The sequence below is a fragment of the Ensifer sp. Root954 genome, assembly GCF_001429005.1.
In the GTDB taxonomy this organism is placed as follows: Bacteria; Pseudomonadota; Alphaproteobacteria; order Rhizobiales; family Rhizobiaceae; genus Ensifer; species Ensifer adhaerens.
Genome location: NZ_LMJM01000044.1, coordinates 1 through 57,671, shown reverse-complemented (window position 1 = coordinate 57,671; position 57,671 = coordinate 1). Strand labels below are relative to the sequence as shown.

At 58.1% G+C, this 57,671-nt stretch carries 52 protein-coding genes and 1 pseudogene; 19 read left to right on the top strand and 34 right to left on the bottom strand.

Features of this window, described 5'->3' with window-relative positions; genetic code table 11:
• Positions 1-92: 92 nt before the first annotated feature.
• From ASE71_RS25200 to ASE71_RS25180, 5 genes are all read right to left on the bottom strand, one after another.
• The gene (locus ASE71_RS25200; RefSeq protein ID WP_060520459.1) at positions 93-1,133 is read right to left on the bottom strand and encodes an aldo/keto reductase; all 1,041 of its coding nucleotides are present in this window, start codon (positions 1,131-1,133) and stop codon (positions 93-95) included.
• Between the two features lie 30 nt (positions 1,134-1,163).
• Entirely contained in the window at positions 1,164-2,213 is a 1,050-nt protein-coding gene (locus ASE71_RS25195; RefSeq protein ID WP_060520458.1) for an aldo/keto reductase, read from the bottom strand.
• Positions 2,214-2,268: 55 nt separating this feature from the next.
• Positions 2,269-3,249 (bottom strand): substrate-binding domain-containing protein, encoded by a 981-nt coding sequence (locus tag ASE71_RS25190; RefSeq protein ID WP_060520457.1) that lies wholly within the window; start codon positions 3,247-3,249, stop codon positions 2,269-2,271.
• A 38-nt stretch (positions 3,250-3,287) separates the two neighbouring features.
• Positions 3,288-4,274 (bottom strand): ABC transporter permease, encoded by a 987-nt coding sequence (locus ASE71_RS25185; RefSeq protein WP_060520456.1) that lies wholly within the window; start codon positions 4,272-4,274, stop codon positions 3,288-3,290.
• A gap of 82 nt (positions 4,275-4,356) precedes the next feature.
• Positions 4,357-5,871, bottom strand: a complete 1,515-nt coding sequence (locus ASE71_RS25180; protein WP_164475058.1) for a sugar ABC transporter ATP-binding protein — start codon at positions 5,869-5,871, stop codon at positions 4,357-4,359.
• Positions 5,872-5,989: 118 nt separating this feature from the next.
• Here ASE71_RS25180 and ASE71_RS25175 point away from each other — a divergent pair, with 118 nt between their 5' ends.
• Positions 5,990-6,997 (top strand): L-threonylcarbamoyladenylate synthase, encoded by a 1,008-nt coding sequence (locus ASE71_RS25175; protein ID WP_060520454.1) that lies wholly within the window; start codon positions 5,990-5,992, stop codon positions 6,995-6,997.
• Positions 6,998-7,073: 76 nt separating this feature from the next.
• Here ASE71_RS25175 and ASE71_RS37125 read toward each other — a convergent pair.
• The 3 genes and pseudogenes from ASE71_RS37125 to ASE71_RS25160 form a co-directional block, all read right to left on the bottom strand.
• Positions 7,074-7,573, bottom strand: a pseudogene (locus tag ASE71_RS37125) (thermonuclease family protein).
• Between the two features lie 44 nt (positions 7,574-7,617).
• Positions 7,618-7,845: a hypothetical protein gene (locus ASE71_RS25165; protein ID WP_060520453.1), complete on the bottom strand. Its 228-nt coding sequence runs from the start codon at positions 7,843-7,845 to the stop codon at positions 7,618-7,620.
• 435 nt (positions 7,846-8,280) lie between these two features.
• A complete protein-coding gene (locus ASE71_RS25160; protein WP_060520452.1) occupies positions 8,281-9,261 on the bottom strand; it encodes an aldo/keto reductase in 981 nt (326 codons plus the stop codon).
• A 184-nt stretch (positions 9,262-9,445) separates the two neighbouring features.
• On the opposite strand from ASE71_RS25160, the gene tkt reads away from it, so the two are divergent.
• Genes tkt through ASE71_RS25140 form a run of 4 tightly spaced genes read left to right on the top strand, consistent with a single transcriptional unit; the run spans position 9,446 to position 14,321 of the window.
• The gene (tkt, locus tag ASE71_RS25155; RefSeq protein ID WP_060520451.1) at positions 9,446-11,437 is read left to right on the top strand and encodes a transketolase; all 1,992 of its coding nucleotides are present in this window, start codon (positions 9,446-9,448) and stop codon (positions 11,435-11,437) included.
• Positions 11,434-12,453, top strand: a complete 1,020-nt coding sequence (locus ASE71_RS25150; protein ID WP_060520450.1) for a class 1 fructose-bisphosphatase — start codon at positions 11,434-11,436, stop codon at positions 12,451-12,453. Before tkt ends, ASE71_RS25150 begins: the two co-directional genes overlap by 4 nt.
• A 10-nt stretch (positions 12,454-12,463) precedes the next feature.
• Entirely contained in the window at positions 12,464-13,513 is a 1,050-nt protein-coding gene (gene fba / locus ASE71_RS25145) for a class II fructose-bisphosphate aldolase (RefSeq protein ID WP_060520449.1), read from the top strand.
• 31 nt (positions 13,514-13,544) lie between these two features.
• On the top strand, positions 13,545-14,321 hold the full coding sequence (locus tag ASE71_RS25140) for a DeoR/GlpR family DNA-binding transcription regulator (RefSeq protein WP_060520448.1): 777 nt from the start codon (positions 13,545-13,547) through the stop codon (positions 14,319-14,321).
• A gap of 31 nt (positions 14,322-14,352) precedes the next feature.
• Here the strand turns inward: ASE71_RS25140 and ASE71_RS25135 are convergent, their stop codons facing one another.
• The 17 genes from ASE71_RS25135 to ASE71_RS25055 form a co-directional block, all read right to left on the bottom strand.
• Positions 14,353-15,090, bottom strand: coding sequence for a transcriptional regulator NanR (locus ASE71_RS25135; protein WP_060520447.1), 738 nt, complete (start codon positions 15,088-15,090; stop codon positions 14,353-14,355).
• Positions 15,091-15,186: 96 nt separating this feature from the next.
• Entirely contained in the window at positions 15,187-16,464 is a 1,278-nt protein-coding gene (locus ASE71_RS25130) for a TRAP transporter large permease (RefSeq protein WP_060520446.1), read from the bottom strand.
• Positions 16,465-16,469: 5 nt separating this feature from the next.
• On the bottom strand, positions 16,470-16,979 hold the full coding sequence (locus ASE71_RS25125) for a TRAP transporter small permease (protein WP_063891221.1): 510 nt from the start codon (positions 16,977-16,979) through the stop codon (positions 16,470-16,472).
• A 58-nt stretch (positions 16,980-17,037) separates the two neighbouring features.
• The gene (locus ASE71_RS25120) at positions 17,038-18,057 is read right to left on the bottom strand and encodes a DctP family TRAP transporter solute-binding subunit (protein WP_063891218.1); all 1,020 of its coding nucleotides are present in this window, start codon (positions 18,055-18,057) and stop codon (positions 17,038-17,040) included.
• A gap of 36 nt (positions 18,058-18,093) precedes the next feature.
• Entirely contained in the window at positions 18,094-18,963 is an 870-nt protein-coding gene (locus ASE71_RS25115) for a 3-keto-5-aminohexanoate cleavage protein (protein ID WP_060520443.1), read from the bottom strand.
• 29 nt (positions 18,964-18,992) lie between these two features.
• Complete coding sequence (locus ASE71_RS25110; protein WP_060520442.1) at positions 18,993-19,820, bottom strand: phosphogluconate dehydrogenase C-terminal domain-containing protein; 828 nt, start codon at positions 19,818-19,820, stop codon at positions 18,993-18,995.
• Positions 19,821-20,260: 440 nt separating this feature from the next.
• On the bottom strand, positions 20,261-20,908 hold the full coding sequence (gene otnC, locus ASE71_RS25105) for a 3-oxo-tetronate 4-phosphate decarboxylase (RefSeq protein ID WP_060520441.1): 648 nt from the start codon (positions 20,906-20,908) through the stop codon (positions 20,261-20,263).
• A complete protein-coding gene (gene otnK, locus ASE71_RS25100; RefSeq protein WP_060520440.1) occupies positions 20,905-22,179 on the bottom strand; it encodes a 3-oxo-tetronate kinase in 1,275 nt (424 codons plus the stop codon). Before otnK ends, otnC begins: the two co-directional genes overlap by 4 nt.
• A gap of 4 nt (positions 22,180-22,183) precedes the next feature.
• The gene (locus ASE71_RS25095) at positions 22,184-23,662 is read right to left on the bottom strand and encodes an aldehyde dehydrogenase (RefSeq protein ID WP_060520439.1); all 1,479 of its coding nucleotides are present in this window, start codon (positions 23,660-23,662) and stop codon (positions 22,184-22,186) included.
• Between the two features lie 12 nt (positions 23,663-23,674).
• Entirely contained in the window at positions 23,675-24,385 is a 711-nt protein-coding gene (locus ASE71_RS25090) for a haloacid dehalogenase type II (protein ID WP_060520438.1), read from the bottom strand.
• A complete protein-coding gene (locus ASE71_RS25085) occupies positions 24,385-24,699 on the bottom strand; it encodes a putative quinol monooxygenase (RefSeq protein WP_060520437.1) in 315 nt (104 codons plus the stop codon). Before ASE71_RS25085 ends, ASE71_RS25090 begins: the two co-directional genes overlap by 1 nt.
• Positions 24,696-25,811 (bottom strand): isocitrate/isopropylmalate dehydrogenase family protein, encoded by a 1,116-nt coding sequence (locus tag ASE71_RS25080; RefSeq protein WP_060520436.1) that lies wholly within the window; start codon positions 25,809-25,811, stop codon positions 24,696-24,698. The genes ASE71_RS25085 and ASE71_RS25080 overlap by 4 nt, the downstream gene beginning before the upstream one ends.
• Positions 25,812-25,824: 13 nt before the next feature.
• Positions 25,825-26,499 carry a GntR family transcriptional regulator gene (locus ASE71_RS25075; protein ID WP_244497386.1) on the bottom strand — a complete coding sequence of 225 codons (675 nt, stop codon included), beginning with the start codon at positions 26,497-26,499 and terminating at the stop codon, positions 25,825-25,827.
• Positions 26,500-26,562: 63 nt separating this feature from the next.
• Entirely contained in the window at positions 26,563-27,423 is an 861-nt protein-coding gene (locus tag ASE71_RS25070) for an NAD-dependent epimerase/dehydratase family protein (protein ID WP_060520434.1), read from the bottom strand.
• A 29-nt stretch (positions 27,424-27,452) separates the two neighbouring features.
• Positions 27,453-28,430, bottom strand: a complete 978-nt coding sequence (locus ASE71_RS25065) for an ABC transporter permease (RefSeq protein WP_060520433.1) — start codon at positions 28,428-28,430, stop codon at positions 27,453-27,455.
• On the bottom strand, positions 28,420-30,003 hold the full coding sequence (locus ASE71_RS25060) for a sugar ABC transporter ATP-binding protein (protein WP_060520432.1): 1,584 nt from the start codon (positions 30,001-30,003) through the stop codon (positions 28,420-28,422). Before ASE71_RS25060 ends, ASE71_RS25065 begins: the two co-directional genes overlap by 11 nt.
• 58 nt (positions 30,004-30,061) lie before the next feature.
• Positions 30,062-31,192, bottom strand: a complete 1,131-nt coding sequence (locus ASE71_RS25055) for a substrate-binding domain-containing protein (protein WP_060520431.1) — start codon at positions 31,190-31,192, stop codon at positions 30,062-30,064.
• 477 nt (positions 31,193-31,669) lie between these two features.
• Between ASE71_RS25055 and ASE71_RS25050 the strand changes: the two genes are divergently transcribed.
• The 10 genes from ASE71_RS25050 (at position 31,670) to ASE71_RS25010 (ending at position 41,050) form a co-directional block, all read left to right on the top strand.
• Positions 31,670-33,172, top strand: a complete 1,503-nt coding sequence (locus tag ASE71_RS25050) for an aminoacyl-histidine dipeptidase (RefSeq protein WP_060520430.1) — start codon at positions 31,670-31,672, stop codon at positions 33,170-33,172.
• 10 nt (positions 33,173-33,182) lie between these two features.
• A complete protein-coding gene (locus ASE71_RS25045; protein ID WP_060520429.1) occupies positions 33,183-33,653 on the top strand; it encodes a cupin domain-containing protein in 471 nt (156 codons plus the stop codon).
• Positions 33,650-34,054, top strand: a complete 405-nt coding sequence (locus ASE71_RS25040; protein ID WP_060520428.1) for a cupin domain-containing protein — start codon at positions 33,650-33,652, stop codon at positions 34,052-34,054. Before ASE71_RS25045 ends, ASE71_RS25040 begins: the two co-directional genes overlap by 4 nt.
• An 89-nt stretch (positions 34,055-34,143) precedes the next feature.
• Positions 34,144-34,995 carry a sugar ABC transporter substrate-binding protein gene (locus ASE71_RS25035; protein ID WP_244496917.1) on the top strand — a complete coding sequence of 284 codons (852 nt, stop codon included), beginning with the start codon at positions 34,144-34,146 and terminating at the stop codon, positions 34,993-34,995.
• Entirely contained in the window at positions 34,992-35,216 is a 225-nt protein-coding gene (locus ASE71_RS37120; protein WP_244496916.1) for a hypothetical protein, read from the top strand. The genes ASE71_RS25035 and ASE71_RS37120 overlap by 4 nt, the downstream gene beginning before the upstream one ends.
• Before the next feature lie 51 nt (positions 35,217-35,267).
• Entirely contained in the window at positions 35,268-36,803 is a 1,536-nt protein-coding gene (locus ASE71_RS25030) for a sugar ABC transporter ATP-binding protein (RefSeq protein WP_060520427.1), read from the top strand.
• The gene (locus ASE71_RS25025; protein ID WP_082566450.1) at positions 36,796-37,752 is read left to right on the top strand and encodes an ABC transporter permease; all 957 of its coding nucleotides are present in this window, start codon (positions 36,796-36,798) and stop codon (positions 37,750-37,752) included. Before ASE71_RS25030 ends, ASE71_RS25025 begins: the two co-directional genes overlap by 8 nt.
• Positions 37,753-37,762: 10 nt before the next feature.
• Positions 37,763-38,467, top strand: a complete 705-nt coding sequence (araD, locus tag ASE71_RS25020; RefSeq protein ID WP_060520426.1) for an L-ribulose-5-phosphate 4-epimerase AraD — start codon at positions 37,763-37,765, stop codon at positions 38,465-38,467.
• A gap of 8 nt (positions 38,468-38,475) precedes the next feature.
• Entirely contained in the window at positions 38,476-40,092 is a 1,617-nt protein-coding gene (locus tag ASE71_RS25015; RefSeq protein WP_060520425.1) for a ribulokinase, read from the top strand.
• A gap of 46 nt (positions 40,093-40,138) precedes the next feature.
• Entirely contained in the window at positions 40,139-41,050 is a 912-nt protein-coding gene (locus ASE71_RS25010) for a LysR substrate-binding domain-containing protein (protein ID WP_060520424.1), read from the top strand.
• Between the two features lie 315 nt (positions 41,051-41,365).
• Here the strand turns inward: ASE71_RS25010 and dhaL are convergent, their stop codons facing one another.
• From dhaL to ASE71_RS24995, 3 genes are read right to left on the bottom strand one after another with little or no spacing between them, the layout of a single operon-like run.
• Positions 41,366-42,007, bottom strand: a complete 642-nt coding sequence (gene dhaL, locus ASE71_RS25005) for a dihydroxyacetone kinase subunit DhaL (protein WP_060520423.1) — start codon at positions 42,005-42,007, stop codon at positions 41,366-41,368.
• A gap of 10 nt (positions 42,008-42,017) precedes the next feature.
• Positions 42,018-43,010, bottom strand: coding sequence for a dihydroxyacetone kinase subunit DhaK (locus ASE71_RS25000; protein WP_060520422.1), 993 nt, complete (start codon positions 43,008-43,010; stop codon positions 42,018-42,020).
• Positions 43,011-43,032: 22 nt separating this feature from the next.
• Positions 43,033-43,884, bottom strand: coding sequence for a sugar phosphate isomerase/epimerase family protein (locus ASE71_RS24995; RefSeq protein ID WP_060520421.1), 852 nt, complete (start codon positions 43,882-43,884; stop codon positions 43,033-43,035).
• 230 nt (positions 43,885-44,114) lie between these two features.
• Here ASE71_RS24995 and ASE71_RS24990 point away from each other — a divergent pair, with 230 nt between their 5' ends.
• Entirely contained in the window at positions 44,115-45,035 is a 921-nt protein-coding gene (locus ASE71_RS24990; protein ID WP_082566449.1) for a LysR substrate-binding domain-containing protein, read from the top strand.
• Positions 45,036-45,120: 85 nt separating this feature from the next.
• Here ASE71_RS24990 and ASE71_RS24985 read toward each other — a convergent pair whose 3' ends face one another.
• On the bottom strand, positions 45,121-45,969 hold the full coding sequence (locus ASE71_RS24985; protein WP_060520420.1) for an alpha/beta fold hydrolase: 849 nt from the start codon (positions 45,967-45,969) through the stop codon (positions 45,121-45,123).
• Positions 45,966-46,814 (bottom strand): NAD(P)-dependent oxidoreductase, encoded by an 849-nt coding sequence (locus ASE71_RS24980; protein ID WP_244496915.1) that lies wholly within the window; start codon positions 46,812-46,814, stop codon positions 45,966-45,968. Before ASE71_RS24980 ends, ASE71_RS24985 begins: the two co-directional genes overlap by 4 nt.
• Positions 46,815-47,327: 513 nt before the next feature.
• Between ASE71_RS24980 and ASE71_RS24975 the strand changes: the two genes are divergently transcribed.
• Positions 47,328-48,344, top strand: a complete 1,017-nt coding sequence (locus ASE71_RS24975) for a TRAP transporter substrate-binding protein (protein WP_082566448.1) — start codon at positions 47,328-47,330, stop codon at positions 48,342-48,344.
• A 9-nt stretch (positions 48,345-48,353) separates the two neighbouring features.
• Positions 48,354-50,219, top strand: a complete 1,866-nt coding sequence (locus ASE71_RS24970) for a TRAP transporter large permease subunit (protein ID WP_060520418.1) — start codon at positions 48,354-48,356, stop codon at positions 50,217-50,219.
• 182 nt (positions 50,220-50,401) lie between these two features.
• On the opposite strand, the gene ASE71_RS24965 is transcribed toward ASE71_RS24970, so the two are convergent.
• From ASE71_RS24965 to ASE71_RS24950, 4 genes are all read right to left on the bottom strand, one after another.
• Positions 50,402-51,427, bottom strand: a complete 1,026-nt coding sequence (locus tag ASE71_RS24965) for a hypothetical protein (RefSeq protein ID WP_060520417.1) — start codon at positions 51,425-51,427, stop codon at positions 50,402-50,404.
• Positions 51,428-51,609: 182 nt separating this feature from the next.
• Positions 51,610-53,775 carry a M4 family metallopeptidase gene (locus ASE71_RS24960; protein ID WP_162251874.1) on the bottom strand — a complete coding sequence of 722 codons (2,166 nt, stop codon included), beginning with the start codon at positions 53,773-53,775 and terminating at the stop codon, positions 51,610-51,612.
• 10 nt (positions 53,776-53,785) lie between these two features.
• A complete protein-coding gene (locus tag ASE71_RS24955) occupies positions 53,786-55,099 on the bottom strand; it encodes a hypothetical protein (RefSeq protein ID WP_060520415.1) in 1,314 nt (437 codons plus the stop codon).
• A gap of 50 nt (positions 55,100-55,149) precedes the next feature.
• Complete coding sequence (locus ASE71_RS24950; RefSeq protein WP_060539309.1) at positions 55,150-56,571, bottom strand: tyrosinase family protein; 1,422 nt, start codon at positions 56,569-56,571, stop codon at positions 55,150-55,152.
• Between the two features lie 314 nt (positions 56,572-56,885).
• Between ASE71_RS24950 and ASE71_RS24945 the strand changes: the two genes are divergently transcribed.
• Positions 56,886-57,632 (top strand): hypothetical protein, encoded by a 747-nt coding sequence (locus ASE71_RS24945; protein WP_060520413.1) that lies wholly within the window; start codon positions 56,886-56,888, stop codon positions 57,630-57,632.
• The last annotated feature ends 39 nt before the right edge of the window (positions 57,633-57,671 follow it).

The following is a 57,671-nucleotide window of genomic DNA, read 5'->3' as shown; positions in this document are numbered from 1 at the left end:
CGAAAGGTCGTCCCGCTGCTCCTGACGCTCGATCGCACTCGGTTCCTCGCGGCAAGCGAATGGCAATAGATTTTGGACCGCTCCGCCGTGCATCAGGCGGCTGCCGGAAGCGGTGCGGTGGCAGGCAGGAGACCGGCAGACGTCAGTGCACTCCAGAATGCGGCCGGGATCGCTTCGTTCATCGACGCAACATTCTGCATGACTTCCTTGTTGCCCTTCGCCCCCATGACAAGTGTGGCCACTGCCGGGTGAGCGTAAACGAACTGCATCGCTGCGGCAGGAAGACTGACTTTGAATTCTCTGCAAACGCCCTCGATTTCCCTGACGCGATCGAGGACGGCGCTTGGGACCTTGCCGTAGTCGTAGGTCGCGGTGGAACCGCCAGTTCCAGCAGCCAGGATTCCCGAGTTGAAAATCCCGCCGGCGACAATCGATACATTGCGCGCCAGCAGTTCGTCGAAGGCTGAGTTCAGGGGCTCGTGATTGAGTAGCGTGTAACGTCCTGCAACTAATGCGCAGTCAATTGAAAACTCTCTCGAGACGCCGATCACCGACTCTGTCTCGTTGACCCCGAGACCGATAGCCGAAACACACTTGTTTGCACGCAATTCGTCGAGCGCCCTATATCCAGAGGCTCGCAGCTGGTTCCAATAGAATTCGCTTTGATCGCCGTGCCACGCCCGACCTACGTCGTGAACAAGCAGGACGTCTATATAGTCGAGACCGAGACGATGCTGACTATCCTCAAAGGATCTCATGATCCCGTCGTAGGTGTAGTCGTAGGTGTCCAGGAAGGGTAGGGGATCTATCCATTCGATCCCGTAGACGGTCTCAAGCTTTGCAGTGCGGCTTGCGGGCTTCAGGACGCGGCCGACTTTCGTGCTGACGACGACGTCTTTTCGCAGGTCATTCACTCGGAGTGCGTGCCCGAGAAAGTGCTCGGACTTCCCAAAGCCATACATTGGGGCGCAATCAAAATAACGTATCCCGGACTCGTACCCCGCCAGGATCGTAGCCTCGAATTCGGCGTACGAGACGGCGGCGTTGAAACCGGACAGCGGTACCGTTCCTAGTCCCAGCGACGTCACCTGCACGTTGGACCTGCCAAGCGGACGAATTTCAAGCTCCGGCATTTCTTACTCCCCTAACAATTGGCGTTACAATCAAGCGGCTAGATCGATGATCGGCGCAGCGTCCGGTATGAGGCCTCTCGCCTTTAGTTCGGACCAGAATTCAGGGGGAACCTTCGCAGAGATTGCGGCGACGTTTGCCTCCACATGGCGAGTGCTGAGCGCACCCTGAACAACAGCCGTTACAGCCGGATGCGAGTACACAAATTGCGTAGCGGCGGTGGCGAGCGAAATGTTGAACTCGGCGCAGACGGCCTCAAGCGCCTCTACTCGCCTCAAGATTTCGGGGCTCGCCGATTGATAGTCATAGGTTCTCACCGCCGCTGCCCCTTTGCTCCCCTCCGCAAGGACGCCTGAGTTGTAGACGCCGCCTGCAATGATCGCGATCCCGCGACGCTGGGCTTCGGGGAAGAAGTCCTCAAGCGGCTGATGGTTGAGCAGCGTATAGCGGCCAGCTACCAGAGAGCAGTCCAGGTTGAATTCCGCCGCGACCTGAAGGACGGACGCAGTTTCGTTGACTCCGAGACCGATCGCCTTGACTGCGCCACTGCTTCGCAGTTCGTCGCACGCACGATAACCGCTGTCGCGAAGTTGCGAGAGGTAGAGATCATAGCTGTCGCGGTGCCAGACGCCGCTGACATCATGAAGGTAGAGGATATCAAGGCCGTCTACGCCCATGCGCTGCTGGCTATCCTCGAAGGACCGCATAATGCCATCGTATGAGTAGTCGTATTCGTCGACATACGGCAGTGGATCGATCCAGTCGATGCCATAAAGGCTTTCTGCCCGCTTGGAGCGGCTTGCGGGCTTGAGGATGCGGCCAGCTTTGCTGCTGATCACAACGTCTTTGAGAAGCCCGTTTACGCGAAGGACGTGGCCAAGGCTGTGCTCCGACTTTCCCAGCCCATAGAGCGGCGCAGTGTCGAAGTACCGAACGCCAAGATCATAGGCTTTGAGGATTACAGCTTCGAAATCGGCAAACGGGACGCTCACCCCGCACCCACCCAATGGTGACGTCCCGAGGCCCAGTGAAGTCAGCTCGACACCGGTATTTCCGATTTTTCTCTTCTCTAGCACAGTCATTTGTCACCTTGATCCAATAGTGGCGAGCCCGGAAATTCGGGCTCGCCGATAATAATCACTTGTATGTTTTCACGTTGTCCTTATCCAAGACGAGCCACGGAACCGTGTAGTCTTTTTGAGTGCCGTCCTTCCACTCCATGAGTTCCATCCAGACGTCCGACTGTGGCTTGTATTCTGGTCCGATTACTTGGCGTAACGCCAAATCTACTGCGCCTTGGCCTTCCGCCCGTGCATATTTGTAAAGCGTGACTGCCATCTCGCCGCTCTCCACGGCGCGCATCGCGTCCGGGATACCGTCGATAGCGATGACCGGCACCTTGCCGAGGTCCACGTTGGCAGCCTTCATCGCCTCGATCGCGCCCAGCGCCATCTCGTCATTCTCGGCAAGAATGCCGTTGATCTGGTTCGGATAGGCGGAAAGCCAGTTTTCCATGAGAGCCTGGCCTTCGGCGCGGCTCCAGTTGCCACTCTTGTCGACCAGCAGTTTAAGGTTCGAATGCGCTGCGAGTCCGGCGTCGACGCCGGCGCGGCGTTCGATCTGAGCCGACTGGCCGATCGGACCTTCCATGAGCACCAGGTTTCCGCCGTTCGGCAGACGCTTGGCCATCTCTTCGGCGATGATCTTGCCGCCTTCGCGGTCGTCGACGATGATCGAAGCGGTGTAGTTCTCAGATGCGGTCTTCAGCGCCGAAACAATCACCGGAATCTTTGCTTCAACCGCCTTGTCGATTGCGGGCGCGGACGCTTCAAGATCGAACGGCGCCATGATGATGGCATTGAACTGCTGGGTCACTGCGGTATCGATCTGGTTGGATTGCACCAAGGGATCGTATTTGCCATCGAAAACGGTGATCTCGACCTTTCCCTCTTTGACGGCCGGGTGGTTTTGGATCTCAGTCGACCAAGCCTTCATGTATTCGCCGGATTCACCGAACGAAAGTGCTGCGATACGGATTTTCTCTTGGGCGGCTGCCAGACTTGCGCTGAGCAAGAATGTAGAAGCTGCGATCGCCGCAATAAACGTACGTCTTTTCATTGTATTCTCCTCCACTTTGGTATCGATGTTCGCTTCTGTTATTTTCTGATTTGGTCAGCAATCACGGCTAATACGATGATGGCTCCTTTCAATAGCTGCTGGTAGTAGGAAGAGACGCCCATCAAATCCATGCCGTTATTGATGGTGCCGATAATCAGGGCGCCGAAAAGCGTCCCTACAAGGGAGCCGCGCCCCCCGGACAAGCTTGTTCCGCCAATAACGACCGCCGCGATGGCGTCGAGTTCGTAGCCGATACCGGCTTGAGGCAATGCAGCAGTTGTGCGAGCCGTGAGGACTAGGCCTCCGAGACCGGCAAGCAGGCCGGAGATCACGTAGGTGGCTGCAATGACCGTGCGTGTCGAAATACCGCTGGTACGGGCAGCTTTCTCGTTGCCGCCGACGGCATAGATGTAGCGCCCGAAAGTCGTGCGGGAGAGGGTGATCCACCCGATGATGAAGACGGCGAAGAACACTAGGACGGGGACAGGAAGCCCAAGCACGTTTCCGCTGCCAATCCAGCGCAACGAAGCAGAAAGGTTGGCGATCGGGCGTCCATCCGAATAAATGAGCGTCAGGCCGCGCGCCATGCTCAGCATCCCGAGGGTCGCCACGAACGGTGGGACGTTGATCCGTGCAATGAGGCCGCCGTTGACAAGACCCAGGATCGCGCCCGTTCCAAGCGCCGCAACGATGGCAAAGATCAATGGGTTCTCGTTGCCCGTCGTGACGAGGTTGGCAGCCACCATGCCCGCTAAGGCCATGACGGAACCGACGGAAAGATCGATGCCCTTAGTAAGGATGACGAATGTGACGCCGATCGCGAGAATGCCGTTGATGCTCGACTGGCGAAGAAGGTTAAGCCAGTTGTTCCATGTCAGGAAGTATTGGTTCAGTGATGTGAAGAGCACGCAGATCGCGAGAAACACCAGGATGATGCTGAACGACTTTATGAAGTCCTTGGTGATCTCGGCCTTCCGCCGTTCCGAAGGCGTGCCGGTGGCGAGCTTGGTGATGTTAGCATTCATTTTAGTTCGTCCTGAATACCCCGGTCGTGAGCCCGGTGACATTGGTGTTTGCGAAACCTGAAGGTCGGGGAGCGCATGCTCCTCAGCTGGCAAGCTCCATGATTGTTTGCTGTGTAGCTCCGTGTCCGTCGATTACGTCCACCAAGGTGCCACCCTTGAAGATTGCGATCCGGTCGCTGACCTGCAGGATTTCCGGAGCTTCGGACGACACGACTAGGACGCCGTGACCCTTCGCGGCGAAGTCACGAAGGAAGGCATAGATTTCCTGCTTCGAACCTTCATCGATGCCGCGGGTCGGTTCGTCGCAGATCAACAGGCGAGGGTTGGTTGTCAGGCATCGGGCGAAGACAACCTTTTGCTGGTTTCCTCCGCTGAGGCTTTCGACCGTCAAGTCCGACGAACTGGCCTTTATCCGTTGGGACCGGATCATCTCATCTACGACTTCGCGCTCTTTCTGCTGCCTGACGAAGCCGCTCACTGCCATGAGTGAAAGTGCGGAAAGTGTGATGTTGTGTGCGATCGAAGACGACAGTACGAGGCCACTGTCTTTCCGATCCTCCGAGACCATTGCCATGCCCATTTTGATAGATTCGCGTGGCTTGCCCTTGGGGACGCGCTTTCCTGCCAAAACCACTTCACCTGAGGTCGGTTCTTCCATCCCGTAAACCGCCTCCAGGAACTCGGTACGGCCAGAGCCGAGCAGGCCGTAGATGCCGAAGACTTCTCCTGCCGCAACGGAAATCGAGATGTCCCTGAATTCGTTCTCGCGAGAGAGGTTCTTGACCTCGAGCAGGATCGGCGAGCCCGCATTCGGGCGCTCTTTTTCAACGACCTTGACCTCGCGTCCCACGATGTGGGTGACCAGTTCCTTTCGCGTGATGTCCGTCATGAGGCCGCTGACGATATAGTTGCCGTCACGGAACACGGTGTATTCGTCTGCGATCTCGAAGATCTCAGATAGCTTGTGGGATACGTATATAATCCCTGACCCTCGGCGCTTCAGTCGCTCTATGGCGCTGAACAAGATGTGAGCTTCGTGCTCGCCGATCGCCGATGTCGGTTCGTCCATGATGACAATGTCGGCGTCGAAGCTCAGCGCCTTTGCAATCTCGACTAGCTGAGTTTCCGCGAGGCTGAGATTGGACATGCGAGCGCCGGCACGGATCGGAAAGCCGATATCGTCCAGCAGTTCTTGGGCCTGAGTTTCCAGTGCCAAAAAGTCGATGAATGCCCCGAAGCGCTTGGGCTCTCGCCCGAGATAGATGTTCTCGGCGACGGTCATCTCAAGAACCGGCGAGAGTTCCTGTGTGATGATTGCGATTCCGTGATCGAGGGCTTCGCTCGCCGAACGAAAGTCGACGACCTCGCCTTTGATCCTAATTGAACCCTCGTCCCTCCGAAGAAGACCCATAACGATGTTCAGGAACGTCGACTTGCCAGCACCGTTGCCACCACACAGAGCGTGGACAGTGCCGGGTCGCAGTTTCAGGTGACCCTGACGTAGCGCGGGCACGCCGTGGAATGCCTTCGCAACCCCGTCCGCCTCGAGCAGCAGTCCGCTGGCAGGCGCGTCAGAAGTGACACTACCGGTTTTCATGAGACCTCCCATCGACCAACTCCTCAATCGATCTTTATCGGAAGGTATAAGGTCATACCTATTTTGACAAGAGGTTTTTTCAGGGGTAATTGATGCCGCGAAAATCGAGGGCCTTTTGATGATTATGGAAGTCGCTACGAACCCGCGCCGAGCGGTATCAGCTGGTGTGGAAGCACTTTGCAAAGGCGAGGTGATCGCGATACCAACGGAAACCGTTTACGGTCTCGCCGCCGACGCCACGAATGAGAGCGCGGTCGCGCGCGTCTTCGAAGTCAAACGGCGTCCGAGCTTTAACCCTTTGATTTGCCATTGTTCCGATATGGAGATGGTATCAATCTACGCAGATCTGGACCCTGTCAGCCTTCGTCTTGCAGAGGCATTCTGGCCAGGCCCGATGACACTTGTCCTTCAGGCAAACCCTTCTTGCGGACTCCCATCCAGGACGACGGCGGGCCTAAGCACCGTTGCCATACGGATCCCGGCTGGATTTAGCCGCGACTTGATCCGGTCTTTTGGAAAACCTCTCGCGGCACCCAGCGCCAATATCTCTGGCAAGGTGAGCGCGACCACTGCGCAGCACGTTCGAGATGACTTCGGTGACGAAGTTCCCCTAATCCTCGACGGTGGCCCGACGAAGATCGGAGTAGAGTCGACAATCCTGGCAGTTGGAAACGGCGGTATCGAACTCCTGCGTCCGGGCGGTCTCCCAGTCGAGCTTATCGAGCGCGTCGCAGGTCTTCCGATCACCTTCCGGGAGGTTCCGGGAAGGGTCGTGGCTCCCGGAATGCTCACTTCTCACTATGCTCCTCGGGCAAGCGTACGACTTGACGCGATGGAGGCGATGAAGGGAGAGGTCTTGCTGAAGGTCGGCGGGGCTTTCGTTCCTGGCGAGGGAGATTGTGCGCGGGTCTTTGACCTAAGCCCAAATGGCAGCCTGGAAGAAGTCGCAGTCAACCTCTACGCGACCCTCAAGGCGGCCGACGAGCTTGGCGTCTCGACGATCGCGGTTGTCCCTATACCCGATTGCGGGCTTGGACTTGCGCTCAACGATCGCTTGCGCAGGGCAGCTGCGCCTCGAAGTCTCACTCCCGAGGAGGCTGCGCTCGGAGGGAGCAAGTCAGCATAGATGCACGGTTGCTAAGCGCTTGGTTTGGAAGCTCCAATCCTAAGATCATGAGGCCAACGAGCCGACCTGCACCAAGTCAGCAGGAGGGTGGTCGCCTCGCGCGTAGCGCGCGCGCTTCACAAGGTTGTTGAAAGTGCCCCTGCCAAAGCCCAAGTGCCCGGGACCGCGCGGCGAGCTGCGCATCAACGTAACGGCCGGTGCTGTATCGTGGCCAATCCACGGGTGACCGTTCTCGACCAGCCACCGATTGACCTCGGAGCCGTCGGCGTGGAAGCAGATTGCAAGTACCCGTTGGTATCGATCTCGCCCGAGATGTTCACAACGAGTGGGTCTGGATTCTCTGAGAAAGCGGTCCAGCGTCCCGGCCGCATTCTGGCCGCATCGATATTCGAGCCCGTCTGCGTCTTCGCATATCTGCCATGATTCGGGAGCGCCGATGCTGTAGAGCCTGATCCGCTCTCCCGAGATTTCGATTGTGTCTCCGTCGATAACAGAAGCACGGCCGATTAGAGCCTCATCAGCGAGGGCCAGTCCAACAGACAAAACCCATGCGACGACTGCTATAATCAACTTTATCGGGTCGCGTGTGCTCGATCGTTGGGGTCGATTTCTGGCGTCACTCATAGCGCCTCCTCGGCTCGGTCCGCGCATGGACGCCACCCACGAGCGAAGCCGACACTCATCGATACTTCGGCAAGAGCCAGTTGCTCGCGCAGGTGCTTGCAGTCGGCGAGAAGCGTTCGGATTGTGGCTTCCCTGTCGCCATTGTGCCATGCGACGGCGGTGGCGAATTCATCGGCCAACTGTTCATTTGCTTCTGTATCCGGCGCTAGCTGAACTGCGGACATGGTTTCTCCTTCTCCAGCTGACGCCGGAACTCATCATCTCAAGTTACAGGTTGGTTGCCTGCTCGCTGCAGTATGTTCTTATTATGTTCTCGATCGATCGCGAGTCAAGCGCGTGCATACGAGCAACGAGCGGTCCGCGTCTGAACAGCGGTATGGGCTGGAGATGGTCGGCAAGGAAACGTGATCGAGCCAATGTTTGTTTTGAGACAGGAGCGCCCTCGCGCTATCAAACTTCGGCGAAATTCGAGAAGAGAAACAGGGCTCGAACCCACGATCTGATCCGTGAGTACAACGGAACGGGGTTCCGCACTAAAGCCCGAATAGCGAGATAATCACGACTACAGTCACTTTGGAGATTTCTAGCCAATCACGCCGCTTGAAACGCCCTGAATAAGGGCGTTTCTCCATTTGAACACGGCCGCAGGCCAGGCGATTTTACATAAGACCCACTACCTCGTGGGGGACGTATGGTCCTTGAAGGCGTTTAACCTCCTCATCCGTAAGCTTGACGTCCAAAGCGCCGATCGCGTCTTCCAGATGACTGGATTTTGTCGCTCCGATGATCGGGCAAGTGACGCCCGGCGTCTGCAGCACCCATGCCAAAGCCACTTGCGCGCGGGGCAGATTGCGCTCCCGTGCGATCTTGGCCACCTCGTCTACGACCGATTGGTCCGCAGTTGCTGCTTTCTCATAGAAACGTCCGGTTACGTTGTCCGTCTCTGCTCGCTTTGATTGGGTGCCACTGTCTTTCGTCAGAATGCCGCGGGCTAGCGGGCTGAAAGTCATGACCCCGATCCCTTCGGCGCGGCAAAGCGGAAGCATCTCGCGTTCTTCCTCGCGGTAAATGAGGTTGAGATGAAGCTGCATTGACGCGAATGCTGCCCAGCTTTTGCGCTTCGAAATCTGGAGGGCGGTTGCGAACTGCCAAGCGTACATATTGCTCGCGCCGACGTAGCGAACTTTCCCCGCGCGCACGACATCGTTGAGCGCCTCAAGCGTTTCCTCGATCGGCGTGTCATTGTCCCAAAAGTGGGTCTGGTAGAGGTCGATGTAGTCTGTACCAAGGCGTCGAAGGCTATTGTCGACTTCGGAGAGGATGGCCTTGCGCGAAAGACCTGTGCCGTTCGGGCTCGCATTCATCCGTCCGAAGACTTTTGTTGCCAGCACAACTTCGTCGCGGCGACCGTGCTCCTTAATGAGCCTCCCGACAATTTCCTCGCTAGTGCCGTCAGAATAGACATTGGCCGTGTCTAAGAAGTTGATCCCCGCGTCCAAGGCTTTCCGGAACAGCGGGCGGGCTTCCGCTTCTCCCAGCGTCCATTGATGATTGCCTCGATCCGGTTCCCCGAAGCTCATGCAACCGAGGGCCAAGCGTGAGACTTTCAGTCCGGTCGCTCCCAAACGCACATATTCCATTCGTTCTCTCCCGAGGTATGAGGTATGATCTTAATAGCAGATCGCATTGCCTCTCGTCACGCGAAATTTATGCAAGATGTGATTTTGTATCACAAAATCACACATAGAATGTTAGTTTGTGATGAACTATTGTGATTTTCGACGTGTTAAGCCATATTCGTGCCCGCTCATGAAGGAGGGCCATATGACAGAAGTTTTCGATCGCGACCTCGCGAACGCCATTCGAGTTCTATCTATCGACGCGGTCGAAGCGGCCAATTCAGGCCACCCCGGCATGCCTATGGGCATGGCAGACGCGGCAGCCGTTCTGTTCTCGAAGCATCTGAAGTTCGACGCCAGCAAGCCGTCATGGCCTGACCGCGACCGCTTCGTTCTGTCGAACGGCCACGGCTCCATGCTCCTCTACAGTCTCCTCTACCTCACAGGTTACGAGGGCATGCCGATGGAAGAGATCCGCAACTTCCGTCAGTGGGGTTCAAAGACGCCCGGGCACCCGGAATATGGGCATACAGCGGGCGTCGAGACCACGACCGGGCCGCTCGGGCAGGGTATCGCATCGGCCGTCGGAATGGCGATCGCGGAACGCCGTCTCGCCGAAGAGTTCGGTTCGGAACTCGTCGACCACCATACGTATGTGTTCTGCGGCGACGGGTGCCTGATGGAGGGGGTTGGTCAGGAAGCCGCTTCCCTAGCCGGCCATCTTCAACTGGGCAAACTGGTAGTCCTCTACGACGACAACGCCATCACGATCGATGGTTCCACGGACATCTCCTTCTCAGAAGACGTGCTCGCGCGCTTCCAGGCTTATGGGTGGCACACCCAGCGTGTCGACGGCCATTCGGCTGAAGCGGTCGACCATGCGATATCGGAGGCAAAGGCTGAGACAACCCGGCCGTCGCTGGTCGCCTTAAAGACGGTTATCGGCTATGGTTCACCCTCCAAGGCTGGCAAAAGTTCCGCACATGGCGCGCCACTCGGGGTCGACGAGGCGGCCGCAACGAAGGCCGCATATGGCTGGGCGTCGTCACCGTTTGAAATCCCGGAGGCGATCCTCAGGCGCTGGCGTGAAATCGGGGCCAGGGGAGCTGGCGCGCGCGAAGAGTGGCAAGGGCGTCTGCGTGCCACCTCAATCGACAAAAGATCCGAATTCGAACGACGTGTAACGGGCGTCCTGCCTGCCGAGTATTCGCAGGCGCTACTGGACGCGAAAGAACGGCTGTTGGTTGAGCCCCAGGCGGTGGCAACCCGCAAGGCGAGCCAAATTGCGCTGGAGACGCTGACCGCGCTACTCCCCGAGATGATCGGCGGCTCTGCTGATCTAACCCACTCCAATCTTACGCGCGTGTCCGCGGTCGACAGCGACTTCACTCCGACGAAGAGCGGTCGCTACGTGAGCTACGGCGTGCGCGAGTTCGCTATGGCCGCCGCGATGAACGGTATTGCTGTGCACGGTGGGCTCATTCCTTATGGCGGCACGTTCCTCGTCTTCTCCGACTACTGCAGAAATGCAATCCGCGTGGCAGCTCTCATGGGAATCCGTTCGATTTTCGTACTGACGCACGATTCCATAGGCCTTGGCGAAGACGGGCCGACGCATCAGCCCGTCGAGCATGTTGCGAGCCTCCGTGCCATGCCAAATCTTCACGTCTTCCGGCCGGCGGATACGATCGAAACGCTGGAGTGCTGGGACCTGGCGCTTCGCAGCGAGAAAACGCCCTCCGTCTTGGCTTTGTCCCGTCAGAATGTGCCGCAGCTTCGTACCGAACGGGACGGAACAAATCTTAGTGCCAAGGGAGCCTATGTGCTTAGGGAGGCCACCGGCGAGCGCGCGGTTACTTTGATAGCGACCGGGACCGAGGTCTCTCTCGCAATCAAGGCGGCTGAGGCCCTTGAGGCGCGGAACCTCCCCACAGCCGTCGTATCGATGCCAAGCTGGGACCTGTTCGATCAGCAACCGAAAACATATCGAGACGCGGTACTCGGCAGCGCGCCGCGCATCGCAGTAGAGGCGCTTTCGAAGTTCGGATGGACGAAGTTCGTCGACAGCGAAGACGACGTCATCGGCATGTCTGGTTTCGGTGCTTCCGCGCCAGCCGAAACTTTATACGAGAAGTTCGGCATTACCCAGGACGCCATCGTCGCCCGCGCGATCGCCAGGGTTGGAGGCGAGGCATGAGCTCGTCGACGTCCACCGCAAACGATGATGCCGCGCGCCGGCCGCTCACCGTGGATCAGTACCTCGCAGACTGGGCCAACGGTATCGCTTCACGGGAGGCGGTCACGTCGCTCATCCATGGGATTCTCGACGCAGCGTGTGTTCTCGCGGGACGTATCGCTTGTGGCTCTCTCGAGGGCGACCCGGCTCAGCTGGTGGGAGCGAATACTGACGGCGACGCCCAGAAAGCGATCGACGTGGCTTCGCATTCCCTATTCGCGGAGTTGTTGGAGCGAGCCGGTGCCGCGCGGGTTCTCTCGGAGGAAGCCGAAGATCCCATCTTATTCAGGAATTCGGGGCTGGCCGTGGCTATCGACCCGATCGACGGTTCGGGAAACGTCGGATTTGGTACGCCCGTCGGCACTATCTTCTCGATCATTCCGTTCGATGAGAACCAAGATCCCTTCCTGATGTCGGGTAGAAGACAGGTTGCGGCAGGGTACGTGTCGTTCGGGAACACAGTCGATCTCGGCCTCACCGTGGGGGACGGTGTTCTTCTCGCCACGATGCACCCTCAGACCGGAGAATTCGTCGTTGTGCGGCCTGATGTACGGGTTCCGCACGAAACTTCCGAACTGGCGTTCAACGCTTCGCTACAGCGCCATCTTCAGCCCGGAATGGGCCGATATGTTGCGGACTGCCTTGCCGGCAAGGAAGGGCCACGGGGTCGTGACTTCAACATGCGCTGGCTCGGCTCAGCAGTGGGCGACGTACACCGCATCCTGCTGAAGGGCGGGGTGTTTTTCTACGCAGCCGACAAGCGGCCCGGTTATCAAAACGGAAGGCTTCGTCTGCTGTACGAGGCCAATCCCATCGCGTTCCTCATGGAGCAGGCCGGAGGACAAGCAACGGACGGCATCGTTCCTATCCTCGACCAGATCCCGACTGCCAACCATTGCCGTACGCCGCTCGTCTTCGGCTCGGCGAGGGAAGTCGAGACAATAGCAAACTACCTCAATTCCAACGAAAATCCCTGAGCGAGGTTTCATGGCCAAGATCACCCTTCGCCAGCTGCTGGATGATGCAGCGGAATACGGATATGGCGTTCCGGCGTTCAACATCAACAATATGGAGCAGGCTCTAGCGATTATGGAGGCGGCCGACGCAGCGGACTCGCCGGTTATCCTGCAGGCGAGCCGCGGAGCGCGCGCCTATGTCAACGACATCATGCTCAGGCACATGATGGACGCGGTGACAGAGATGTATCCCAACATCCCGGTTTGCGTTCACCTGGATCACGGAAACGAGCCAAGCACTTGTGCTACGGCGATTCAGCATGGATTCACCTCAGTCATGATGGATGGCTCAATCCTGGCGGACGGCAAAACACCGGCGGACTGGGACTACAATGTCGGTGTTACCAGGATTGTCAGCGACATTGCCCATTGGGCCGGCGTCTCAGTAGAAGGGGAGCTTGGGGTCCTCGGTTCGCTTGAGACCGGTATGGGCGAGGCAGAGGACGGACATGGGGCAGAAGGCAAGCTGGAACTTCACCAGCTTCTGACAGACCCTGATGAAGCTGCAAAGTTCGTCAGGGAAACAAAAGTCGACGCCCTTGCCGTTGCGATGGGGACAAGCCACGGTGCGTACAAATTCTCCCGTCGGCCAGACGGAGAAGTCCTCGCCATGGATGTCATCGAGGCGATCCACCAGAAGCTGCCCAACACACACCTCGTCATGCACGGATCGTCGAGCGTTCCCGAAGATTTGCAGGAGATCATCAACCGTTACGGGGGGCAGATGAAGCCCACGTGGGGTGTACCGCTTGAGGAAATACAGCGCGGTATCCGTCATGGCGTACGAAAGATTAACATCGACACCGATTGTCGCATGGCAATGACCGCGCAGGTGCGTAGGGTCCTTATGGAAGATCCGGCCGAGTTCGACCCCCGGAAATATTTGAAACCAGCAATGGTGGCGCTAACCAAGCTATGTCTTGAGCGGTTCGAGGCATTCGGTTCAGCCGGACGTGCTTGCAAGATCACCGAAATTCCCCTTGCGGAAATGGCAAAACGTTATAGGGCAGGTTCCCTCTAGGTTCGTAAATGCGGTTTGAAGAGGGAAGAAATTGAAGCGAGACGAGCGAAGGCAGCAGATCGTCGACATGCTGGTCGAAAACAAAACGGTCGACCTCGACAATCTTGCCAGTCACTTCGCAGTCTCGAAGATGACAATCCATCGCGATTTGGATGACTTGGAACAGGCGGGCGTTCTGCGCAAAGTCCGCGGCGGCGCTACGATCGATGCCGGAACGCAGTTCGAAAGCGATTTTCGGATTCGCGAACGGCAGGGCGGCGACGCCAAACTTGCGATGGCGCACACTGCACTGCAGCTCGTCGAGCCGGGTATGACCGTGATGGTCAATGACGGCTCGATGGCCGCAGTGCTTGGCGAGATGTTGCTCGAGAAACGACCGCTAACAGTCATTACCAACAATGCCGCTGTCATGGAGCGACTGAAGGGAGAGAGCGGTATTACGCTTATTGCGCTTGGTGGCACCTATTCGGCCAAGTTCAACGCATATCTAGGCATGGTCACAGAGGAGTCGTTATCGCGCCTGACTGCCGACATCGCCTTCATATCGACACCTGCCGTGAGCGGAACGTTAGCATACCACATGGATGACAGCGTCGTGCGTGCCAAGCGGGCGATGATGTCCGCGTCCGTTTCGAAATATCTCTTGGTCAATCATCAGCGCATCGGTCATCGTGCACTGCACGTGTTGGCGGGCCTCGCGGGCTTCGACGCCGTAATTACCGATAGTGCTCCCGAAGCCGATGTGGTGAGGGAGCTTGACCAAGCGGGCGTCAAACTAACCGTTGCGTCCGTTCAGGACGCGAAGTGACGGACCATTCGTCATGGCAGCCCTCATGAACTCATGAGGTCTTCGTGACATAGAGATCGCGCGAACGCTCAAGATGGCGCACGAGCGCGTCTTCGGCGAGATCAGCATTCCTTGACCGTATCGCTTCGAGGATATCCTCGTGCTCGGAGAGGGTGATGTCTTCCTTGCCCGATCGGCGCAACAGTTCGATGTGAAACGCCTGTAACCAGCTGAGCATAGCCTCGCTTACGGCGCTGAAGATCGAATTGCGGGTGATTTTGGCAATCTGGGTGTGAAATGCCATGTCCGCGGCGATGAATGCGTCCGGCTGCCCCAACGCCTCTCTCTGCGACCGAAGTGCGGCTTCGAGGAGTTCTATGTCGGTCGAGGTCGCCTTGTGTGCCGCCTCCCGCACCACCCCGCGCTCGAAGAACAGGCGCGCGGCTTTAAGGTCCTCCAGATTGCTCGGCGAGCCCGCCAAGAGCATCTTGGCGGCGATATCTACCTGCTTTATCAAGGACTTTGCGGTCAAGGGAACGACCCTGGACCGCTCGCCGTGCGAGATCTCGATCAGCCCGTGTGACGCGAGGGCTTGCATCGCTTCCCGGACTGCGGGACGGCCGACCTGAAGTGACTCCATTAGCATCCGCTCCGATGGCACTTCGTCTCCGGGTTTGAGCTCTCCGATCTCGATGAGGTGCTTGAGTTTGTCAAATACCGCATCGGACAGCTTTCTCCGGGTGATGGGAGCAAGCCCCTCGATTGGCTTTTCTGTATGCCGGATGACCATATGTCGGACCCTGTACTTTTCCGCTTAGTGCACAAGTCCCCATTCCTCGAGACAAGAGCGTCGCGGAGTCGGCGTCGCGTCCGACTCCGCACGCCGTTACCGCATCCAGTCCAAGGGCATCGTCACGATTTGAGGGACGAGCAGCAGGAGGATGAGCACGGCGGTGTGCGCGACCAGGAATGGATTGGCACCTCGAATGACATCTTCCATTTTTACTCGCGTAACGCCAGTGACTGCGTTGAGAACGGTCCCGACCGGGGGCGTGATGAGCCCGATCGAGTTGGCGATGATGAAAATGATGCCGAAGTAGATCGGATCAATCCCGGCCTCCCTCACCACGGGCATCAGAACGGGTGTGAGAATGAGGATCGTCGGCGTCATGTCCATCGCAGTCCCGACGAGGAGAACGATAATGACGATCACAAACATCAGAAACTGCGGGGAGCCAACCAATGGTGCAAGAAGATCGCTTAGCATCACCGGAAGATCGGCGATCACGATCAGCCACGACGTAACCACCGCCGCCCCGACGAGGAACATCACCATGGCAGTGCTTTTTGCCGCCGACACGAACACCTCGAACAGAGCGGAAAGGCTTAACTCGCGATAAACCACGACAGAAACGAATATGGCGTATACGGCCGCAACTACCGCGGCCTCGGTCGGCGTGAACACGCCAAGTTTCAAGCCGAAAACGATGATGACGGGCATGAGGAGTGCCCATCCGGCACGGCGCACGTTGGTTAGTACTGTTTTTCCGGATGCGCGGGCCGGAAGTTCTACCTTTTCCTTGTTGGCAAGATAGAACCAGGTGGCCGTCAGCCCCATCGCCATCACGATGCCGGGAACGATGCCTCCGAGGAAAAGCCCCGTAATAGAAACGTTCGCGGTAACGCCGAACAGCACCAAGCCGATGCTCGGAGGGATCACTGGCGCAATGATGCTCGACGACGCTACCAGGCCGGCTGACCGTGCTGGCTGATGACCCGCTGCGACCATGGCCGGAACAAGCAGCGCTGCGAGGGCGGCAGCGTCGGCGATCGCCGATCCTGATATCGCGGATAGCAAGGTCGCGGAGATTATGACGACGTACCCGAGACCGCCGCGCAGGTGGCCGACGATGGAAAGCGCCAGATCGATGACGCGGCGAGAAAGTCCACCACGGTTCATGACCTCCCCGGCCAGCATGAAGAAGGGCACAGCCATCAGCGGGAAACTGTCGACGCCGCCGACAAGGTTCTGGGCGATAATCTGAGAATCGAACAAACCCAGCTGTAGCATCATCGCGACTGCCGAGATGAGGAGCGCGAATGCGATTGGCATCCCCAGTGCCATGGCGGCCAGAAGTGAGCCGAGAAAAACAACGATGATCATTGGCGTCACTCCACGATGTAGCCGGACTGCGTCGAATCCGCATCCGGCGGACCACCGTGGCGAATGACATCGACCAATTGAACGAGCAGAATTGCGATCGAGGCGATGCCGAAAATGACACCTGGCAAGTAGTAGACGAGCATTGGCAGGCCGGTCGCCGGCGCGTGCGCGCCAAGGTTTAACCAGCTTTGCTCGTAGCTACCCTTCAATATCAGCCAGGAAACGCCGACCATCATGAGCGCGCTGGCGATGTTGCAGGCCGATTGCATCGGGCGGGGAAGGGAGTGAAGGATGCCTTCCATGGCTATATGACCGCGCTCGTAGAGCGCCAATATGGAGCCGATGAAAACCAACCATACATAGAACCATCGCGATAGTTCTTCCGAAAAGGAAAGCCCGCTGTTGGCGGCGTATCGGAGAACCACGTTTGTGAACGTAAGAACAACCATGCCCATCAGCAGAAGCGCGATGGCGGTGCGGACGATCCGCGTAAGCAATAGTGTAGTGTTTTGCATCTCGGTGCCTCGTAGGTCTTGCGGACGCGCCACGAAGTAGCGCGTCGCCGGGAAGGGCTTAGTTGGCCTTCCTCATTTCCTCGAGCGCCTTGAGAGCGCTGTCGACGGTCTCGCGGCCGATCCGATCGGCATGCTTGTCGTAGACGGGTTTCAGGGCTTGTTGGATACGGCCTAGCTCTTCTGGCGAAAGTCCGTTGGCCTCCATGCCTTCCGCAACAAGGCTTTCCTTGAGCTTGGGGTCATTCTCCCTGTTTTTGCCCCGCTCGAACGCGCGGGCCTCTTCACAGCCCTTCCTGAGAAGGTTGCGCTCATCTTCGTTCAGCTGGTCCCAGAGGCCCTTGCTTGCGAGCACGACTGCGGCACCGTAGATGTGCCCCGTTTCGCTGACGTATTTTTGAACCTCGTAAAATCTGCTGGTCGAGATGCTGTTATGGGGCGTTTCCTGACCATCTATCGCGCCCGTCTCGAGCGCCGAATAGACCTCCGTAAAGGCCATCGGAACAGCGTTGGCTCCGAGAGTGTTGAAGGTGTCGATAAATACCGGGTTTTCAATGGTCCTGATCTTTAACCCAGCGAAATCTTCGAGCTTCATGATCGGGTGTTTGTTGTTCGTTACTTGACGAAAACCGTTTTCCCAGTAGCAGAGGCCGATAAGGGAGTTCTCTTCGAGCTTTCCAAGAATGTCCGATCCGATCTCGCCATCAAGGATCGCGTCCGCTTCTGCGTGCGTGCGGAAAAGATAGGGCATATCGAAGAGGCCGAAGGCAGGGACGGTCGTCGCTGCGGCCGCGGTGGAGACTACCGCGAGTTGGATCACGTTACCCTTTGCCCCGGAGATGGACTGAACCTCGGCTCCAAGCAGACCGTCAGAATAGCCTTTAAGCTGGATTTTGCCGCCGGATTTCTCGTCGAGCCATCTTTCCAGGAATTCGACGCCTGCTCCGTAAGAGTGTGTCTTGGGGACAACGTAACTCAACTTGAGTTTGTGCTCGTTGTATTCTTGGGCCTTGGCTGGAACGGCAACGGCCGCAGCCAAGGACAGAGCTTTCAGTAAGCTAGATGCTAGAGATGCCTTCATTTTCTCCTCCCGAGTGATTGAATGGCATGGGTTTGGTTAGGCTAGAATCCTCCGCGCCTCCTTCGTCGAAGCCACTGTCCCTCCGGCGGCTTCGATTGCCTTCGCCGTGGCCTCCACCAAGGCGAGGTTTCCTGTTGCCGAGCCGAGATCGAAATCCTCCAGTCCGGCCCGCACATGTCCTCCCCGTCTCACGACTTCCGGCACAAGCGGAAGGACGTTCGTTCCCAATCCCGCCACCATCCAAGGCGCTGAAATCCCGAGCTCACGGTAGAGCTCCATGTAGGCAAGGAGGGCGTAAGTGCGGGGCGGGAAACCGAAGGTCAGTTGCTCCGAGAACATGAACCGGTATATCGGTTTTTTCAGACGCGGGTTCTGGCCGACCAAGTGGTGCGCGAGCCGCAGGTATCCCGGGTCGTAGATGGCCATGGTCGGGTTCAGCCCGCACTCCGCCGCCACCTCCAGCCCGTGTCGTATGGCCGCGGGCGTGTTGATATCCACGACCGCGTCGTCAAGATTGCTGTCGGTGTACCGGACGAGGTTAGTTGACCCCGGATCGACGATGAGCCAGTCGAGCTTTCGACGCCGGCCGAGAGCTGAGAAATGGTCGTATCGCCGCTTGCCTGAGTTCGCCTGAATGGCCTCCGAATTGCTCATGTAGCGGATGGCGGGGTAGATCAACGCGTCCGTTTCGGCACGGATGCCGGTGATGATTTGCTCGATCACCGCGAGTTCGGTGGTCTGGTCACCCGTTTCGACATCGTAGGCATGGAAATGGACGACCGAAGCCCCGGCCTTGCAGCAAGCGATCGCGTCCTCGATAATCTCATTCGCTGCGATCGGTATCCTCGGTTGCCGCTTTCGGGTCCATGGACCGTTCAAGGCGACCTCGATGATCGTCGTATTCATGTTCTGGAACTCCGTCTTGGAAGTGGAGGTCAGGTGATGCGGCGGATGCTTTCCGCAATCTCCCTCGGCTCGAAAACCTTCTTCCAGTCGTCTTTCATCAGCACTGGGATGCCGAATTCGATCGCCTTGTTGCAGGCGTCGGAGAACACGCCGGGCGTCTCCTCGAAGATCACCGCACCGAGAACATTCATGTGGCCCAGTAGAAAGTCGCGGGCCGCTTCTTTCGGCACCCCGCGGGCCACGCATTCGTCCATCGCCTGACGCATGACGTAAAGCAGCGACGCGCACACCGTCTCGGAGAGGCCTGGCTCCAGCAGTGCGATTTGGTCAACCGTTACCCTGTGCGAGCGCATCACCGGAGCCCAGATGACCTTGGCCACTTCCTCCCCGAGCGCCCAGTGCTCTTCGGGCCCCTGCATAAGGGCGGAAACGATGTGCTGCTTGGCTGCCACGCCGCCGAAAAAGTCGCGCTTCGCGGTGAGATCGGTCTCGTCGTTGAAGATCGGCGGGTGGCAGGGATGGGTGACGAAATAGGTGAGGTCGCCGCGGTTCGGCAGGTGTCCGGCCGCGGGCGCGGCGGCATCTAGCGCGATGACGATCGTACCCGGCCGGAGTTTCCGTTCAATGCCCGCAGAGACTTTGCCGATTGCCGTGTCCGGCACGGCAAGGATCACCACATCGACGCCGTCAAGGGCGTCATCGACTTCCACTGTACCAAGTCCAAGTTCACTTTTGAGGCGTTCTTTGCCTTCCGCGCTCACCTCGACGTGCCGGACGTCGAACCTCGAGCCCTTGAGGTTTTTGGATAGACGGCAACCCATTTTGCCACCTGCCCCAAACAGTGCGATCGCAGTCATCAAATCCTCCATGCGTTCTATGACGTATGAGGTAATACCTATACTGGTATAATGAGTCAATAAACGTGTTCGCGCGTTGCTTTAAGGAACATAGAGAGGACTGAAGGCGTGATCAGCGTACGACTTTGCTGGAAGAAGGATTCGCACTACCTAAAGCGCAACAGCGGCACTCGTAGGCATCACAATGACACTCGAGGATTTCACTGCAACACTGAACGGCTCCACCTTTTGGTGCCTCATCGACGAAGCCTGGGAACAAGATCCGCCGTTAGAGAGCCACCTGGAGACGAACAATCCGTTCCGGGAGGCCCGCGAGAAATGGATAAACGGGTACTATTTCGTCGAAGTATAGGCCGTTAGCCGCTGGCTCACGACCAGAGCGCATATGGCCTCATCATTATCTACTGGTCGACGGCCGTGATTGAGAAAATAGGGCTCGCTTATTTCGAGCGGTCCAGGAGCGCCTCTTTTTGGTCCGCGGTAAGGGGGCGAACGTCGCGGTTTTGTAGAAGAAGAAAGAGCTTGGCTGTCTCCTCCAGTTCTTCGATGGCATACTGCGCGTCCTCAAGCGTTTTGCCAGCGACGACGGGCCCGTGGTTCGCCATAAGGATGGCATGGTGTTTCTCGGCTGCCGCGCCGACTGCTGCCGCGAGGGCTTCGTCACCCGGCGGATAATAGGGCACCAACGGGAGGGTTCCGACGCGCATGACGTAGTATGCCGTGAGCGGTGGAAGCACGTCGCGCTCGTCGACATCCATTAGAATGCTGGCAGCGACGGAATAGGTGGAATGCAGATGAACGACGGCGCTTCGTGCCTTGCCGGCGCAATACATGCATTTGTGCAGAAACGCCTCCTTGGTTGGCTTGTCGCCGCCTACATGGACACCCTCCGCTGAAAAGAGCGAGAGCCGCTCGGGCTCAAGCATTCCAAGGGATGCGTTGGTAGGGGTCATCAACATGCGGCTGTCTGAAAGTCTCACGCTGATGTTTCCGGTCGAGCCCGAAGTCAGGCCTCGGTCGAATATGGACTTACCGGCCTTCGCGATGCTGTCGCGGGTTCTGGTTTCCTCGGATACTATAGCCGTCATTGAATTCTTTCCCAGGCGTCCACGAAAAACTCTCGCCCTCCAAAATTTCCCGACTTCAGCGCTAGCCATATCTGCCCGGAACTGAGCGGTGCGCTGACCCACGGCACGCCGGGGGCGATCTCGTTGCCGATATCAAGTCGATTTATGCCAAGGTGTTTGACGACAGCTCCCGACGTCTCGCCGCCAGCGACGATCAATTCGGAGACTCCGAGATCGACGAGGGATCTGGCAATCCGCGCAAGTGTGCTTTCGACCATTTCGCCGGCTTCGGCCACACCGAATCTCGATTGGTTTGCTTTCACTTCCTCCGGATTTGCTGTCGCGTAGAAAAGAATGGGCTTGCGGCCGAGCCTGCCAGCAGCCCACTTGAGCGCCTTGGAAAAGACGTCTTCGCCCGATGCGAGCGATGCGACGTCCACCTTGAAGCCTTCATGGTCTCTGAGCATCGCCTCCACTTGGCCATTAGTCGCTACCGAGCAACTGCCCGATACCACGGCCCTCGATCCCACTGTGTTCGAGTATCCCGGCCTGCTTTCCACATTCCGCCGATCCTTAAACAGGACCGTTGCCAGTCCGAAAGCTAAGCCGGACGCACCCGTCAGGAGTGGTGCGTCGGCGAAAGCTTGGGCGATGATTTCGAGGTCTTCATCGGCAATGGCGTCCACAATCGCCACTCCAATGCCGTCGGCCTCCGCCTTGGACGCCCAGTCGCGCACGTCAGCTGCCCCCCTGATGACCGTATCTCGATAACAGGGGGCAACTCGATGTTTCGTCTGCGAGGTGAGGACCCGTACAAGGTTCGAATCCGTCATCGGGGTGAGCGGATGGTCCTTCATACCGGACTCGTTGAGCGGGACGTCGCCGACGAAAAGGTTGCCCTTGTAAATCGTGCGGCCATTTGCTGGAAACGCTGGGCAAGCGATAGTGAAGCCGCTGGCCAACTCCTCAAGCATGGCATCGATTACGGGCCCGATGTTACCGTTGGCTGTGGAGTCGAATGTCGAGCAGTACTTGAAGTAAATCCTCTCAGCACCTCGGTCGCGTAGCCATCGGAGTGCGGCCAGAGACTGACTAACCGCCTGATGGGAAGCGATGGTGCGCGTTTTGAGCGCGATAACGATAGCATCGGCGTCGATCGACAACCCGCCCTCGGGGATGTCGATCAGAACCGTGGTCTTCATGCCTGACTTGGCAAAGATCCCGGCAACGTCGGTTGCGCCTGTGAAGTCATCCGCCACGCAACCAATGAGAAGTTTCCTTTGCTTCGTCATCGTGTCACCGCATGATGAAGGGGTTCGCGACGCTTTCCGCAGTCGAGATCATTACGCTCTTGGTCTGTAGATAGTTCTGAATCGAAGCCATACCGTTCTCGCGACCGATGCCTGAGTGCTTGTATCCACCGAGTGGCGACATGTAGCTGATAGCGCGATACGTGTTCACCCAGACCGTCCCTGCTTGGATGGCGGCAGAAACGCGCAGCATGCGCCGCATATCCTGTGTCCAGAATCCCGCGGCCAGGCCGTAATTGGTGTCGTTCGCGATTTGGATCGCTTCCTCTTCAGTGTCGAACGGAATAACCGAAAGAACCGGACCGAACACTTCCTCTTGGGCGATGCGCATATGGTTTCGGACGCCAGCAAAGATCGTTGGCTCGACAAACCAGCCATTTTCAAATTCAGGTGCGGAAGGCCTGCCACCTCCGAGAAGGCATTCGGCTCCTTCGGCCTTGGCGATCTCGATGTAGCCGAGAATTTTCTCGAGCTGAGGTGGGGTGGTAACCGGGCCGACCTGTGTCGCGGTCGACAGGGGATCACCCATCCGCGCGGTCCTTGCCAGGGCGATCACCTTCTCGAGAAACTGGTCGTGGATTTTGCGCTCAACAAGCAGGCGAGACCCCGCGATACAGGTCTGACCCGTCGCCGCGAAGATCCCGGAAATAACACCATTTACCGCATTGTCGATCTCGGCGTCGGCGAACACGATATGCGGGCTCTTCCCGCCGAGTTCCAGCGTAACCTTTTTGAAATTGCGGGCCGCCAGCTCGCCAATCTTCCGGCCCGTCCCCTCGCTACCCGTGAAAGCGATTTTCGCGACGTGTCTGTGCGTTGTCAGTGTCTCACCGACATCCGCGCCGAAACCCGTCACGACATTGAAGACCCCGGCCGGGAACCCGGCCTGCTCTACAAGCTCGGCGAACTCAAGCGTGGATGCGGACGTGAATTCCGAGGGCTTTGCAACAAAGGTGTTGCCGGCCGCGAGTGCCGGCGCGAGCTTGTAGGCAAGGAGCAATAGCGGCGAATTCCAAGGCGTGATGCCGACGCAAACACCGAGCGGTTCGTTGCGGGTGAAGTTGAACGTCTCCGGCTTGTCGATCGGGATGACTGCGCCTTCGATCTTGTCGGCAAGGCCCCCGAAATAATAGTACCACTGTGGAATATACTTCAGCTGGAACAGCATCTCATTGATAAGCTTACCGTTATCCGTTGTCTCTGTCGTTGCTAGCCGCTCGGCATTCTCGGCGATCAGATCGCCAAGTTTCCTCAGGAGGTGTCCTCGGTCGCTTGCGGTAAGTTTCGGCCATGGGCCGGATGTGAACGCCCTTTGCGCAGCTTCCACCGCGCGTTCGGCGTCCTGCCTATTGCCCTTGGGTATCAACGCCCACGGTTTCCCAGTGAAAGGGTTGTGAGTTTCGTAGGTCTCGCCCGTGGAGGAGCTCTCCCACTTGCCGTCGATGAACATCTTGTAGGTTTGCATTTGCGTATTCCTTTAGCAGCCGAGTTGGACCGCAAGGTCGTTCAGGTCGCTCGCGACATAGTCCCAGTTCTGTTCGGCCCTCAGATCGGTCGTCTGTCCGGGTCCGTATTCTGTTGGACGGTAAATAAATGCGGTCTTGAGACCCTGGTCCCGCGCCGCAGCGAGATCGTAATTGTGCGCCGCGCACATCATGACTGCTTTGGGCTCGAGATAGAGCATCTTGCACACACCGAGATATGTCTCCGGGTCAGGTTTGTAGTGCCGGAAGAGTTCGCACGAGAATATGTTGTCCCACGGCAGATCGGCGTGCTTGGCCATGTTCACGAGGATTGCGACGTTGGCATTCGAAAGCGGGCCGATAATGAACTTCCGTTTGAGGCGGTGCAGGCCGGACGATGCATCTGACCAGCCGGCGAGCCGATGCCACACCTTGTTGATGTGCAACATCCTTGGCTCGTCTAGGAGGGGGAGTCCCATCTCTTCGAACACGGCCTTCAACGCCTCGAGGTGAAGCTCGTCGAGGTTGGTCCAGGGAAGCTCGCCGCTCCGGACGCGCGCCTTTTGCGGATTGTAGCGGTCGCGCCAGCGATCGACCAACTCGGCCCAGTCAACGTCGAGGCCCTGCTGCTCACCCCAGACACCGAGATCGTTGATGATCGAGCCGCGCCAGTCGACGACGGTCCCAAAAGTGTCGAACACGATCGCCTTGATTTCCTGAGCCATTAGTTACCTCCGTCCTCAGATGCGGGGACGCGCTGAAAGGTTTCGACATTCTTTTCTATGATCCACGGTCCCGATACCTCGTTGAAGCGCTGGAAGTGGGGACTCGCCAGATGAGCATCGAAGGCGACGCGATCTTGATAGACCTCGTAGAGATAGACGCGGTTTGGCTGCCTTGGGTCTTGGCAGACGTCGAACACGGAACAGCCGGGCTCGTCGCGCAACGACGTGGCAGCGTTTTCGGTCATGGCCGGGAGGAACCCGTCCATGCATCCGTCACGAATCTGGAAATCGACCACGACAACGTACCCGGTCATGCGACCTCCTTCCGGACAGCCGACAACGAACTGATCACTGACCTCGTCATCTCGCTGCAGTTGGCAGTGCCGCCATATTCCATCGGAACAGCCAGTTTCGTGGACAGCGTGTGTTCGACAGCCGCCTCGATCATTCGCGCTGCGTCGGCCAGCTTCTCGTCACCGTGACGGGTCGCCAGCCAGTCGAGCATCATCGCTCCCGAAAGGATCATTGCGCAGGGGTTGGCGAAGCCCTTACCCGCTATGTCCGGGGCAGTGCCGTGAGCTGGCTGGAAGAGACCGTATTTCTCGCCGATGTCGGCCGACGGAGCCATCCCCATGCCACCGATCAGGCCTGCCGCGAGGTCGGAAAGGATGTCGCCGAACATGTTTTCGGTAACAAGGACGTCGAGTGTCCAGGGCTTTTTCACCATGGTCAGCGCGAGAGCGTCGACGTAGGCGTGGTCCTTCTGAAGGCCTGAATGGCGCGCGGCTACTTCGTCGAAAACCTTGCGGAAGAAGGCCATCGAACTGAAGACGTTTGCCTTGTCGACGCAGGTGACGATACCCGCTTTGCCGCGGCGCTTGCGCTGAGCCGCCAATTGAAATGCAAACTCCGAGACGCGCTCCGTGCCCGCGCGCGTAATCTGCATCGTGTCGTAGGCTTCGGCATCGTCGATGATCTCGCCTTTGCCACGGGCGTAGAAGAGGCCCTCAGTCTGTTCGCGGATGAGCACGAAGTCGATGCCTTCGGCGCGGGGGTCCGTCAGTACCCTTGGAAGCCCCGGAAACCAGCGGATCGGTCGCACACCGGCGAATAGCCCGAGTTCCATTCGCAGATCCAGTTGAGGGATGATCTCTGTTCCATCAGGAAAACGAATATCCGGCCACCCCATCGCGCCGAACAGGATCGCATCGGACGACTTGCACGCGTCGAGGGTTGTTGTCGGGAGTGCTTCTCCAGTTTCAGCGTAGTATTGAGCGCCGGCGTTATGGACCTCGAAGGCCATCGGTGCAGCACCGACAGTGGAGACCGCAGCCGCAAGGACGTCCATGCATGCGGGCATTACTTCTTTGCCGATGCCGTCTCCGGGAAGGACTGCGATCGTGAGCGACTGGTTCGAGATAGTCATGGCTGTACCTTGTTCAGAGATGATTGAGGCCGAGGTGGTCGAGGAGCGCTAGCAACTCTCGACCAGCTCTTTCGCGATGTGCCTTGTGAATGGTCCGTGCCTTCTCTCGATCACCCTCCCGAATGGCTTCCACCAGTTGGGCATGCTCGCGGGTCGAATTCACCGGCTTGGGCCGCATTTTGAGTGTCAGCATGCGGACTCGGTGCGCCCGATCGATGAAGTTGAGGACCACGGATTTGAGCATTTGGTTGCCGCCAAGCTCCAGAAGTTGTTCGTGGAACCGTGCGTCAGCCTGCGCCCATCGCTCGAGGTCGTCCTCGTCGAGCGCCTTGTCCATGTCCGCGGTAGCCCTCTCGAGGCCCTCTAGCTGCTGGTCGGAAAGGTTCCGGCTTGCGGCAAGCTCAGCGGCCGTGCTTTCGAGCGACGTGAGGATATCGTAGATTTCCTTCATGTCGGCCGACGACACCGGAAGGACGCGCATACCGTGACGCGGAATGACGGAAACCAGACCGTCCTGCTGGAGCCGCATTAAAGCTTCCCTGATAGGTGTTCGGCTCATTCCTAGTCTGGATGCCACTTCCTGCTCGGTCGCCTGGAAGCCCGGCGGCCATTTGTTATCGAGGATCAACTGACGGATTTGCAGGTGGGCGGTTGCCGTCATGGTCTTGGAGAACGTCTCTTCCTTCACCTCGGCGTCGATCTCGAGTTTCTCTGTAGGGGCCATGCGCTTTCTCCAGACAATCTGTTGGCGTTAGGAGCCTGCGTATCGACGCCAGCTGTGCTCGGGCTTGTATCCCAGAAGGGATTTTGCTTTCTCGATCGAGAGCAACGTCTCGTTGTCGGCGACCCTTTTGCTGAATGGCACACCCGGATAAAACTTCTCTACGAGGACCGTGTTGCGCGTGGTCATCACGCCGTCTTCGTTTGCGATGATGAAGACTTCGGCACCCGTTGCGGACCACTCGAGAGATTTCCGGATTGCCTGCGCACCATCGCGTGCGTCGATGTAGGTCCAGAGGTTGAAGCGCCTGCTGCCGGGGTTCTTTTCGAAATCCGGAAACGACGCGTACTCGCTCTCGTCCATCACGTTGGAAAAACGTAGGCAGACGATCTTGAGGTCCTTGTCCCAGCGGCAGAACTGCCTGGCCATCTCCTCTCCCAGATGCTTCGAGAGCGAGTAAGAAGTTTCCGGACGGGACTCGAAGCTCTCGTCCGCCGGGAAATATTCGGGCTTGATGTCGTAGGGGATACCGAGAAGCGTCTCGCTGGATGCCCAAACGACGTTTTTGATGCCGAGCAGCCTGCATGCCTCAAAGACATTGTAGGTCGAGATCGTATTGATCCTGAACACGTCAGCCGGGGCCACTTTTCCAGGCATAGGAACCGCTGCGAGATGCACCACGGCTTCGGTCTTCCGGTTGTGATCCCAATCGAAGCCCGCGATTGCTTCAAGCGTCGCGCGCATGTCCTCGAAATCGACACGCACGAACGGGCAGAGGTTGTGTTCAGGCTCGACATGATCGGCGTTTATGACGTCATGTCCACTCTCGATCAGGTGCTTGACGGTTGCCCGTCCAAGTTTTCCGCTGCCGCCAGTGACAAGAACTCGCATTATTTTTCCTCCAAAGGATATCTGGAAATTTAGCGGCCGCGTCCGACTGCGACAGCTAGGATGATCAGCGCTCCGCGCGCGATAAGTTGTTGGCTGTATTCAAGGCCCGCGAGGATTAGCCCGTTGTTGATGACGCCGATCAACAACGCTCCGACGATAGAGCCGACTACTGTGCCACGACCGCCGAAGAGACTGGTGCCTCCAAGGACAACTGCGGCAATCACCGAAAGCTCGTCTCCTTCGCCCAGTTGGAAGCGGCCAGACTGCAGGCGACCCGCATAGAGCATTCCGGCGATGGCTGCGGCCACCCCCGTCAAGATGAGAACTTGAAATTTGATCTTCCGGACATCGATACCGCTGTAGCGTGCGGCGACGGGATTTCCTCCCGCAGACATCACCTTGCGGCCGAACGGTGTTTTCCGAAGCGCGATATGCGCTAGTGTTCCCAGGATCGCGACCCACAGCACGAGCACGGGGACGGGACCAATGTTGCCGGACCCAAAGACAAATATGAATGTTTCGTCGATGACCGGAACGGGTGATGTTCCGCTAACCCACATTCCAACGCCCCTGGCGATGCCCATCATGCCGAGCGTGACAAGAAACGAGGGGATGCCGACATAGGCGGTTAGCGCTCCGTTGACGGCACCTACCGCCATCCCGAGGGCGAGCCCCGCTAGAATTCCGGGAATCAGGCCGTATTGGATGAGAACAAGGCCCGCCACAACCGAACTCAGGCCCGCGACAGCGCCGACCGAGAGGTCGATTTCACCTGCTGATAGTACGAAGGACATGGCCATCGCGACTATGGCAACGATCGCCGTCTGACGGATGATGTTGAGCAAGTTGTTTGTCGACAGGAATCCCCGATCTTGCAGAACGATTGCGAAGACGATGAATATCGCGACGAAACCGATGTAGACGACATAGTCCCGCCAATTTCCGAGGATGGAGCTTTTGGCGTGAGCCGAGGCGTCGGCGGTTAGGGTTTTGCCATCAGTGGACATGGTGATTTGCCTTCTGTATCGCGACCTGCAGGCCTAGTTCCGTGCGGATCAGAATAGATTGCGTTTCATCGCCAGTAGTTGTGGCCCAGCTGTCGATCTCGTCGCGCGTGATCTCCCGAGCGAGGCGACCGTTGCTGAGCACAATAATGCGGTCGCTCGTGGCGAGCAGTTCCGCTGGCTCTGACGAAATGACGATGACCGACTTTCCGGCGTCGGCGATGCTGCGGATCAGATCGACGATTTCCGCTTTGGAGCCGATGTCGACACCTGCCGTCGGTTCGTCGAGGATCACGACTGAAGGGTCGATCGCTAGCCATTTGGCGATGACGATCTTCTGCTGGTTCCCACCGGAAAGGTTGCGCACACGGTTCTCGGCCGTTGGCGTCTTGATCCTGAGGCGGGAAATCATGCTCGACGTCAGTTCGTCTTCCTTGCGGCGATCGATCAGGATTCCTCGGGTGACGATATCGATCTGGGGGAGGGAGAGATTGTCCCCGACGCTGTGATCGATGACGAGCCCTTCTTCATGCCTGCTCTCGGGAACCAGCACGATGCCCGCCTTGATTGCGTCGGCGGGTTCCGAGAGTTCGAGCCTGCTTCCATGGAGTTCGATTTCGCCTGAGGTCTTGCGGTCGATGCCGAAGAGAACTCGCGCGAGTTCGCTCCGCCCCGCTCCCATTAGACCCGCGATGCCCAGTACCTCGCCTTTGAACAGGTCGAACGTGACGCCGTCAGGCTTTCCACCGGGACCCGACACTCCACGGACACTCAGGGCTGGGCTGACTGTCCTGTCCACCGTACGGGCACGGTACTCGAATCCGCTCACACGCTTGCCGACCATATGTCGCACGATGCTGTCCAAGGTAAAGTCGGCCACCTTACCTGATGTGACGTTCTGGCCGTCGCGCAGAATGGTTATGTCGTCGGCGATCGTCATGATCTCGGTCATGCGATGCGAGACGTAGATTATGGCAGTGCCTGCAGCCGTCAGCTTCCGCAACATGCCGAAAAGCGTGTCAACCTCCTGGGCGCTCAACGAAGAGGTCGGCTCGTCCAGGATGAGCACTCGTGCATCCTTCGAGATCGCCTTGGCTATTTCGGTGAGCTGCGCCTGGCCCGGACTTAACTTGGACACGGGCGTCCGGGGATCAATGTAGAGATTGAGTTGGGCGATGATATCACCTGCCCGGTTGGCCTCCTCCCTCTCGTCCACCAGCACCGAAAGACGTTTGGGCTCGCGGTTCAGAAAGATGTTCTGCGCAATCGAAAGCGACGGTATGAGGCTGAGATCCTGGAAGATCATCTCGATCCCGAGCCGGCGTGCGTTCTCCGGAGTGCACACTGTCACCGGCTCGCCAAAGACGCTAATTGAACCTTCGGTTGGAGCTACAACGCCTTGAAGGATTTTCAGCAGGGTAGACTTGCCAGCACCGTTTTCGCCGACGAGAGCATGAATGGTGCCAGGTCTGACGTTTAGGTCGACGCCGCGCAGGGCGTGGATCCCTCCGTAGGACTTCTTTATGTCGCTCATGCTGACGGCTGCGACTGCTTCCGTGTCTGATATGTCGGTCATGATGTGTTCCGATCCCGTTAGGGCGGGAAACGGCGATGCACGCCGTCTCCCGTGTCGGTCAGTTCATCGCACTCGTCAGGATGGCGGGAGCTTGATCGCCATTGGAAAGCGGCCATGCCTCAAGGAGGTTGTCGCGCGTCACGGCAAGTGCGGGAAGAACCACGTATGGGGGCGCTTCCTTGCCGAGCAGAGCGTAACCGGCGAGAATACCTTCAGCATACCCGGCGCCGTATGGGCGCTGCGATCCGGTCCCTTTGACATAGCCCTTCTTTGCCATATCGAGCGAAATGTTTACTCCGAGGTCACAGGTTGTGATCACGAGATCGGTCGACGCGCCGACAGAACGGGCTGCAGACAGGACGCCTTCGGTCGGAACGTCCCAAACGGCCCAGATGCCATTGAGCGTCGGATGGGCTGTCAGCATGGCTGATGCTACCCGTTCAGCTTCGCCGGCAAAGTTCGGGCCGCCAACACCGCTCTCTTCGACAACCTTAATGTCAGGGAAGTCCTTGATAGCCTCCTTGAACCCGACAACGCGCTCCTTGGTGGCAAAGAGGTCTGACGCATGCGGGATCAGCCCAACCTCGCCTTTACCCTCGAGCGCCTTCGCCATAAGAAGGGCGGCAACCTTGCCCATGCCACGGTTGTCGGATGAGACCAGGCTGACATAGTCCTTACCGGCCTGCATGCCGGCGCCAGTCTGGTCCAGGAAGACAATCTTGATGCCAGCTGCCGCCGCTTTCTTGTACGCGGCGGCCGTGGCTGACTGTTCCGCGGGTACGCTAATCATGATGTCAGGCTTGAGGGCCATGACGCTTTCGATGTCGGCAACCTGCTGCTCCGCGCGGTAGCCGGCGTCGGTCACCGCCACGATTTCGACGCCAAGTTCATCAAGCGCCTTCTTCTGTCCGGCCATTTGGGCCTTTGCCCAATCGGAGGCCGTATAGTGCATGACGATCGCCGCCTTGGCGTGCTTAGCCTTGATCTGCTCGACCTCTTCCGCGGTCAGCTTGAGGTCGCTGGCAAGCGTCGCGGGCTCACCATTGGGGCCCGGCGCCGGGTTCTTTTCGATTTCGCTGATCTTTTGGCTGATGTCGATCGCGTAGGCTGAATGAGTAATGCAGACGCTTGCCAATAGCGCAGTGGCCAAGGCCAAAGCCCGTGTGGGCTTGCGAAAATGATATGACATTTGACTCCTCCCAAAGTGCGGCAATCGAATGGTCTTATCGATGCATCCGATACCGTATACATTAATGCATAAATTAAGGAGGTCAACGAGCTGCAGCGCCTTCCATGATGAACATGGCTCACTGAGGAGGTGAGCAGAATTCATCGCCCGCCAAGGAGCTCAGCTTTCGGTTATCGTTGGCTTCTCCGCGCGTTGATAGCGCCGGTAAGCGAGGAGTGGCTTTGCTTGCTGTGAAGCGAACAACCTAAGGCGATGAGGTGAGGGTTGGCAGTCAGATGAATTTTCCTCACCTATTTCGCCAAATATTACGTTTGAAATATCGACACGATCGGACGATGTTTTCACCCCGGAGGCAATCGGGATGGAGATCGCCTGAAAAATTGATGTAACGCGTAGTAGAGGAGCGTCCGTGCTGCGGAATAGTCATATTCCGCAAACGGTTAGTTTTTGGGCGACGCTAAAGCTGGAGGAACTATAGTGAATATTTCCGCAAAATCCCCGGACGTTCAGCGTGCAAACGCTGTATTGGCCGGTTTTGAGCCTGCGATCTTCTTCGGATTTTTCGAGGAGCTGAGCGCTATCCCACGGGGTTCGTTCAACGAGAAGCAGGTCAGCGACCATATCGCCGACTTCGCCCGTGCAAGAGGGCTCGAGGTCTACCAGGACGAAATCTGGAACCTGCTGATCAAGAAGCCCGGCACTTCCGGTTATGAAGATGCTCCGACACTGATCCTGCACGGCCATACGGATATCGTTTGCGAAAGCGATGAGGGGGTCGAGCACGACTTTAGGAACGACGGCATCAAGCTGCGCGTCGTCGGCGACTTCATTCACGGCACGGGAACGACGCTCGGTGCAGACAACACGGTTGGCGTGGCGTTTGCCATGTCTCTGCTCGCCTCAGACGACGTCCCGCACCCGCCGCTCGAAGTGGTGTTGACGGTCCAGGAAGAAGTCGGAAAGGGCGGTGCCCAGCACTTCGACGGCTCGAAGCTTACAGGCAAGCGCCTGCTCGATATGAACTGGCACGACCCCAAGTCGTTGTTCGCCGGATGCGCGGGAGACATTTCCGCACGTTTCAAAATTCCGCTCAAGTGGCAAGACCGCGCTGCCGGCCAAAAGACGGCATTGGTTCGTGTTTCTGGACTGAGCAGCGGTCACTCGGAATTCGACATCCACCTTGAGCGCGCGAATGCCATCGTACTCCTCGGCCGTGTGCTGCGGCTGGCGATGAAGAAAGCCGCGATTTCTGTGATCCAGGTCAACGGCGGCGTTAACCGCTACGTAATCCCCGGTGAAGCCGAAGCGTTGATCTCGCTAGATGCGTCTCGCTTGGAAACATTAAAGGGCGCGCTCGAGGCGGAAACAAAGGCGATCGCAGCTGAGTACGCGGTGAGTGATCCTCACCTCAAGGTCACGCTGACAGAGTCCGAAAACGACGCTAGCTCCGTGTTCGCGCCGGAAATCGCCAGCGCGATGATCTCGGCCATGAACCTACTTCCGAATGGCGTCCAGAGCCGAAGCCTTGTCGTCGACAATCTCGTGGAAAGCTCGAACACCGTGGCCCTGCTTTCCAACGACCAGGACCGCATTGAAATCGTGTCGACGATCCCGAGCGCCGTCAGCACGCGCAGGTACAACATCGTGGACAAAATCCGGGAGTTGTCAGAACTCATTGGAAATGGCGCAACCGTTGAAACGTTCGCCGACTGCCCAGAATGGCCGTACAACCCGGATTCTCGGATGCTCGCCGCCGGGCGCGCGGCCTACGAGAGGCAATTCGGCGAACTACCGCATGTCGAGGTTTCTCATTCGAGCCTTGAGCTTGGCCTATTCCGCAAGAAGGTGCCGGACATCGACATGCTCTCCATCGGGCCGGAAGCGTTTGACGTCCACACGACGCGCGAACGCCTGAACCACACGACCGTCGACTCCACCTGGCGTCTGCTCAAGGCGCTGCTGTCGGAACTGAGGACCTGAGGCGTCTGCCATGACCATTCCCGCATACTTCGGAAACTTCCCGTTCCCGCCCGACGCGAAAAGACCGCATCATCTCACGGCGGATCGCTTCAAGATGTTCATCTATACGGGCACGAAGCCGTATACGAGTGACCTGAACTATCTGCTCGCGAGCACCGACAAGATGACGACCGGCATCTATCAGCTTGCTCCGGGTAGCAATTTCGACCCCGCTGACATCCATGCGGGCGACGAGGTCTACTATGTCCTAGAGGGCGAGGTACATCTGCTCAACCCTGAAACAGGACATACGGAACGTATGGGGCCAGGCGACTCCATCTTGATCCCGATGGGCGTGCCGCACCGTGGCTACAATTTTACGGACAAAGCCGCGGTCATCTTGTTCTGCATTGCGCCCAGGATTTGGGACGAGAACGGGCCGCCGACTGGCTATCATGGCGCAACGCGCCTCTTCAAGTCCGAACGGAGGGCCTCCAAATGAGCCTCGAAAAAATCGGACAATACCCGGTCGACGGAACAGAAGCGCGTTCGAGAGGTGCTTTGGTCAAGGTCGCGCGTAAGGATCGGTTGAACCTCATTTTCGGCCAGGACCATCCGGTTCTGATCGAGATGTGTGTGTCGAACGACTACATGCACGTAGGCGAGATAGTGATCCCTGTCGGCGGCGTCGGGCCGCGGGCCAGCGAACCCAACAGCCACGAGGGCGATGCAATCTTTTACGTGCTTGAAGGTCCCGCAACCTTCTATATCGCCGAAGGTGACCAGACGTTTCACATCAGGGATGGAGAGGCTTTCTTCCTACCGGCGGACGTTAGTTATCAGTGCCTGAACTACGGCTCCAAGCCCATTCGCATGGTGTTCACCATCGCGCCTGGCCTCTGAGCTCCTGACCACATCGATCTGACGAATACCTCCGCGGGCTGCGCCCGCGGACGGGAGGACTGTGTCTTGTCACAACCAGGGAGGAATCCGTGACAAATCTGAAACATACCTTTGTCGGAGCCGCCGTTGCGATCGCATCGGTCATTTCGTGTCAATCTGCCTTTGCCCAGCAGCCGGACTACAACGCAGTATTCCCGGGCATATTGATGGACAAGGATATCAAACCGACGGGCCAAGAGATGAAGCCCGCGAAGAAGGATAGTCGCCCGCTCAAGGTGGGTTTCCTTCCGACAGCTATGGACACGTACTACCAGCGCGTCCTTGCCGGCGTGAATGAGGAGATCGACAAGCGTGGGGGCGACGAAGTCATCGAACTTCTCGTCCAGGCTCCGAGCAGCCAGTCCGCCACGGATGACCAGATCAGGACAATGGAAGCCTGGATCAACGACGGCGTCGATGCGATTGCCGTCGCACTCTACAATGAGGGCGCTCTCCTGCCGTCAATTCGACGCGCGACTGAAGCCGGCATCCCGGTTTTTCTGTTCAACTCGCCGGTTGCCGACAATCCCTACTACGTCAGTGATATCGGCTACGACCAGGCCGACGGTGGGCGTGCTCAGGCGCAGTGGATGGTCGACACCTATGGCGACAAGGAACTGAACGTCGGCATTCTTGAGGGTTTGCCGGGCCCACACACCAGCCAGCGTATGAAGGGGTTCAACGAGGTGATCTCGAAGCACCCGAACTTCAAGATCGTTGCGCAGCAGCCTGCGGGTTGGGTTCGTGCGCAGGGTTTGTCGGTCACGGAGAACATGTTCACTGCCCATCCCGACATCGACGTGCTCGTCGCCCTCTATGATGAGATGGCTCTTGGTGGCCTCCAGGCCCTCAAGGCGAAGGGGTTGAACGGAAAGGTAGCCATCGTCGGCTACGAAACATGAAAGAAGCCAACGACGCGATCCTGACGGGTGACTTTGCTGCGACCGTCGACACGGGAGCGAAGGAGGAAGGCCGAAACATCATCCGTGCCGTCGACGAGTTCGTGATGAAGGGCAATCCGCTTCCTAAGAAGATCTTCATCGCACCGACCACCTACGACGCGAAAAACATCAAAACTTTCAATCAAGACGACTACGTCTACGTCCCCCAGCAGAAGATGTGACCAACCAGGGGCCCTCCCTGGAGGGCCTCTTCTTCCTAAGGGGTGAACGAGATGACGCAGAATCCGCTTCTGGAAATGAAGGGCATCAGCAAGCGTTTCGGTAACATGCTTGCGCTCAACGGTATCAACCTTGTCCTGAATCCCGGCGACGTCCTGGGGCTAGTGGGAGAGAACGGTGCCGGAAAAAGCACGCTTATGAAGATTCTCGCCGGTGCCTATGGCCGCGACGAGGGTACGATTTCCGTTCGCGGCGATGTCGTTGAGCTCGACAGTCCGCGCGCCGGGGCCGACGCCGGCATTGCGATTATTTATCAGGAGCTCAGCCTTTTCCCCGATTTCGACGCGGGCGAGAATGTCTTCGCTGGCCGGGAACTGACCCGCGGGCGGTTCGGCCTCGCTCCGCTGGACCATGCTCGGATGCGCGAAGAGGCTCGCCGCATTCTCACGGAGGATCTTGGCGTTGACGTTCCAGTTGATCGTCCCGTACGCGAACTGAGCCTGTCTCATCGGCAGATGATCGAGATCGCGAAGGCTCTCAGTACGAATGCCGACATCATCATCATGGATGAGCCCACCGAGGCGTTGGAGGAGGCCGAACGCAAGCAACTGTTCGCCGCGATCGAGAGACTTCAGAGCGCCGGAAAGGCGATCATCTACGTCTCCCACCGAATTCAAGAGCTTCTCGGCATCTGTACCCGCGTCATGGTCCTGCGGGATGGCAATACGGTAGCTGACCATCCGACAGCTGGCCTCGACGTCGACAAAGTTGTCGGTGCGATGATCGGTGGCTCTCTCGCAAAGCAGTTTCCTCCCCGCGTCCCGGCGAAGTCCGAACCTTCGTTGGAAGTCCGCGGTCTGACGAAGAGAGGGGCGTTCGAGGACATCTCGTTCACCCTCGCCAAGGGAGAAATCTTCGGCATTGCGGGTCTTGAGGGGTCGGGAAAGAGTGCCCTGCTTCGATCGCTCTTTGGCCAACGTCCTTGCGATGCGGGCCAGATTTCGATTGACGGCCGGAGTGTTGAGATCAAAGGCCCCGTGGACGCGATCCGGGAGAGGATGGCCTTCCTGCCCGCAGAGCGAAAGACCGAGGGTATCTTCCCGCAGAGATCCGTTGCTTGGAACCTGTCGATCGCAAATCTAAGGGCTATCGGTAGAACGACGCTCAACCCGGCCAAGGAACGTGAAGTTACCTCAGGCTACATCTCGAAACTCGGTGTGAAATGCGACGGCCCCGACGCGGAGATCACCTCGCTGAGCGGCGGTAATCAGCAAAAGGTTCTGTTGGCCCGGTGGCTTCTCACAGGGCCTAAGATTCTCCTGCTCGAGGAACCCACGCGTGGAGTCGATGTCCGCGCCAAATCCGAAGTCTATGCGCTTGTTCACGCGGCCGCGAAGGAAGGCTGCTCAGTTATCGTGGTGTCGGCAGACAACGCAGAGCTTCTCGGGCTCTGCCACCGTGTCGCGGTGATGTTCGAAGGGAAAATCACAACCGTGGTGGATGCCGCCACGTCGAAAGAAGAGACGCTCGCCCTGCACACCGTCAGGTCGCCGGAAGCTCTTCATCATCATGGAGGAAACAATGTCTGACGTCGCCGCCACCCGCACGTGGCCGGCCCTCAAGTTTGGCCGTAATAGTGGCAACGCCGGCGTGTTCGTCGCGTTTGCCGTCCTGCTCATAGCGCTCGGCTTCGCCGCACCGCGTTTCTTCACAGTGGGCAACCTGACGGATGTGCTCCGACAGGCAGTGCCGATCGCCGTGATCTCCTTTGGCGCGACCTTTGTCATCGGCATGCGTGGTATCGACCTCTCAGTCGGTTCCACGCTCGCTCTCACAGGCCTGGCAACTGCAAACCTTATCGTGCTCGGCTATCCTGTCACGATCGCGGTCGGAGCCGTCATCGGCTTCGTGAACGGAATTCTGATCACCAAGATCGGGATCAGCGATTTTATCGCCACCATGGCGGTCATGGTCATCAGCCGCGGAATAGTCATGGTCTACACCCAGGGCATCCCGATTGTCGGAGCTTCGGACCCTTCGTTCCGGGCGATCGGCCAGAGTTATCTGGCAGGGGTTCCCGTTCCCGTGATCCTCACAGTCCTCGTCTTCGCCGTTGTCTACTACCTCATGTATTACACGCGGTTCGGTCGCTTCGTCCTCTCAATCGGGAGCAATCCCGATGCTGCGCACTTGGTCGGAATACCCACCGACAAGGTCAGGATCGCGGTGTATGTCCTTGGCGGGGTTCTCGCGTCATTCGCCGGGGTGTTGCTGACCTCTCGCCTTGAGGCTGCGATGCCGGAAGCGGGACAGGGATATGAACTCGACGTCATCGCCGCCGTCGTGATCGGAGGAACGGGGCTCTCCGGGGGACGTGCCACGCTCGTCGGGACCGCCGTCGGAGCGGTCCTGATGGCGGTCGTTCGCAACGCTCTCAACCTCCTCAACGTGAATACGTTTTGGCACCAGGTTGTCATCGGAACCATCATCTTGATCGCCGTCGCCGCTGATCGGTTCAACCGCCGTCAAAAGTCCTAAGGAGGCGATCGTGAAGTATTCCGAACTACGAAAGTCCGTTCTCGACGCGAACTTCGAACTTTACGATAGCGGTCTCGTGATCTCGACCTTCGGCAATGTGAGTGCCATCGACCGCGAACAGGGCGTAGTGGCGATCAAGCCGAGCGGGGTGTCGTACAAAGCGATGAATGTCGCCGACATCGTCATCACTGACCTAGATGGAAACATTGTAGACGGAGCGCTGCGACCGTCTTCAGACCTGGATACGCATCTCGAACTCTACGTGGCCTTTCCGTCAATCGGCGCTGTCGTGCACACCCATTCGTTTTTCGCGACTGCGTGGGCCCAATCGGGCCAGGGCATTCCGGCGATGGGCACGACCCACGCGGACTATTTCAACGGTACGATTCCCGTCACGCGACAACTCACCGAGGAAGAGATTGGCGCTGACTACGTTCGCAACACGGGGAGGGTGATCGTTGAAGCCTTCGGAAACAACCCGCCGCTGTCGATACCGGCCGCCCTCGTCAACGACCACGGCCCGTTTTGCTGGGGTATCGATGCCGCCGACGCGGTTCACAATGCCGAGATGCTGGAGGCTGTTGCGAGGATTGCGTTTCATTCGCGACAGATCAGCAAGGACGATCCGGAAATCTCGAGCGCGCTTTTGCGGCGCCACTTCCAGCGTAAGCACGGCCAATTGGCAACGTATGGCCAACCTGGTCGGTCAAAGTAGGAACAGCCATGTCGGTAGTAGCAGGTGTTGATTTTGGAACGCTTAGCGTTCGGGTGACGTTGGCGGACACCCGGAAGGGACCACTTGGAACGGCCGTCGCCGAGTATCCGCTCAAGAAGCTCCGCTCCGATCCAGACCACGCGACCCAAGCGCATGCGGACCACATGGAAGCGCTCGTGATTGCCGTCCGTGGCGCATTAAGAGAATGCGGCATGACTGGGTCGGAAGTACGCGCCCTGGCGGTTGACACGACTGGATCATCGGTCTTGCCCGTAGACAGGAACCTCCAGCCATTGGGGGACTACTATCTATGGTGTGATCATAGGGCAAAGGCCGAAGCCGAAGAGATCACGTCTGTGGCGAAGGAAAGCCATCTTGAGGCGATCGAATGGTGCGGCGGAACCTATTCGCATGAATGGGGATTCGCCAAGCTGCTCCACTTCCTCAGGCACAACCCGGATATGCGCGAACGTTTCGCCACAGCCGTGGAGCATTGCGATATGGCTGCGGCTGTGCTCACGGGCGTTACGGATAGCGGCTCAATCGTTCGAAGTGTCTGCGCGATGGGACACAAATGGATGTGGAACCCTAAGTGGGGTGGTCTGCCGTCGCAGGCGTTCCTCTCCCGGGTGGATCCGTTGTTCGACGGGGTGCGAGAGAAGATTGGCGGCTCATACCTTACTTCGGCCAAGGTCGCCGGACGACTTAGCCCGTACTGGGCGGAGCGGCTCGGGTTGCTATCAGGTATCCCGGTGCCGACGGGAGCGTTCGATGCGCACTGGGATGCAATCGGAGCCGGGTGCCGCCTCGGCGACGTCGTCAACGTCATAGGCACCTCCACGTGCATCATCGCCGTCAGTGAGCGCGTCAAACTCATTCCGGGCGTGTGCGGTGTCGTTCCTGGGAGTGCGCATCCCGACCTTGTTGGGGTGGAGGCCGGGCTTTCCGCGACGGGTGACATCTTCGACGCAATCGCGCGAAGGGCAGGGACTTCGGTGGCGCAGCTTTCCGAAGGACTGGAATCGCTTGAGGGCGGGCGGACGGGGTTGATGAGGTTCTCGTGGGATAACGGTGATCGCACGGTCCTCGTGCGTTCGGACCTCGGGGGCATGACCATCGGCTGGCACCTCGGTCATACCGCCCAGGACGAACTGTACGCCGCGATCGAGGGGACCGCGTTCCACACCAGGATCATCCTGGAGCGGATGGAGCAGCATGGTGTTCCCGTTCATCGTGTCATCAACGGCGGTGGTATCCCGCAGAAGAGTTCCATTCTGAACCAGATCTACGCGAATGTACTCGGCAAGCCGATACTTGTGCCCGACGGGATTCCGACAGGCCTCGGATCGAGCATTTTCGCGAGTATGGCAAGCAAGGATCATGCATCGATTGAGAGCGCGCAGGCAGCGATGTGCCTCGGATACAGAAGGTTTGAACCTGACCCGGCGACCCGTGGCCGCTACGAGACGCTGTATCAGCTCTACAAACAGGTCTACATGGGGTTCGGAACTTCCGGGCTCAGCGACTTCTCAGAAGTGCTTGGCGACATCAAACGCATCGCTGCAGGGGAAGCGACCAGGTCCGGGACCGGCCATCCATCACATCGCAAGGTAGCCGCGATATGACGGAGCCTGGCAGAAGGCGAAGAGCCTGCCCAGGATCGGAGGAGAGATGACTTCCGTTCCTTCGATGCGCGCGATTCAATCATTTGTGGCGGCAGGAAGGATGGGCTCGTTCCTGGAGGCCGCTGCCCAACTGCAACTGACACCTTCGGCCATCAGCCATCAAATTCGTTTGATGGAGGAAGACCTCGGCGAGAAATTGTTTCATCGCATCGGCCGCGCGGTTTCCCTGACCGAAGCCGGAGAACAGTATCATCGTCATCTGTCAGAGGCCCTGTCGATGATAGAGCACGCTACCGGTGAAGTTTCCCGTCGCAACAGTGCCGACGTGTTGAGCGTTGGCTGTTCACCGAGCTTGGCGTCCTTGTGGTTGATGCCTCGGCTGGTGATGTTCGAAGAGAGGCACCCCTCGATCGAGATCAGATTGATTTCGTCCACCGATCAGTCGATGTTGCATGATGGTTCTGTGGACGTTGAGATTTCCCATGGCAGCGTGCCCCGTCTCGGGTCGATCGCGGTCGATGAGTTTCCGCTGGAAACGATAGTCGTTGCATGTTCACCCGACCTCGCTGCAAGAGATCGTAAGATACGACAACCTTCCGACCTGATCGGGCACACGCTGATAAAGTCGGAGCAAACGTTGTACAGCTGGCACCAGTGGGCCAAGGACCACGACCTCGCGATCGACCTGAATCGAGGCCCCCGTTTTCGAGACTCTTTCATGTCGATCGCGGCAGCCGTCGAAAGCCGCGGTGTCTGTCTGGAGAGCTTCCGGCTCCTGCGCAGAGACATCGAAAAGGGTAACCTCGTGCTACCCTTCGGGATGACAGGTCCCAACCTCCGCTGCCACAGCTTGTGCTATGTTCGGTCGAAACTCAGGTCGCATAAGGTGAGCGCGTTCAAACAGTGGCTGGAGCAGGCTTGGACAGGCGATAGCGTGCTTAGCGAAATGCGAAGCTAGATAGTCCGGATCTGGCTGGCTGATCGGCTGCAGATCGGCCAGGTCCCCAACAGTGCGACCGGGTAGCCTTGCTCCTTTTTTGTTCAGCAATCCCACTGACGATGTAACCCAAGAAAATCGAGCTTGCTCAGCGATTCCGATACGAGTGCCAACCGGCTGCGCGGATGGCGGGCAATGATGAATCTAATTCACCGACTTGGACAGATCGTTTCAACCCCTCTGTAAACTTCCGCCGACTGGACGGAAAACGACCGGGCTAGTCACCTAGCGCCGGCCGTTTTTCGTCTGGGGGCACAATGTGTGCGCGCACTTGCCTTATTGGAGCCTCTGGCGCGCACCTTCTGAGAGCTCTTTGAGGATGATGGCGCAGGAGGTCGCGCCGGCATCGAGCACGCCGAGCGATCGTTCGCCCAAGCGACTGGCGCGGCCGATCCGCGCCACCAAGTTCAGAGTGGAATCTCGACCCGTCTCGGCTGCAGCAACGAGCGCGTCCAACGCTTCGCCGAAGGGCTTTCCGTCTGCTGTCGCGAGGTCGAAAGCCTCGACGGCGGGAACTAGGGTGTCCAGCAGAGTCTTGTCGCCCACCTTAGCTGATCCGATGGATTGAATTCCTGCCAGTCCGGCATGAAGCATCCGGCTGTAGGCCTCGTTGTCGATAGCTTCAACACCATCGATCTGCTCGGCGAATTCGGTGAACATCACGCCATAGAGCGGTCCCATTGAGCCGCCGATCTCGGTCATCAGGACCGTACCAAGCGTGTCGAGAGCACTCGCGAGCGATAGCTCTTTGCCTCTAATTCGGTCGGCCACCATACCGAAGCCTTTCGCCATGTTAATGCCGTGGTCGCCATCACCGATCTTGCCGTCGATTTCGCTGAGATAAGCCCTGTTCTCGATGATGCTGTTTGCCATCGAGAGAACGATTCCTCCGGCCTTCGCGTTGTTCAGTGTCTGCATTTTCTCCTCCTTACAGAACCGCGGTGCAACGGACTTCGACGTCCAGCAAAGCCTTGAGTTCGTCGTCGAGCGCCATCACGGTCAATGTTGCCCCCACCATTTCGAGCGAAGTGAAGTAGTTGCCGATGTACGTTTTGTAGATTTTGAGGCCCCGGCTTGTGATCTCGTTTTCGATCGTGTCGAAAAGAATGTAAAGTTCGTTCACCGGCGTTGCTCCGAGGCCGGAGACCAAAACCGCGACTTCCGTTCCCGCGTCCAGCATGTGGTCGTCGAGGACGATCTGAGACATGTCCTTGGCGACGTCGGTGGCGGTTTTCAGAGCCTCGACCCGTACCCCCGGCTCCCCATGATGGCCGATGCCGACCTCCATCGTGCCGGGCTCGATCTGAAAGTTCGGGTGGCCGACGGCGGGCAGGGTGCAGGGCCCGAGACCGACTCCAATCGAGCGGCAGTTGTCGATCGCCCTCTGTGCCGTGGCGCGAACCTCTTCCAGGCTAGCGCCCTGCGAAGCCTTTGCACCGCCGACCTTCCACATGAAGATTTCTCCGGCAACGCCGCGACGCTTTTCGCGCTCGTCAGGGGCAGCGGAGCAAACATCATCGTTTGCGACGACGGTTGCGACTTCGATGCCGTCCCTGGCAGCCAGCTTTGTTGCCATCTTCACGTTCATATTGTCGCCGGCGTAGTTGCCGTAGAGGACGACGACGCCTTTTCCGCCGTTCGCCTCGCGAATGGCATCATGAAAACTCTTAGCCGTCGGCGACGAAAAGAGTTCGCCTACCGCGACCGCGTCCAGCATGTTGCGCCCGGTGTAGCCGACGAACGCAGGTTCGTGGCCTGACCCGCCGCCTGTGATAACGCCGACCTTACCGCGCGTTGGCGCGTCTGCCGCCGCGATGACGCGCGGATTTTCCGAAAGGCGGACGATGTCCCGGTGGGCTTTTACAAAGCCTTTCACGGTATCTTCCACCACCTCGTCGGGGTTGTTTACAAAACGTTGCATCGCGTCCTCCTCCAGGCACTGTTTATTGAATTTGACCAAATGCTTGCCGGACGATCTTTAACGATCGTGTGAGCATCTCTTCGATTGTCGTCAGAGGTACCGGATCGTAGCGGCGGATCGGCTGAGCATCTGCCCCGCGGTGCAGGCGTAACGGCAGCTCGATACTCACAGGGAAGCCTGGCAGTTCGGCGACCGCGCGTAGAAGTCGGCCGCAGCCGACCTCTCCGTCGCCGATAGGCGTGAAAAACCAACCTTGTTCGGTCCGGCGTACATCCTTGATGTGGGCGTGGGCAGACGCGGGAAGAGCCAGGATTGCGTCTTCTGCCAAGTCGCCCATATCGGGTCGATGCGAAGCAGTGTTTGCGGCATCGTAATTCAACTTGAGAAAGGGCGAGGCGAGGCGCTCGACGAGCGCAACCCCGTCCCTGGCCGTATTGATAAGATTGTCGCTTCCATCACCTGGGTTCTCGAGCGCGATGGTGATGTTGAGTGTTTCCGCACGCTTGAGCAGAATTTCAACGTTGCGGAAGAACGATGCCTCCCTTGCACGCGCAGCCGCATTGGTTGCGATGACTTTCGCTCCGAGCGCGGCTGCAAATTCCATGCGGCCAGTGAAAACTTCAACCGAGCCGTCGAGCCCGAGGTCTATGTGCGAAGAAAACGCGTGGCACGATAGTCCGGCAATAGAGATCGCCTTGCGCCATTCATTTGCGTTTGACGAGGAAAATGCCGTTTCGTCGAACGGCTCGGTGTATCCAACAATGAATGCGGGCTCGAAATGCGTGAAGCCGATCTTTGCGACGCTGTCTAGCATCGCACTTCGGCTGTGTCCGTCATACGGCGCGCCCGAGACGGATATGATCCGGGCAGTCATCTATTCCTCCCTGTTCGGGTAAAGACATCGAGCCTCTCCCGGTCAGGGAAGTTGTTGAATTATCGTTCTTCAAACAAGCGAATTCGAGTTCTTAAATGATGAAGCAGATTCACCTTAATTCGAAATTGTGTTAAGAGCGCTCATGAAAGCTGAGGCAAGATCAGCCATTGCACCTGCTGTGTTCGGTTGCATCTGTCTGAACTGCGGCCGTCAACTGTGAGGAGATTGACATGACGATGCGCGAGTTTCCTTCGCTGCGTTCACTGCAGGTGCTGGAGGCCGTCGCGCGTCTGGGATCGTTTGGCAAAGCAGCGGATGAACTCAGCATTAGTCCGTCGGCTGTTAGCCATCAGATGGCGGCGTTGGAAGCAGAGTTGGGAATTGCGCTGTTCCATCGCTCTGGTCGCACAATCATGCTGACAGACGCGGGTCGGGTTTATGCCGAGGAAATCAGTGCATCCTTTCAGCGGATAGAGAGCGCGACACGCAATTTTACCAACAGGGGCAAGAGCGACATCCTGAACATCCATTCGGTGGTCAGTCTCGCTTCTCAATGGTTGATGCCGCGCTTGGCGCGGTTCAGCGCCAAGTATCCGGAGATAGACCTGCGTCTGCATGCATCGGGCGATCCGGCCGAGTTGCGGACAGGCACAGTAGACATCGATATCCGCTATGGAACGCAGCCCGCCGAGGTTGGCATTGCAGTAGAACCGTTTCCCCCCGAACCGATCGTCGTGCTTTGCGCACCGGCCCTGGCTGAAGGTGGCAACGGAATTCGTGAGCCAGAGGATCTCGTCAGGTTCCCGCTCATCCACTCGGAGGTGAATCTCTATCGGTGGCAGGATTGGGCGGACGACCACGGTGTGGCGCTGAACATGGATCGCGGACTCCGGTTCGATCGATCGTTCATGTCAATCAACGCAGCTGCCGATGGTTTGGGCGTTTGCCTAGAGAGCCTTATGCTGGTTCAACAGGATCTCAAGAGCGGTAGGTTAATCGCTCCGCTCGGTATCGAAGGCGCGAAAATCAACTGCCACAGCCTCGTCTACCTGCGTTCGAGGGCCCGGACACCTAAGATCGCCTTATTTCGCCATTGGATTGAAGATGCACTCAAGGGCGATGAGCATTCGGCGCGCGATCAGGTCGAATGAGACGCTCAAGCCAGTAGCGCGATAATAATGTCGACGAGGTGATGCGCCCACCGAGGCGCGCATCACCTACGCCAGAAGACTCTAATTATCCGAAGAATTTTCTGAGTTCATCAGCGATGAATTCGGGAGCCTCCTCCGCCACCCAATGGCCTGAGTTCGGGATCAGCCCGCCCCGGACGTCGTTCGCCACCCGTCCGAGAGATTCGAGTGTTTCCATGCCGCGTCCGAAGCCGCTGTCGCCGCCAAGCGCCAAGACTGGCATATCCAGCTTGCCGTCTTTTTCAAGGAAGGTTTCGTTGTCTCTTACGTCCGTCGGGAAGCCGCGGTAGTAGGCGAGAAGCGTTCGGAAACCGCCCGGCTTGAGATAGGTACGGAAGTATTCGTTCTTGTCCGCCTGCGAGAGGACGTTTGTGCGGCTACCGTAGTTGTCGAAAAGCCACTCAAGATAGATGTGCTCACGGCCGCCGAACATCGCCTCCGGTAGGTCCGGCGTCCGGAAGAAGGGATGGTGCCAGCGGCGGCCACCTTGCGACATTTCTGCCCCGTCGCCGGGAATGGTGACATCGAGAATGGCCAGTTTCTTGACTGCCTCCCGATGCTGCGCGGCAAGGGAAAACGCGACCGGGCCGCCCCAATCGTGCCCCACTAAGTAGAAGCTGCTGACCTTGAGGTGTTCTGAGAGCAACTCCCAGACATCGGCGGCAACGGTTTTCTTGTCGTAGCCGGCCGCAGGGCGAGTAGTGTCACCAAGGCCGCGCAAATCAGGCGCGATAATAGAGTATTTGTCTGCAAGGAAGGGAATGACGTGTCGCCATTCATGTGAACTCTGCGGGATGCCGTGCAGCAATACCAGTGGCTCGCCCGAGCCTGCGGTCAGGTAGTGCATGGTGACTTCTGATAGGCGCGCGTAGTTGCTCTTGATCTCGGCGGTCACTTCTTTTCCTCCCGCTTGCCCGCGGTCATGTTTCGATATGCCCGAATTACCTGGCTGTCATCGGCCAAACCCGCCCCTTGGCCGGATGCGGCAAGAAAGAACTGATGTGCAACGGATGCCAAGGGCAGCGCAGCCTTTGCGGAGGAGCCGGCTGCAAGGACGATGCCGAGGTCCTTCACGAAAATATCCACGGCACTGGTTACCTCCGGGTCGTTCTGCAGCATGCGCTGTCCGCGGTCGTTGAGCATCCAGCTTGCAGCGGCCGAACCGGATACGATCTGAAGCATTGTCGCTGTGTCGAGTCCTGCCCTCTCTGCCAAGGCGAGGGCTTCGGCGGCGGCGGCCAAATGCACGCCGCACAGCAACTGGTTTACGGCCTTGGCGACCGATGCCTGACCAGGATGTGCGCCAAGGAAGTAAATCTTTGATCCCAGCACCTCGAACAAATTGTAGCATTCGTCGTAGGTGTGCCTGTCGCCGGCTACCATGATGGAAAGCGAGGCGGTGCGTGCCCCAGCAACGCCGCCCGAAACAGGCGCATCCAGAAAACGACGCCCCTGAGCCTTCACCTCCCTTGCCAATGCTTCAACATCGCCAGGGGGGCAGGTCGACATCAGAACGACGATGCAGTCTTCGGCCGAATTTGACAGTGCGCCGCTTTCGAACAGCGCTTGACGCGCCTGCGTAATATTCACGACCATCAACATCAGAACACGAACGCCGTCGGCTGCTTCGGCCGCGTTCGAATGGGACCCGCCACCATTCTCGTCAAAGCTCTTCCGAGCGTTTTCGGCGATGTCGAAGCCCTTAACGGCGTATCCATCTCTCGAAAGATGTGACGCCATCGGCAACCCCATGGATCCCAGCCCAATGAATCCGATCAGGGGCCTGCTGGCTGGGCTCGGCTTCGGTTCTAATGCTTGGTGCACCTCAGGTTTCCTCCGCAATGCGTGCAACACGGACGCTCCAATTTCGTGAACGTAGGGCGTCCTCCCGATTGAGCGGTTACCATGGTGCAGACTGCCACTTCAAAAGAGATCGTGCTGAGAACATGTGATCTGAATTCATGTGCGGCTGCGCCAAAAGAGCATTCGCAATCGAATTTGGCTTTCTTTTGCAAAGGTTGCCTGAGTTCAGCTCATCAATCGCGGGAACCATTTCATTTGTGAAAGGACAAAGTAAGCGCCTAACTTGTTTCGAGCCGTGAAGGAGGAGAGTTTTCGGCGCTATTCCATGCGCTCCCACGATTTTTTGGATCGAGGCACGGCTGCAGTCAGAGGATTCCAAGGAGAAGGCGCTAGCGCCGGAACCTCCAGATTGCATCAAGACAGATCAAGGCGGGTTTTGAGGAGGAACCAATGATCAACATCAGTCGGCGTTCATTTATTGTGAGCTCTGTTGCGCTTACTGCGGCGATGGCCGCTCCACGCATTCTGCGTGCCAACACGCCAGAGTTCTCGCTCAAATTTGCCAACATCATGCCAGTCGACCATCCGCTCAACATAAGGATGAATGAAGCTTCCAAAAAGATCAGCGAGCGGACCGACGGCCGTGTGAGTATTCAGGTCTTCCCGGCCAGCCAGCTAGGTACAGACGCGGACATGCTGAGCCAGCTTCGCTCCGGTGCGTTGGATTTCCTGGCGCAAACAGGCCTGATCGCGGCAACTCTCGTTCCGGCCGCCGCCATCACTGGCGTAGGGTTTGCCTTCAATGACTACGGACAGGTTTGGAAAGCGGTTGACGGTGATCTCGGCCGCAACATCCGGAGCGCGTTCGAGCAGGTCAACCTCGTCGCCTTCGAGAAAATGTGGGACAACGGCTTCCGCCAAACAACTTCGCTCGCTCAGCCGATCAAATCGCCGGAAGACCTCAAAGGCTTTAAGATCCGTGTTCCGCCTGCGCCCCTGTGGACTTCGCTCTTCAAATCCCTCGGTGCCGCCCCGACGTCGATCCCGTGGGGCGAGACGTACTCTGCCTTGCAAACGCACGTCGCGGACGGCCTGGAGAATCCCCTCGCTGGCATCTACTTCGCAAAGATGTACGAGGTTCAAAAGTATCTATCGCGCACCAACCACATGTGGGACGGTTTTTGGATTCTCGCAAACCGCGACAACTTCGACATGCTTCCCGAGGACCTGAGAGAGATCGTGGTGACCGAGATCAACTCGTCGGCTCTCACGCAGCGCGCAGATGTCGAGAAGCTGAATTCGGAACTTCAGACGGAGCTGACGAACAAGGGGCTCGAGTTCATCGACGTGGACATCGCGCAGTTCCGCGCCACCCTTCAGAATTCGTCGTTCTACACGGATTGGAAGGAGCGTTTTGGTGAAGAAGCCTGGTCGGTATTGGAAGCCACCTCTGGCAAGCTGATCTGAGGCACTCCCATGACCACATCAGCAAACGTGAGTCACCCGGTGGCCGGGTCGTGGCCGGTGCTCACCAAAATCGAGACGGGTATCGTACGACTCGTCGAGTTGGCGGCGGCGGCGCTGGTCGTCGTCGAAGTCGGCGTGCTTTCGGCGGGCGTTGTCGCCCGCTACGCTTGGGGCGAGCCTCTTGTCTGGTCGGACGAGCTTGCGTCCATGCTGTTCCTCTGGCTGTCGATGATGGGCGCGGTTTTGGCCTTCCATCGCGGCCAGCATATGAGAATGAGTGCCATCGCAGACGCGATGGCACCTGCTACCCGGGCCAGACTCGAAGTGGCATCTTTGGTCTTTTGCCTGGCGGTCTGCGTGCTGTTGCTGCCCAAGGCCACGACGTATGCAATCCATGAAATCCCCGTCGTGACACCAGCGATGGAAATTTCGGTGGCATGGCGGTCCTTTGGGCTGCCGATCGGTCTCGGATTGATGGTTTTGCTGGGCGTCATGGACGCCGTTCGTCGCATAAAGCTCACCGACTTTGTAGTCGGGGTGTTGATTGCCGTGTGCATAATAGGGTTGGCGCTGGCAGCCAAACCCTTGATCCTAGCGATGGGCAATTGGAACCTGGTACTGTTTTTCGTCGTGTTCATCGCACTTGGCGTTCTCAGTGGCGTACCCATCGCATTCGTGTTCGCTCTGGCGGCGATCAGCTATGTCGCGATTGGCACGAGCCGGCCGCTGACCGTTATCGCCGGTCGTCTCGACGAAGGGATGTCGCACCTCCTACTGCTTGCGGTTCCATTGTTCGTATTGCTCGGAATGCTGATGGAACTGACGGGCATGGCGCGCGCCATGGTGAATTTTCTGGCATCGCTTCTGGGACATGTTCGTGGTGGGCTGTGCTACGTGCTCGTGGCCGCAATGTACCTCGTGTCCGGCATTTCCGGGTCGAAGACCGCCGATATGGCCGCGGTAGCACCTGCCTTGTTTCCAGAGATGAAAGCGAGAGGTTCCAAGCCCGGCGATCTCGTTGCACTGCTTGCCGCCACTGGGGCGCAGACCGAAACAATTCCCCCAAGCCTGGTTCTGATCACCATCGGCTCTGTGACCAGTGTCTCCATCTCGGCGCTGTTCATAGGCGGTCTTTTGCCCGCCCTGGTGTGTGGACTCATGCTTTGCGTGGTCGTGTGGTGGCGCTACCGAAACGAGGACATGTCCGGTTTCCGGAAGGCTCCGCGCAAGGAAATCTTCCGGGCGTTCCTCATCTCGTTGCCGGCGCTCGCGCTTCCATTCATCATTCGCACCGCGGTGGTGGAGGGGGTGGCGACGGCGACAGAAGTTTCGACAATTGGCATCGCCTATTCGGTCCTGATCGGACTTTTGATCTACCGGCAGTTCGACCTGAAACGCGTTGGTCCGATGTTGGTCGACACTGCGGTGTTGTCGGGGGCAATCCTCTTCATCATAGCTGCGGCGACGGCGGTGGCATGGTGCCTGACACAATCCGGCTTCTCGCGTGGCCTAGTCGAGGCAATGGGTGGTCTTCCGGGTGGCGCGCCGATGTTCATGTTCGTGTCGATCGTCGCGTTCATCATTCTAGGCAGCGTGCTTGAAGGGATTCCCGCCGTTGTGCTCTTCGCTCCCCTGGTTTTCCCAATCGCGAAGGGGCTGGGAATTCATGATGTCCATTATTCGATGGTCGTGATCCTGGCGATGGGCGTCGGCCTATTCCTTCCGCCCTTTGGCGTCGGATACTACGCCGCTTGTGCGATCGGTCGGGTAAATCCAGCGGAAGGCATCAAACCTCTGTGGGGATACATGGTCGCGCTGCTTTTGGGGTTGGCGTTGGTAGCCATGGTGCCCTGGATTTCGATTGGCTTCCTCTGAAAGCCGATTTTACTGGCCGGCCATCGGGCCGGCCAGTGCGACTCGTGGCCACCTATCGCGCCACGCCATGCCCTCTTGCCTCTATGAACAAAAAAAGGCCCCGCCGGGAGGCGGGGTCAGAGACGCATCCAAATGGCTCAATGGACGCGGGGAAGACTAACGTTCGACAGATGGCGGGTAAGTCAGGTTGCCTCTTGCCGTATCGCGGCAGCTGCCCGTTGTGGTGCATCGAGTACCAGTGACAATGCGGCGGGCCCGGAGAGGGGGCGCCCCTCAAACATCGTCATGGCGCGCTTCAGATTCTCTGTGACATCGATCCCCATACCCATCGGGAAACTCGGGTTTGTGCTATGCCAACCGCGTGGCACCACAATATCCGCGGGTATGTCCGGACGGGAATTCAAGGCCCCGAAGCCATCCCATTCCCCCATGATGTCAATCACGTCCTTGAATTCCGGGGGCATGCCGATCTTCGCACTGATTGTAACGACCCGGGACTGTTCGGAGACGCGTTTCGCTACCTTCGGCTGCTCCCCCACGAGCGCGTAAAGTGCTTCGGAGAGCACGAGGTTGCCTTTGGAATGACCAACAAGAACTTGAGGCGTGAAGCGCTTATCCTGGAGGAGGGCGATCACCGCTTCGGTGTCCTTGCTCGTCCGCGTCCAGAGGCCGGATCTGTTCGCATGTTCGGTTCGCGAGAACATTTTTGTCATTGCGTCGAACGGTTCGAAGGCGTGTCTCACGCTATTCAGGGCCCCAAACCAGAAGAATCCGCCGAGAGCCTCGGTCAACACATCAGCAATGCCATACCCGGAAACGATAGCGGCTGCGGGTCCGCCCAGTGCGTCGGCAACGTTACGCGCGAAAGCTGCGGCACCGAGAGCGGAGCTTCCCACACCGGCAATGGCGAGCGCTGCCACCGAAGGAGCCTCGGCAAGGAATTCGTCAGCCGTTAGAAAGACCTTGAGGCGACCACCTCCGGTCGGCGGTACCAGAATGACCGCGCCTTCTCGAGCCAACCAAAATGCGAGCTCGGGCGTCTCTTCCTCTTCGAGCACATCCACATCATAGAATACGGCGTCAAGGACTGCGTTGCGGCGCAGGACCGTATCCAGTGTGACTGCCCGAAACGGATTGTCTGCGAATTTCGCTGGAAACGCCGCGGTCCGATCAATTTGCACATTGGCGACAACGGAAAAAGTCTTCATGGCTACCTCCGCAAGCTTTATGTTGCAACGCAGCATAGCCTAAATCTAAAATTAGGAAAGCCTACTTCAATCTGCGCGGAAACGAGTTTTGGTCGCAGTCAGCGGCACGGCTCAGCCACGGGTCGAAGATGCGACCGCGTAGAGATTGCCTGGCCTCTTTGCTGCAGTCTTTGTTCGACACACTACTTGACCTGGGTCGTCTGCTCGGTATCTGTCGCAGGCTGTTTGAAGCCCATTTCGTTCAGCGCCTGGCTATTCTCCGGCAAAGGCTCGGTCCCTGGTGTCCCGCCGTTCTCTTTGACTATGAAAGCCACGAGATGGAGATACTCCGTCGGCGTGAGACTCCCAGGACTCACCTTCGGCATTCGAGTTTTGACAAAGTCGTAGAGGGCACCAACCGAACCCTCGTACCACTTGTTTCGGAACAAGGGGCCTGTGAGCGGCGGGCCAAGGCCGCCCATTAATGTGGCCCCATGACACCCCCTGCAGCGGCCGCCGTACACGATGCCGCCAGTCGTCGATTGTTCAGCTGTGAATTGGAGAGGTCCCAACGCCGTGGGTGTGACCCCCTGCGGCACGGCGGCGATCTCTTCAGTCGTATGAAGGCCCACGGCAGCATAAGCCAATCTGACTTGCTCGCAGTCGGGTGAGGTCACAACCTGCGCAAAAACGAGTTCGTTGCACGCATCGTAACTCGCTTTTGCGGCATCTAGGAAAGTCGAGGTCGGGATGAGTTTAGTCGTGAGCGCCCGATAAACGATGCGGCCGACCTTGCCCGTTCCGATGCCCGCGACGGTGACGCCCGACTGGCTGCCCCCCTGTGAGGCAAGAAAGAGGGCCCTGTTGACGATACCGCTATTGATATGAACGCAACCGTTGAAGAAATCTGTCGTGCTACTGCAAATGCGATCAAAGGTGGTGACACGATCGCTGTAGTGGTCTGGCTGGCCCTTATTGGCAGCGGAAAAGTTTGCAGACTTCAGAAAACCCCCTGTGGTCGGCTGCTCCAGGCTACGAACGGGGTTCGAAGCTGAGTGACCCGGCAGATCTTCGCCTATCAACCAGTCGTCGTCACCACCAGATCTGGAAGCAAGAGTTCCGAAAAAATCGGCAAAGGACTCGTTGAGGGCGCCCGACTCGTTCACGTAGATAAGGTCGGCTTCGGAAGCGATTACGCCATGCATAACTTCATGGGCGGCAATGTCGAGCGAGCGTGTATAGCCTGTGCCGTATACCATTACATTCGGAGCAGGACAGGTGTTTCCGGGGCGAGGGCACCATTGCGCGTTCGAGAATCCTCCGTAGCGGACGTGGGAAACAAGGGGGCCGCCCAGAGCATCGAAACTGAGGCGGCCAAACTCGGATTCCAGGTACCTGTAGACGATTTCGGAATTAGCGTATGCCGCCTGAGCTTCGGCGTCAGGTGCCGCAGCGCCTTGTTGGTTGGTGACTTCGTCGTAGCTCAAGGAACCCGGGAAGACCTGCCCGTCGCCCAGATCAAATACCTGCCTCCTAAGCGCCGACCTGTGGTCTCGGAAGAAGTAGACGACCTCTGACGTTGCCGCGTCGACGAAAAACGAAAAGTTTCCGATGTCGACCTTCCACGTGAGCTTAGCCTCTCCTGGAGCGAGATGCAGGACCGCCGGATCGAAGATCGCCAGATCGGCCTTCACCGCTGGCGCTTCTCCTTCTTCGGCAGCCAACTGAGATTTGAGCTGCTCGGCGGCGTTGGTGAGGATGCGTTTATGTTCCGCCTCGGCCGTCGTCACCGCGACTTCGCGCGATATGCTCGGCTGCATTTGGGTCGGCGGAGTGATACTGGCGAAATTGCCTGTGATCGACGTCACTTCCGCTGTCGGCGTCACCAGGACCCTGCTTTTGGCTCCGAATACCGGGATGCCTTCGACCGCTTGCTGAACATTGACAACGGAACTGGCTGGGAAGTCGGGGTCCGGCGCTACACCTTCTACGACGAACTGTTCACCGGTGATCGCGGTTGGAAACAGCTGGCTGCCCGCTCCCGTGGAGCCGAAAAAGTCGACAACAGCTCGGCGCGCGTTGTCTCTCATTGCATCGAGCGCGGACTGGGACAGAGATCCCGTCGGAACACCGGCTGGTTGGTCCGAAGGAGCCTTAGGCGACAAACCTTGCACGCTGTTCGGCAAACCTGTCACGTCGTCCAACTGAATCGTCAAACCAGGAAGCTTCGTGCGGAGGGATTCCGCGTTCTTGAGGACTTGTTCCTTGAGATCTTGAGCTGTGCTGGGCGTGGGGATGATGGCTACAGCGCATAGCGATGCGAAACCGGCGAAAATGGATCGCGCTGATAGATTCTTGGGGTTTGCCATGATCATGTCCTCAGTTGCCAGTTTCGCTGTAGGCTCGGAACGGAATCGACCAGAGAAAGTCGATTTGACGGTACCGTTGGCCGCCTGCCTCAAAAACTGGCTCGGGAATTCCGACATCTTCGAAGCTGACGCCGGGGCTTAGCGAACCCGTCTTGCCGACGAAGGATGGGATGGATGGGCCCGGCTGGAGCTTACTGGATTGCGGCGCGATGGCTGCCCGGGCGTGACAAGTGATGCAGGACGAGTTTTGGTTTTGTTTCTCGATGACAGGATTGGATAGGATCGTCTGCTTGCCGACAGCATCGGTGAATGCCACCTGTGTGCCGTGCATCACATAGTTTTCCCATTTGGTGCCGCGTGTTTCGTTTCTGATGCCATTCTCCCCCGATGTGGCTTTGGGGCCTCGGGTGGTCGCGTCGGCAGGCGCAACCGGATCACCGAATCCAGGGGGGACGTCCACGCAATCAATGTGCCCGAAATCAACCCAGAACCAGTTCGGCAAGTCTTTTGTGATGATGTGTAGCGACACCAAGCCCCAGGTCTGCACCTCTGGTTGCCCAGCAGCGTCAGTGCCGGTCAGTGTCCGCCAGTGATATCGCTGCTTTGCAGCGCCGAGGTCCGCCCCATCTGGATTGCATTCGTTTGCTTGGTCAATTCTCACCCACCGGGCTTTGACTTCCTTGGCAGCTTGCTCGAAGTCAACGATCATAGGGTTACCTGCGGCCTCTGCTGCGGCATATGCGCGGTCGAGCCCTTCCAGGCTGTACAAGCCTTTGTCGCGTATGGTGTCGTAGGTAATCCGGTTCATACGGGTCTCATCGAAACCGGCAATATCTGGATGAGGAGTGAGTTCAGCCTGCAAAGTTCCGGCGGCCAAGTTGCGAAGCGCGCCCGGTTGCAGCGTGATCAGCGGCGAACTTTTCAGTGAGGGCGCAAGAATTTTTTGTCGCTCCGGGCGCACCAACTCCTCCCATGCTACTGGCTTGGTCGCCGGCGACTTGAAGACCTCGCTTGCGTTTCCATCGCCGGCGGGAACAAGTTCGCCGCCGGTTGCCAGGGCCCATGTTTCCCAGACGACGGGCTTGTCTGGGTCGTACTGCGCAAAGCTCGTTTTGCCGTCGTCCGGTACTCCGGCCTTGTCTGCACGTGCTTGCTGATTGACGTAGAAGAAGAGTTGCCAACCAAATTCATCTTTGGCGAAGGTCGCTTGATGTGTCGCCGCGGCCGTTCCGCCGGGTTCGACGAGATCTGCGGCGAATGACGCCCCTGCTAATCCGGCGGCAATCGCGAATGAGGAAATACCTAATGACATCGAAGTGTGCATGATGCCCTCCGGACCTCAGAGTGAGACATTTCCAATGCTGCTGAAGATCGTCATCCACCGGATGGCGCAGTTTCTCGCACAAGCTCGACTCTCTGGATCACAGGGTCTGAACCCGCAGCTACCGGATCAACCGGGACGAAGTAGTAGGTAAACACATCGATCTGGGTCAACTGGACGTTTGCCTGTCCAAGGGCGTCGGTAACGTCGAACACCAGCCGTTTGGGTTTCGCGGCCTGCTGACCCAGAGGTACCGCATCGAAGAAGTTGACCGATCCCAGATACACGCCTTTGTCGGGCGAATTGCTGCCGACTTTTCCGTACACGTCGAACACTGTCCCTGGTTGCGCGGAGGCGGTGACGCCATCCATAACCAACAACAGGCGTGCGTCTCCCAAGGCTCCCAGCGTGGCAGTCGCTGCCGGCGACAACGGCGCCAAGGTTGCTGTGGTGACGTCTTGTCCCAATTTGACCGTCTCGGCGTTTCGGGCAAGCGGTTGAACGGCCTGAGCGATGACGGTCAATTCCGCCGCTTGGGTAGATGGGACAGGAGGGAGAGTGTCATACGAATAGCCGACGTCAGTTAGGTTGCTCACTTTCCCGTTCGTTGCTTCCACACGGTTCCCGTCTTTGTCGGCAAAAACATGTTTGACGTCCGTCCAACCAGCATCTGTGGGGTTTGCCCTCCCAGCCTGGTTCCATGCGGCCCATAAACGATCGATGTTGCAGTGATGGAGCCAGAAGATCGGGTCGCGGCCCGCAAAGTCGACGGATCCCATGTTCTGGGTGGTGCCGACGTTGACGTGAACTGCTCCGTGAATGCCGCCATCTATTTCATTGTTGAACCCTAGCCGCGTCGCACTCTCGTAGTAACCGGGATTGCGCAATGCATTGAGATTTACGGAGGCGGTGGTGATGGAAGCCCCGGTATTGACCGATGCCCGACGTTCATCAACGTAGAGAACACCCCAGACGGGATCTCCGGGTCGCCGGAACTCTTCCGGAAGAACGCCGTCCATCGTGTAGTCCCAGTAGGGAAGAGTGAATTCTTCCACTCCACTCACGTGACGGACAATCTCCTCAAAATAGAGCAAGCAGGCCCGATGCCATGGAAGGAAGTTGTAGGGGTTCATACCTGAGCCGTGGGGCTGGCATGAGCTCCACATCAGATTTGCCAGGTCCTTTGCAGGGTTGTCCGTGTCGCCGAAGAAGTTGGCCAGTTCGATCAGCTTGTCGCTGTCACCGCGAACCCAATGCGTGTACCACTGAAACAGCCAGGATTTTGGGTCTGCCCCTGAGAGAGCTTTCATACCCGCGACACCCTTGGCATACGCCTCAAGCATGCTCTTGCCATTAGGTGTGGTAGCGCCAAAGCGAACTCGCTGCACCGCTGTGCGTGCAGCGGCAGGCATAAGCGAGATTGCTGCGACAGCCCCCACTCCGGTTGCTAAGAGTTCTCTGCGAGACAACTGCATGGCGACCCCCCACAAAAAAATTTGGACGCAGCAGACTTCCTCCGCATGATGATGCGGCAGTTGTTTCTATGCTTTTTTGTAACTTAGGGTATGCTAAAACAGAAGGTGCAAAGTGTAAATAGCGCAACTATTAATTCGTGCTGACTACAACCGCCGTCCGGGGTAACTGGTATGGATAATTTACCCCTTGGCTTCGCCGGAAAGCGTCGCCTTGGGCGACTGAAAAGGTTCGTCAATGGGCTTACACTAGGCTGCACGGGTTAGATGACAGCTGATGTTGGGCGACATAACAATGTGGTTGCTGGGGGACGAGAATGACGCCCGAAGAGTTTGCAAGTCTCTACGCCAAGGCGCTTATTGATATCAATAGCGTCGGATGGCATTGGTTCGCATACCATTTCAACAACGGTCCGCGACCGTTTGCGAGGGGTATTCTTTCTGCATGCGCGAGCATCGACCGAAAGGCCGAAGGCATCGGGACAGAGCTCCTTGCACAACTTACTAGCATCGGCGGACGGGATCGAGATCAGCGCCAATACGAACAACTGCTGCAGAAGCTCAGTGAGATTTTGGTCATCGAGCGTATCGTGAATTGCCCTTGGCCAGAGGGAACAACGTTCCAGCACGAGCCCGCCGCGATCCGCAACGGGCCGAGACCGGAGTTGCTGGTTGTCTCGCCGCAAAGTCGACTGGTGGTCGAGGTGAAGACCCCGGCACTGCTGGCGCACGTAAGAGCGCGGACAGCCAACCAGATTCAGGTCCCGTACCGCGGAGGCATCCCGCTAGAGGTAGCTCGCGAGCTTACGGAAGGCGAAGTGACTCTGCCGCGCGATAACCCGATCCTGGATTTCCTTCGCGACGGAGAGCGCAAGTTTGGGGCGTTTAGGGAAGACTGTTCGACGTCCTCCCTTCTAGTCATTGTCTGGGACGACCACATCTACGAGCCGATTTCTACGCTGGTGAACGAAGGGAGCGGGTTGCTCACCCCAAACTCGTTCGCGCGTCAAGCCGATCAGCAAGCCGAAACATTCCCCAATGTTGACCTTGCCCCGTTGAAATAATCCATTTTGAAGTAAGCTCTGGCCCATTGAGAGGACCAG

What these genes read in the sequence shown, in the direction of transcription:
- ASE71_RS24995 (WP_060520421.1), bottom strand. Translation starts at nt 43,884, where the DNA reads ATGACTGCCCGGATCATATCCGTCTCGGGCGCGCCGTATGACGGACAC.
- ASE71_RS25160 (WP_060520452.1), bottom strand. Translation starts at nt 9,261, where the DNA reads ATGGAATATGTGCGTTTGGGAGCGACCGGACTGAAAGTCTCACGCTTG.
- ASE71_RS24955 (WP_060520415.1), bottom strand. Translation starts at nt 55,099, where the DNA reads ATGCACACTTCGATGTCATTAGGTATTTCCTCATTCGCGATTGCCGCC.
- otnK (WP_060520440.1), bottom strand. Translation starts at nt 22,179, where the DNA reads ATGACGAAGCAAAGGAAACTTCTCATTGGTTGCGTGGCGGATGACTTC.
- ASE71_RS25010 (WP_060520424.1), top strand. Translation starts at nt 40,139, where the DNA reads ATGACTTCCGTTCCTTCGATGCGCGCGATTCAATCATTTGTGGCGGCA.
- ASE71_RS25065 (WP_060520433.1), bottom strand. Translation starts at nt 28,430, where the DNA reads ATGTCCACTGATGGCAAAACCCTAACCGCCGACGCCTCGGCTCACGCC.
- ASE71_RS25095 (WP_060520439.1), bottom strand. Translation starts at nt 23,662, where the DNA reads ATGCAAACCTACAAGATGTTCATCGACGGCAAGTGGGAGAGCTCCTCC.
- ASE71_RS25045 (WP_060520429.1), top strand. Translation starts at nt 33,183, where the DNA reads ATGACCATTCCCGCATACTTCGGAAACTTCCCGTTCCCGCCCGACGCG.
- ASE71_RS24965 (WP_060520417.1), bottom strand. Translation starts at nt 51,427, where the DNA reads ATGAAGACTTTTTCCGTTGTCGCCAATGTGCAAATTGATCGGACCGCG.
- ASE71_RS25165 (WP_060520453.1), bottom strand. Translation starts at nt 7,845, where the DNA reads ATGTCCGCAGTTCAGCTAGCGCCGGATACAGAAGCAAATGAACAGTTG.
- tkt (WP_060520451.1), top strand. Translation starts at nt 9,446, where the DNA reads ATGACAGAAGTTTTCGATCGCGACCTCGCGAACGCCATTCGAGTTCTA.
- ASE71_RS25085 (WP_060520437.1), bottom strand. Translation starts at nt 24,699, where the DNA reads ATGACCGGGTACGTTGTCGTGGTCGATTTCCAGATTCGTGACGGATGC.
- ASE71_RS25060 (WP_060520432.1), bottom strand. Translation starts at nt 30,003, where the DNA reads ATGACCGACATATCAGACACGGAAGCAGTCGCAGCCGTCAGCATGAGC.
- ASE71_RS25080 (WP_060520436.1), bottom strand. Translation starts at nt 25,811, where the DNA reads ATGACTATCTCGAACCAGTCGCTCACGATCGCAGTCCTTCCCGGAGAC.
- ASE71_RS25090 (WP_060520438.1), bottom strand. Translation starts at nt 24,385, where the DNA reads ATGGCTCAGGAAATCAAGGCGATCGTGTTCGACACTTTTGGGACCGTC.
- ASE71_RS25150 (WP_060520450.1), top strand. Translation starts at nt 11,434, where the DNA reads ATGAGCTCGTCGACGTCCACCGCAAACGATGATGCCGCGCGCCGGCCG.
- ASE71_RS24960 (WP_162251874.1), bottom strand. Translation starts at nt 53,775, where the DNA reads ATGGCAAACCCCAAGAATCTATCAGCGCGATCCATTTTCGCCGGTTTC.
- ASE71_RS25030 (WP_060520427.1), top strand. Translation starts at nt 35,268, where the DNA reads ATGACGCAGAATCCGCTTCTGGAAATGAAGGGCATCAGCAAGCGTTTC.
- ASE71_RS25135 (WP_060520447.1), bottom strand. Translation starts at nt 15,090, where the DNA reads ATGGTCATCCGGCATACAGAAAAGCCAATCGAGGGGCTTGCTCCCATC.
- ASE71_RS24980 (WP_244496915.1), bottom strand. Translation starts at nt 46,814, where the DNA reads ATGGCGTCACATCTTTCGAGAGATGGATACGCCGTTAAGGGCTTCGAC.
- ASE71_RS25200 (WP_060520459.1), bottom strand. Translation starts at nt 1,133, where the DNA reads ATGCCGGAGCTTGAAATTCGTCCGCTTGGCAGGTCCAACGTGCAGGTG.
- ASE71_RS25110 (WP_060520442.1), bottom strand. Translation starts at nt 19,820, where the DNA reads ATGACTGCGATCGCACTGTTTGGGGCAGGTGGCAAAATGGGTTGCCGT.
- ASE71_RS25015 (WP_060520425.1), top strand. Translation starts at nt 38,476, where the DNA reads ATGTCGGTAGTAGCAGGTGTTGATTTTGGAACGCTTAGCGTTCGGGTG.
- ASE71_RS24950 (WP_060539309.1), bottom strand. Translation starts at nt 56,571, where the DNA reads ATGCAGTTGTCTCGCAGAGAACTCTTAGCAACCGGAGTGGGGGCTGTC.
- dhaL (WP_060520423.1), bottom strand. Translation starts at nt 42,007, where the DNA reads ATGCAGACACTGAACAACGCGAAGGCCGGAGGAATCGTTCTCTCGATG.
- ASE71_RS25175 (WP_060520454.1), top strand. Translation starts at nt 5,990, where the DNA reads ATGATTATGGAAGTCGCTACGAACCCGCGCCGAGCGGTATCAGCTGGT.
- ASE71_RS25195 (WP_060520458.1), bottom strand. Translation starts at nt 2,213, where the DNA reads ATGACTGTGCTAGAGAAGAGAAAAATCGGAAATACCGGTGTCGAGCTG.
- ASE71_RS25180 (WP_164475058.1), bottom strand. Translation starts at nt 5,871, where the DNA reads ATGAAAACCGGTAGTGTCACTTCTGACGCGCCTGCCAGCGGACTGCTG.
- ASE71_RS25185 (WP_060520456.1), bottom strand. Translation starts at nt 4,274, where the DNA reads ATGAATGCTAACATCACCAAGCTCGCCACCGGCACGCCTTCGGAACGG.
- ASE71_RS25115 (WP_060520443.1), bottom strand. Translation starts at nt 18,963, where the DNA reads ATGAATACGACGATCATCGAGGTCGCCTTGAACGGTCCATGGACCCGA.
- ASE71_RS25120 (WP_063891218.1), bottom strand. Translation starts at nt 18,057, where the DNA reads ATGAAGGCATCTCTAGCATCTAGCTTACTGAAAGCTCTGTCCTTGGCT.
- ASE71_RS25070 (WP_060520434.1), bottom strand. Translation starts at nt 27,423, where the DNA reads ATGCGAGTTCTTGTCACTGGCGGCAGCGGAAAACTTGGACGGGCAACC.
- ASE71_RS25190 (WP_060520457.1), bottom strand. Translation starts at nt 3,249, where the DNA reads ATGAAAAGACGTACGTTTATTGCGGCGATCGCAGCTTCTACATTCTTG.
- ASE71_RS25055 (WP_060520431.1), bottom strand. Translation starts at nt 31,192, where the DNA reads ATGTCATATCATTTTCGCAAGCCCACACGGGCTTTGGCCTTGGCCACT.
- fba (WP_060520449.1), top strand. Translation starts at nt 12,464, where the DNA reads ATGGCCAAGATCACCCTTCGCCAGCTGCTGGATGATGCAGCGGAATAC.
- otnC (WP_060520441.1), bottom strand. Translation starts at nt 20,908, where the DNA reads ATGACGGCTATAGTATCCGAGGAAACCAGAACCCGCGACAGCATCGCG.
- ASE71_RS24945 (WP_060520413.1), top strand. Translation starts at nt 56,886, where the DNA reads ATGACGCCCGAAGAGTTTGCAAGTCTCTACGCCAAGGCGCTTATTGAT.
- ASE71_RS25130 (WP_060520446.1), bottom strand. Translation starts at nt 16,464, where the DNA reads ATGATCATCGTTGTTTTTCTCGGCTCACTTCTGGCCGCCATGGCACTG.
- ASE71_RS24975 (WP_082566448.1), top strand. Translation starts at nt 47,328, where the DNA reads ATGATCAACATCAGTCGGCGTTCATTTATTGTGAGCTCTGTTGCGCTT.
- ASE71_RS25125 (WP_063891221.1), bottom strand. Translation starts at nt 16,979, where the DNA reads ATGCAAAACACTACACTATTGCTTACGCGGATCGTCCGCACCGCCATC.
- ASE71_RS25000 (WP_060520422.1), bottom strand. Translation starts at nt 43,010, where the DNA reads ATGCAACGTTTTGTAAACAACCCCGACGAGGTGGTGGAAGATACCGTG.
- ASE71_RS37120 (WP_244496916.1), top strand. Translation starts at nt 34,992, where the DNA reads ATGAAAGAAGCCAACGACGCGATCCTGACGGGTGACTTTGCTGCGACC.
- ASE71_RS25040 (WP_060520428.1), top strand. Translation starts at nt 33,650, where the DNA reads ATGAGCCTCGAAAAAATCGGACAATACCCGGTCGACGGAACAGAAGCG.
- ASE71_RS24970 (WP_060520418.1), top strand. Translation starts at nt 48,354, where the DNA reads ATGACCACATCAGCAAACGTGAGTCACCCGGTGGCCGGGTCGTGGCCG.
- ASE71_RS24990 (WP_082566449.1), top strand. Translation starts at nt 44,115, where the DNA reads ATGACGATGCGCGAGTTTCCTTCGCTGCGTTCACTGCAGGTGCTGGAG.
- ASE71_RS25025 (WP_082566450.1), top strand. Translation starts at nt 36,796, where the DNA reads ATGTCTGACGTCGCCGCCACCCGCACGTGGCCGGCCCTCAAGTTTGGC.